61 protein-coding genes and 3 pseudogenes (1 of these 64 running past the window's edge) are annotated in these 54,633 nt (G+C 63.2%); 38 read left to right on the top strand and 26 right to left on the bottom strand.

Annotated elements, in window-relative coordinates; genetic code table 11:
- Positions 1-81: 81 nt before the first annotated feature.
- The 6 genes from K2O51_RS00525 (at position 82) to K2O51_RS00550 (ending at position 4,773) form a co-directional block, all read left to right on the top strand.
- Entirely contained in the window at positions 82-351 is a 270-nt protein-coding gene (locus K2O51_RS00525) for a CDP-diacylglycerol pyrophosphatase (RefSeq protein WP_224010235.1), read from the top strand.
- A 305-nt stretch (positions 352-656) separates the two neighbouring features.
- Positions 657-995, top strand: a complete 339-nt coding sequence (locus K2O51_RS00530; protein ID WP_049796488.1) for a type 2 periplasmic-binding domain-containing protein — start codon at positions 657-659, stop codon at positions 993-995.
- Positions 996-1,093: 98 nt separating this feature from the next.
- Complete coding sequence (locus K2O51_RS00535; protein ID WP_220630341.1) at positions 1,094-1,912, top strand: CDP-diacylglycerol diphosphatase; 819 nt, start codon at positions 1,094-1,096, stop codon at positions 1,910-1,912.
- A gap of 143 nt (positions 1,913-2,055) precedes the next feature.
- On the top strand, positions 2,056-2,367 hold the full coding sequence (locus K2O51_RS00540) for a hypothetical protein (RefSeq protein ID WP_220630342.1): 312 nt from the start codon (positions 2,056-2,058) through the stop codon (positions 2,365-2,367).
- 92 nt (positions 2,368-2,459) lie between these two features.
- Complete coding sequence (locus tag K2O51_RS00545; protein ID WP_140950720.1) at positions 2,460-3,137, top strand: alpha/beta hydrolase; 678 nt, start codon at positions 2,460-2,462, stop codon at positions 3,135-3,137.
- Positions 3,138-3,150: 13 nt separating this feature from the next.
- Positions 3,151-4,773, top strand: coding sequence for an ATP-binding protein (locus K2O51_RS00550; RefSeq protein WP_220630343.1), 1,623 nt, complete (start codon positions 3,151-3,153; stop codon positions 4,771-4,773).
- 62 nt (positions 4,774-4,835) lie between these two features.
- Here K2O51_RS00550 and K2O51_RS00555 read toward each other — a convergent pair.
- Both K2O51_RS00555 and msrA read right to left on the bottom strand, forming a co-directional pair.
- A pseudogene (locus K2O51_RS00555) lies at positions 4,836-6,230 on the bottom strand (c-type cytochrome); the annotation flags it as partial.
- Positions 6,231-6,421: 191 nt separating this feature from the next.
- Positions 6,422-6,928 (bottom strand): peptide-methionine (S)-S-oxide reductase MsrA, encoded by a 507-nt coding sequence (gene msrA / locus K2O51_RS00560; RefSeq protein ID WP_220630344.1) that lies wholly within the window; start codon positions 6,926-6,928, stop codon positions 6,422-6,424.
- Positions 6,929-7,395: 467 nt separating this feature from the next.
- Here msrA and K2O51_RS00565 point away from each other — a divergent pair, with 467 nt between their 5' ends.
- From K2O51_RS00565 to K2O51_RS00575, 3 genes are all read left to right on the top strand, one after another.
- Positions 7,396-8,457 (top strand): MaoC family dehydratase, encoded by a 1,062-nt coding sequence (locus tag K2O51_RS00565; RefSeq protein WP_041680177.1) that lies wholly within the window; start codon positions 7,396-7,398, stop codon positions 8,455-8,457.
- A gap of 51 nt (positions 8,458-8,508) precedes the next feature.
- The gene (locus K2O51_RS00570; RefSeq protein WP_140950712.1) at positions 8,509-9,504 is read left to right on the top strand and encodes an HpcH/HpaI aldolase/citrate lyase family protein; all 996 of its coding nucleotides are present in this window, start codon (positions 8,509-8,511) and stop codon (positions 9,502-9,504) included.
- A gap of 69 nt (positions 9,505-9,573) precedes the next feature.
- Positions 9,574-10,368 (top strand): GntR family transcriptional regulator, encoded by a 795-nt coding sequence (locus tag K2O51_RS00575; protein ID WP_220630345.1) that lies wholly within the window; start codon positions 9,574-9,576, stop codon positions 10,366-10,368.
- Positions 10,369-10,370: 2 nt separating this feature from the next.
- Here K2O51_RS00575 and K2O51_RS00580 read toward each other — a convergent pair whose 3' ends face one another.
- Positions 10,371-11,246 carry a LysR family transcriptional regulator gene (locus K2O51_RS00580; RefSeq protein ID WP_140950710.1) on the bottom strand — a complete coding sequence of 292 codons (876 nt, stop codon included), beginning with the start codon at positions 11,244-11,246 and terminating at the stop codon, positions 10,371-10,373.
- A 152-nt stretch (positions 11,247-11,398) separates the two neighbouring features.
- On the opposite strand from K2O51_RS00580, the gene K2O51_RS00585 reads away from it, so the two are divergent.
- Complete coding sequence (locus K2O51_RS00585) at positions 11,399-11,833, top strand: VOC family protein (protein ID WP_140950709.1); 435 nt, start codon at positions 11,399-11,401, stop codon at positions 11,831-11,833.
- Positions 11,834-11,854: 21 nt separating this feature from the next.
- Here the strand turns inward: K2O51_RS00585 and K2O51_RS00590 are convergent, their stop codons facing one another.
- Positions 11,855-12,778: a LysR family transcriptional regulator gene (locus K2O51_RS00590; RefSeq protein ID WP_011300264.1), complete on the bottom strand. Its 924-nt coding sequence runs from the start codon at positions 12,776-12,778 to the stop codon at positions 11,855-11,857.
- Positions 12,779-12,916: 138 nt separating this feature from the next.
- On the opposite strand from K2O51_RS00590, the gene K2O51_RS00595 reads away from it, so the two are divergent.
- The 4 genes from K2O51_RS00595 (at position 12,917) to K2O51_RS00610 (ending at position 18,351) form a co-directional block, all read left to right on the top strand.
- Positions 12,917-14,377, top strand: a complete 1,461-nt coding sequence (locus K2O51_RS00595) for an amidase (RefSeq protein ID WP_220630346.1) — start codon at positions 12,917-12,919, stop codon at positions 14,375-14,377.
- 107 nt (positions 14,378-14,484) lie between these two features.
- Positions 14,485-15,471, top strand: a complete 987-nt coding sequence (locus K2O51_RS00600) for a Bug family tripartite tricarboxylate transporter substrate binding protein (protein ID WP_140950707.1) — start codon at positions 14,485-14,487, stop codon at positions 15,469-15,471.
- 236 nt (positions 15,472-15,707) lie between these two features.
- Entirely contained in the window at positions 15,708-17,300 is a 1,593-nt protein-coding gene (locus K2O51_RS00605; RefSeq protein WP_011300261.1) for an aspartate:alanine exchanger family transporter, read from the top strand.
- A 58-nt stretch (positions 17,301-17,358) separates the two neighbouring features.
- Positions 17,359-18,351: a 2-hydroxyacid dehydrogenase gene (locus K2O51_RS00610; RefSeq protein ID WP_011300260.1), complete on the top strand. Its 993-nt coding sequence runs from the start codon at positions 17,359-17,361 to the stop codon at positions 18,349-18,351.
- 71 nt (positions 18,352-18,422) lie between these two features.
- Here the strand turns inward: K2O51_RS00610 and K2O51_RS00615 are convergent, their stop codons facing one another.
- Genes K2O51_RS00615 through K2O51_RS00650 form a run of 8 tightly spaced genes read right to left on the bottom strand, consistent with a single transcriptional unit; the run spans position 18,423 to position 25,866 of the window.
- Positions 18,423-18,746, bottom strand: coding sequence for a Dabb family protein (locus K2O51_RS00615; protein WP_011300259.1), 324 nt, complete (start codon positions 18,744-18,746; stop codon positions 18,423-18,425).
- 52 nt (positions 18,747-18,798) lie between these two features.
- On the bottom strand, positions 18,799-19,101 hold the full coding sequence (locus K2O51_RS00620) for a YciI family protein (protein ID WP_220630347.1): 303 nt from the start codon (positions 19,099-19,101) through the stop codon (positions 18,799-18,801).
- A 5-nt stretch (positions 19,102-19,106) separates the two neighbouring features.
- Positions 19,107-20,012: an intradiol ring-cleavage dioxygenase gene (locus K2O51_RS00625; protein ID WP_220630348.1), complete on the bottom strand. Its 906-nt coding sequence runs from the start codon at positions 20,010-20,012 to the stop codon at positions 19,107-19,109.
- 30 nt (positions 20,013-20,042) lie between these two features.
- Positions 20,043-21,011 (bottom strand): sugar ABC transporter substrate-binding protein, encoded by a 969-nt coding sequence (locus K2O51_RS00630; RefSeq protein ID WP_220630349.1) that lies wholly within the window; start codon positions 21,009-21,011, stop codon positions 20,043-20,045.
- Positions 21,012-21,063: 52 nt separating this feature from the next.
- On the bottom strand, positions 21,064-22,029 hold the full coding sequence (locus K2O51_RS00635) for an ABC transporter permease (protein ID WP_220630350.1): 966 nt from the start codon (positions 22,027-22,029) through the stop codon (positions 21,064-21,066).
- Complete coding sequence (locus K2O51_RS00640) at positions 22,026-23,000, bottom strand: ABC transporter permease (RefSeq protein ID WP_220630351.1); 975 nt, start codon at positions 22,998-23,000, stop codon at positions 22,026-22,028. Before K2O51_RS00640 ends, K2O51_RS00635 begins: the two co-directional genes overlap by 4 nt.
- The gene (locus K2O51_RS00645; protein ID WP_011300253.1) at positions 22,993-24,501 is read right to left on the bottom strand and encodes a sugar ABC transporter ATP-binding protein; all 1,509 of its coding nucleotides are present in this window, start codon (positions 24,499-24,501) and stop codon (positions 22,993-22,995) included. The genes K2O51_RS00640 and K2O51_RS00645 overlap by 8 nt, the downstream gene beginning before the upstream one ends.
- A gap of 9 nt (positions 24,502-24,510) precedes the next feature.
- On the bottom strand, positions 24,511-25,866 hold the full coding sequence (locus K2O51_RS00650) for an amidohydrolase family protein (RefSeq protein WP_220630352.1): 1,356 nt from the start codon (positions 25,864-25,866) through the stop codon (positions 24,511-24,513).
- Positions 25,867-26,095: 229 nt separating this feature from the next.
- Here K2O51_RS00650 and K2O51_RS00655 point away from each other — a divergent pair, with 229 nt between their 5' ends.
- Complete coding sequence (locus tag K2O51_RS00655; RefSeq protein WP_011300251.1) at positions 26,096-27,010, top strand: LysR family transcriptional regulator; 915 nt, start codon at positions 26,096-26,098, stop codon at positions 27,008-27,010.
- 39 nt (positions 27,011-27,049) lie between these two features.
- Here K2O51_RS00655 and K2O51_RS00660 read toward each other — a convergent pair whose 3' ends face one another.
- From K2O51_RS00660 to K2O51_RS00680, 5 genes are all read right to left on the bottom strand, one after another.
- A complete protein-coding gene (locus K2O51_RS00660) occupies positions 27,050-27,934 on the bottom strand; it encodes an NAD(P)-dependent oxidoreductase (protein WP_140950700.1) in 885 nt (294 codons plus the stop codon).
- Positions 27,935-27,972: 38 nt separating this feature from the next.
- Positions 27,973-29,046, bottom strand: coding sequence for a maleylacetate reductase (locus K2O51_RS00665; RefSeq protein WP_140950699.1), 1,074 nt, complete (start codon positions 29,044-29,046; stop codon positions 27,973-27,975).
- Between the two features lie 149 nt (positions 29,047-29,195).
- Positions 29,196-29,450 carry a hypothetical protein gene (locus K2O51_RS00670; RefSeq protein WP_235679791.1) on the bottom strand — a complete coding sequence of 85 codons (255 nt, stop codon included), beginning with the start codon at positions 29,448-29,450 and terminating at the stop codon, positions 29,196-29,198.
- A gap of 91 nt (positions 29,451-29,541) precedes the next feature.
- On the bottom strand, positions 29,542-30,285 hold the full coding sequence (phbB, locus tag K2O51_RS00675; protein WP_220630353.1) for an acetoacetyl-CoA reductase: 744 nt from the start codon (positions 30,283-30,285) through the stop codon (positions 29,542-29,544).
- A 144-nt stretch (positions 30,286-30,429) separates the two neighbouring features.
- Positions 30,430-30,714 carry a hypothetical protein gene (locus tag K2O51_RS00680; RefSeq protein WP_011300246.1) on the bottom strand — a complete coding sequence of 95 codons (285 nt, stop codon included), beginning with the start codon at positions 30,712-30,714 and terminating at the stop codon, positions 30,430-30,432.
- Positions 30,715-31,127: 413 nt separating this feature from the next.
- Between K2O51_RS00680 and K2O51_RS00685 the strand changes: the two genes are divergently transcribed.
- Positions 31,128-32,039, top strand: coding sequence for a LysR family transcriptional regulator (locus tag K2O51_RS00685; protein WP_011300245.1), 912 nt, complete (start codon positions 31,128-31,130; stop codon positions 32,037-32,039).
- Positions 32,040-32,070: 31 nt separating this feature from the next.
- Here the strand turns inward: K2O51_RS00685 and K2O51_RS00690 are convergent, their stop codons facing one another.
- Both K2O51_RS00690 and K2O51_RS00695 read right to left on the bottom strand, forming a co-directional pair.
- Positions 32,071-32,970: an N-acyl homoserine lactonase family protein gene (locus tag K2O51_RS00690; protein ID WP_140950826.1), complete on the bottom strand. Its 900-nt coding sequence runs from the start codon at positions 32,968-32,970 to the stop codon at positions 32,071-32,073.
- 126 nt (positions 32,971-33,096) lie between these two features.
- Positions 33,097-33,486, bottom strand: coding sequence for a cupin domain-containing protein (locus K2O51_RS00695; RefSeq protein ID WP_011300243.1), 390 nt, complete (start codon positions 33,484-33,486; stop codon positions 33,097-33,099).
- 457 nt (positions 33,487-33,943) lie between these two features.
- On the opposite strand from K2O51_RS00695, the gene K2O51_RS00700 reads away from it, so the two are divergent.
- From K2O51_RS00700 to K2O51_RS00720, 5 genes are all read left to right on the top strand, one after another.
- Positions 33,944-35,134 carry a mandelate racemase/muconate lactonizing enzyme family protein gene (locus K2O51_RS00700; protein ID WP_220630354.1) on the top strand — a complete coding sequence of 397 codons (1,191 nt, stop codon included), beginning with the start codon at positions 33,944-33,946 and terminating at the stop codon, positions 35,132-35,134.
- Between the two features lie 185 nt (positions 35,135-35,319).
- Positions 35,320-36,657 (top strand): MFS transporter, encoded by a 1,338-nt coding sequence (locus tag K2O51_RS00705; protein ID WP_011300241.1) that lies wholly within the window; start codon positions 35,320-35,322, stop codon positions 36,655-36,657.
- Between the two features lie 76 nt (positions 36,658-36,733).
- A complete protein-coding gene (locus tag K2O51_RS00710) occupies positions 36,734-36,901 on the top strand; it encodes a 2-dehydropantoate 2-reductase N-terminal domain-containing protein (protein WP_011300240.1) in 168 nt (55 codons plus the stop codon).
- A gap of 85 nt (positions 36,902-36,986) precedes the next feature.
- Positions 36,987-37,763: a GntR family transcriptional regulator gene (locus tag K2O51_RS00715; protein ID WP_220630355.1), complete on the top strand. Its 777-nt coding sequence runs from the start codon at positions 36,987-36,989 to the stop codon at positions 37,761-37,763.
- A gap of 385 nt (positions 37,764-38,148) precedes the next feature.
- Positions 38,149-39,399 (top strand): MFS transporter, encoded by a 1,251-nt coding sequence (locus tag K2O51_RS00720; protein ID WP_220630356.1) that lies wholly within the window; start codon positions 38,149-38,151, stop codon positions 39,397-39,399.
- Positions 39,400-39,458: 59 nt separating this feature from the next.
- Here K2O51_RS00720 and K2O51_RS00725 read toward each other — a convergent pair whose 3' ends face one another.
- Together K2O51_RS00725 and K2O51_RS00730 are read right to left on the bottom strand one after the other, a co-directional pair.
- On the bottom strand, positions 39,459-39,830 hold the full coding sequence (locus tag K2O51_RS00725) for a PAS domain-containing protein (RefSeq protein ID WP_245001817.1): 372 nt from the start codon (positions 39,828-39,830) through the stop codon (positions 39,459-39,461).
- A gap of 146 nt (positions 39,831-39,976) precedes the next feature.
- A complete protein-coding gene (locus K2O51_RS00730) occupies positions 39,977-40,159 on the bottom strand; it encodes a helix-turn-helix domain-containing protein (protein ID WP_011300236.1) in 183 nt (60 codons plus the stop codon).
- Positions 40,160-40,269: 110 nt separating this feature from the next.
- Between K2O51_RS00730 and K2O51_RS00735 the strand changes: the two are divergent.
- The 4 genes and pseudogenes from K2O51_RS00735 (at position 40,270) to K2O51_RS00745 (ending at position 43,385) form a co-directional block, all read left to right on the top strand.
- Positions 40,270-40,873: pseudogene (locus tag K2O51_RS00735) on the top strand (isocitrate/isopropylmalate family dehydrogenase).
- A gap of 91 nt (positions 40,874-40,964) precedes the next feature.
- Positions 40,965-41,075, top strand: a pseudogene (locus tag K2O51_RS35725) (porin); the annotation flags it as partial.
- Between the two features lie 35 nt (positions 41,076-41,110).
- A complete protein-coding gene (locus tag K2O51_RS00740) occupies positions 41,111-41,266 on the top strand; it encodes a hypothetical protein (RefSeq protein WP_166487073.1) in 156 nt (51 codons plus the stop codon).
- A 199-nt stretch (positions 41,267-41,465) separates the two neighbouring features.
- On the top strand, positions 41,466-43,385 hold the full coding sequence (locus K2O51_RS00745) for a PAS domain-containing hybrid sensor histidine kinase/response regulator (RefSeq protein WP_140950822.1): 1,920 nt from the start codon (positions 41,466-41,468) through the stop codon (positions 43,383-43,385).
- A gap of 27 nt (positions 43,386-43,412) precedes the next feature.
- Here the strand turns inward: K2O51_RS00745 and K2O51_RS00750 are convergent, their stop codons facing one another.
- Positions 43,413-43,811: a DUF1801 domain-containing protein gene (locus K2O51_RS00750; protein WP_011300233.1), complete on the bottom strand. Its 399-nt coding sequence runs from the start codon at positions 43,809-43,811 to the stop codon at positions 43,413-43,415.
- A 291-nt stretch (positions 43,812-44,102) separates the two neighbouring features.
- On the opposite strand from K2O51_RS00750, the gene K2O51_RS00755 reads away from it, so the two are divergent.
- Together K2O51_RS00755 and K2O51_RS00760 are read left to right on the top strand one after the other, a co-directional pair.
- Entirely contained in the window at positions 44,103-44,363 is a 261-nt protein-coding gene (locus K2O51_RS00755) for a hypothetical protein (RefSeq protein WP_220630357.1), read from the top strand.
- Positions 44,364-44,410: 47 nt separating this feature from the next.
- Positions 44,411-44,671 (top strand): hypothetical protein, encoded by a 261-nt coding sequence (locus K2O51_RS00760; RefSeq protein ID WP_220630358.1) that lies wholly within the window; start codon positions 44,411-44,413, stop codon positions 44,669-44,671.
- Between the two features lie 147 nt (positions 44,672-44,818).
- Here the strand turns inward: K2O51_RS00760 and K2O51_RS00765 are convergent, their stop codons facing one another.
- Positions 44,819-45,718: a GNAT family N-acetyltransferase gene (locus K2O51_RS00765; RefSeq protein WP_220630359.1), complete on the bottom strand. Its 900-nt coding sequence runs from the start codon at positions 45,716-45,718 to the stop codon at positions 44,819-44,821.
- On the opposite strand from K2O51_RS00765, the gene K2O51_RS00770 reads away from it, so the two are divergent.
- Positions 45,717-46,022 (top strand): hypothetical protein, encoded by a 306-nt coding sequence (locus tag K2O51_RS00770; RefSeq protein WP_220630360.1) that lies wholly within the window; start codon positions 45,717-45,719, stop codon positions 46,020-46,022. The genes K2O51_RS00765 and K2O51_RS00770 overlap by 2 nt on opposite strands.
- Before the next feature lie 44 nt (positions 46,023-46,066).
- Here the strand turns inward: K2O51_RS00770 and K2O51_RS00775 are convergent, their stop codons facing one another.
- On the bottom strand, positions 46,067-46,315 hold the full coding sequence (locus K2O51_RS00775; protein ID WP_011300230.1) for a type 2 periplasmic-binding domain-containing protein: 249 nt from the start codon (positions 46,313-46,315) through the stop codon (positions 46,067-46,069).
- Between the two features lie 323 nt (positions 46,316-46,638).
- Here K2O51_RS00775 and K2O51_RS00780 point away from each other — a divergent pair, with 323 nt between their 5' ends.
- The 4 genes from K2O51_RS00780 to K2O51_RS00795 all read left to right on the top strand — a co-directional run bounded on the left by K2O51_RS00780 (position 46,639) and on the right by K2O51_RS00795 (position 49,437).
- The gene (locus K2O51_RS00780) at positions 46,639-46,899 is read left to right on the top strand and encodes a hypothetical protein (protein WP_011300229.1); all 261 of its coding nucleotides are present in this window, start codon (positions 46,639-46,641) and stop codon (positions 46,897-46,899) included.
- A 48-nt stretch (positions 46,900-46,947) separates the two neighbouring features.
- A complete protein-coding gene (locus K2O51_RS00785) occupies positions 46,948-47,208 on the top strand; it encodes a hypothetical protein (RefSeq protein ID WP_011300228.1) in 261 nt (86 codons plus the stop codon).
- Positions 47,209-47,255: 47 nt separating this feature from the next.
- Entirely contained in the window at positions 47,256-47,516 is a 261-nt protein-coding gene (locus K2O51_RS00790) for a hypothetical protein (RefSeq protein ID WP_220630361.1), read from the top strand.
- 874 nt (positions 47,517-48,390) lie between these two features.
- On the top strand, positions 48,391-49,437 hold the full coding sequence (locus K2O51_RS00795; RefSeq protein WP_220630362.1) for a hypothetical protein: 1,047 nt from the start codon (positions 48,391-48,393) through the stop codon (positions 49,435-49,437).
- Here K2O51_RS00795 and K2O51_RS00800 read toward each other — a convergent pair whose 3' ends face one another.
- On the bottom strand, positions 49,438-49,896 hold the full coding sequence (locus tag K2O51_RS00800; RefSeq protein ID WP_140953538.1) for a hypothetical protein: 459 nt from the start codon (positions 49,894-49,896) through the stop codon (positions 49,438-49,440).
- A 12-nt stretch (positions 49,897-49,908) separates the two neighbouring features.
- A complete protein-coding gene (locus K2O51_RS00805; protein WP_211951933.1) occupies positions 49,909-50,250 on the bottom strand; it encodes a helix-turn-helix domain-containing protein in 342 nt (113 codons plus the stop codon).
- A 430-nt stretch (positions 50,251-50,680) separates the two neighbouring features.
- Between K2O51_RS00805 and K2O51_RS00810 the strand changes: the two genes are divergently transcribed.
- The 6 genes from K2O51_RS00810 to K2O51_RS00835 form a co-directional block, all read left to right on the top strand.
- Positions 50,681-50,941, top strand: coding sequence for a hypothetical protein (locus K2O51_RS00810; protein ID WP_011300225.1), 261 nt, complete (start codon positions 50,681-50,683; stop codon positions 50,939-50,941).
- Between the two features lie 50 nt (positions 50,942-50,991).
- Positions 50,992-51,252 (top strand): hypothetical protein, encoded by a 261-nt coding sequence (locus K2O51_RS00815; RefSeq protein ID WP_220630363.1) that lies wholly within the window; start codon positions 50,992-50,994, stop codon positions 51,250-51,252.
- A gap of 228 nt (positions 51,253-51,480) precedes the next feature.
- Positions 51,481-52,932, top strand: coding sequence for a cytochrome ubiquinol oxidase subunit I (locus K2O51_RS00820; protein WP_220630364.1), 1,452 nt, complete (start codon positions 51,481-51,483; stop codon positions 52,930-52,932).
- A 13-nt stretch (positions 52,933-52,945) separates the two neighbouring features.
- Positions 52,946-53,953: a cytochrome d ubiquinol oxidase subunit II gene (gene cydB / locus K2O51_RS00825; RefSeq protein WP_140950854.1), complete on the top strand. Its 1,008-nt coding sequence runs from the start codon at positions 52,946-52,948 to the stop codon at positions 53,951-53,953.
- Positions 53,953-54,090 carry a DUF2474 domain-containing protein gene (locus K2O51_RS00830; RefSeq protein WP_011300221.1) on the top strand — a complete coding sequence of 46 codons (138 nt, stop codon included), beginning with the start codon at positions 53,953-53,955 and terminating at the stop codon, positions 54,088-54,090. Before cydB ends, K2O51_RS00830 begins: the two co-directional genes overlap by 1 nt.
- A gap of 9 nt (positions 54,091-54,099) precedes the next feature.
- On the top strand, positions 54,100-54,633 hold the 5' portion of the coding sequence (locus tag K2O51_RS00835) for an FUSC family protein (protein ID WP_220630365.1). Its footprint extends 1,548 nt past the window's final position; 534 of the gene's 2,082 nt are visible here — the first part of the coding sequence; it begins with the start codon at positions 54,100-54,102; the stop codon falls past the right edge of the window.

Below are 54,633 nucleotides of genomic sequence, written 5' to 3' on the forward strand. Positions count from 1 at the left end.
AATGCTGCCGGTTTGCGGGCAAAACATAACGCAATTGCGGCATTGAATTTCGTCACACAACAGTCATAATGAGTTTCCAGAATGCATTTCAATCGGGCTTCTCTGCAATCGCTGATGCGCGTGACGATTCGTATGATCACCGTACCGGGGACTCCCGGACGGGCCGCCCTGCACAGGGCGGCGGTGTACCCCACGTCGGAAGACGACTCGGCTCCGCTGATGGTGAGCGACTGGAGCCAGCGTGAACCTGAAGTCTTCCTCGCTGCGCAAACGTGGGCGCGAAGCCGCGCATACATCATTTCCAATCCGCGCAGCGGGTCGTTTTATGGCGGCAAGTACGGTCGTTACTAGCTGACTGCCAGCCAACTGTCTCGACCGCAACCGTGGTTTTCGCACCCATGCGGTGCGTCCATCCAGTGAATGCTTGCCGGGATGGATGAAAAACGACTGACACGTCGTCTCGCTTTCGCATGCACTGCGTGCGAGATGCCCTTCCGTTGCCGCGCGCAACGCATACAATCTTTTTTGTCATAGAAACACTCCCTGCCTGCGTTGCGCCGGAACGCCCATTGTCCGGCCGCAAGCGGGGTGATGCGGTCTGTTTCTCCGCTGGCACCGGATGACCGCGGACACTCAAAGAAGCACTGCAGCGCAAGTTGTCGTACACCGCCATGCAGAACCAGGCGGGCACCTACGTGCAGCCGACTCGCGACAGCTTCAGCGCGGCGGTGGCATCGGCAAGCTGGGCGCCGCAGCGGGACTTCTACCAGGTCGTCACGAATGCGCCCGGTTCCAATGCGTGGCCGATCGCGGGCGAGGTGTTCGTGCTGATGCCGCTCGCCGGACTCGCCAACGGCAGCACCAAGGACGCGCTCGCGTTCTTCCGGTGGGCGCTGCGCGAAGGGCAGGCCGATGCCGCAGTCGAAAACTATGTGGCGCTCCCGCCCGCGCTGGTCGAGCAGGTCGAAGCCTACTGGGGCCAGTTCCTCAAGTAAGCGTGCCCGCATGGACCACGGCGGCGGCGCCGGTCACGTTGGCGTCATGGCATGGTGCTATTGAAGATGGTTGCTGATGCCATGCGATTATTGCCGCCATGCGTGCCATTCCCCCTGATTTGAACACTGACTCGCACCCGTGGCGGCGCCGCGGCATGGCCGCCGCGGCATTGGCTGTGCTGTCGACGCTCGCACTGACCGCGCAATGCCGCCAGGATGACTTGTGGTTCCCTGGCATTACGCGTGACAGCCTGTGGAAGAACGTGCAGGAGCGCTGCCTGACGAGCGACCAGCCGCGGCACGCCGATTGCGCCGTCGTCGACCGTGAACGCGGCCTCGTGTTGTATAAGGACGCCATCGGGTCGAGCCATTACCTCGTGATCCCCGACCATAAGGTTACGGGTGTCGACGATCCCGCGCTTTGGGAGGGCGGTCCTCACAACCAATGGGCGTTCGGCTGGGAAGTGCGCGACATCGTGGGCAAGTCGATCGGCAAGCGCGTGCCGGACAATCTCGTCGGCCTGGCGGTGAACTCGCGGGCATCGCGCAGCCAGGACCAGCTTCACATCCATCTCGACTGCATCAGCGAAGCCGCGCGCGCGTTCGTTGCGGACAACGCGGGCAAAGCAAGCGACGGCTGGACCGAACTCCGTTTCCAGGGCAAGCCGGTACGCGCCCTGCTGATTCCGTCACCGGATACCGCGCTTCGCTTCAATGCGTTTGACATCGTGCGCAAAGGGCTGCCGGAGCCGAGTCGGGTAGGGGACCGCGGCGTGTTCGTCACTTACGTGACGCGGCAGGACGTTGCGCCGGGCTTCCTGGTCGTCGACCAGCCTGTGGACAAGGCGGCCGGCACGACCGGCCATGCGAGCGATTTCCTCGACCGGTCCTGCAAGCTGGGGCGCACGGCGGAGTGAAGCAACAGGCCGGTGTCCACGTGCCATGTGACCCGTGGGCCCACATCAGGGTTGGTGCGATCAAAAAAAGCCGAGATAAAGCCGGCGTCGGTCACGCCTTTGTCCTACGCTGTTGGCATCCGACCCGAGAGCGCGGGGTGCCCATGGCGACTCCATCACAATTTATCCAGTGCTACGCCGGTGCGCCTGAGTCGGCCCCCGGTGCATGGGACTGGAATTGCCCGATCTGCGTCGCCCGGTTCTGCGCCGGCGCCAAACAGGCGGTGCGCCATGGCGTGAGCTTCGCGCTGTATTGCCATCACGATGAGCGGCTGTTGATCGCCTGGCCCATGCTCGGTGACCAGTTCGAGCTCAGCCTTGCGGGGCCGATGCCCGAAAGCGCGGCCATCAACGCAGTGGCCGCCGCGAATGCCGACGGTCAGCGCCTGCTTTACCAGCACGACATGAGGCACTGAAGGCTTTCCCGGCAACCCCGGCAGCGGTCGCCATGCGTGCAAGTTGGTGATATATTACATATCAACAAAGTGAACGTTGTACCATTTGCGCCATGTTCGATCCTTCGCTGCTGGGCCGGATGGCCTTCACCCATGCCGTGCCCTCAGCGGCGCCATTGCCACCGGGCCGCCACCGGCTTGGCATAGACGACGAACGCGACACGGTTCTTTTCGTGCCGGATGGGCTGGATGCCGGCGTTCCCGTGCCGCTGATGATCATGTTCCACGGGGCTGGCGGATTTCCCGGGAAGGTCCTGCCGTTCATCGAACCACGCGCGGCGCAGCATAAATTCCTGGTATTGGCACCGCATTCGATGTTTCCGACATGGGACATCGTGATCGGTGGCAACGGTCCCGACCTCCAGCGGTTGCACCAGGCGCTCGCCGCGGTCACGTCTCGCTACCACATCCGCCGCGATCAGCTGGCGTTCGCCGGCTTTTCGGACGGGGCGAGCTACGCGCTATCGATCGGCATCACCAACGGCGATATCGCCAGCCACGTGATCGCGTTTTCCGGCGGATTCATGTCGGTATTCATGCAGGAGGGTATGCCGAAGGTCTTTATCGCGCATGGGCTCGCCGATGAACAGCTCCCCGTTCAGACCAGTGGCCGCAACAACGCGATGCGTCTCCGTGCTGCCGGCTACGACGTCGAGTATGTCGAATTCGACGGCCCGCATGCGATACAGCCCGACATCGTCGACCTGGCCATCCGGTTCTTCCTGGCCTAATGGAGCGCCGTCCATGAATTTCGAAATCCCGCAGTCGCTGATCCATCCGCTGCTCGCGCTGATCCAAGCCGAATCGCCGCTGGCCCGGCAGCTCAGGGAACACGGTGTCTGCCACGGCAACATGGTGGTGTCGGCGCGCCTGTTCGACGCGCAATCGCTCAGTTCGCTCTATACGCTCAGCAAGGCACAGAACGAGCGCGAACTGCTGTTCCAGATGCTTGCGCTCGACAACATCTACAACGCGCCGCAAGCGCGCACGATTCCGGGCCTGGAGATGCTGGTGGCAGGGCTGATCGCCTACCTGTCGCGCGATGCCATCGATGGCTGGCTGTACCAGCGCAGCCGCGACGGCGTGCTGCTGCCGTGGCTGGTCCAGCGCATCCGCCATGTCGAGCCGGAGCAGGGCATGCCCTATGTGGCCATCGACATGCTCGCGAACACGATGCTGTCCGCCAACTCCGAGCAGACCGACCCCACGCGTCGCCGTTCAGGCATGACGACGTCGATCATCGTCACGCGCGACGAGATCGTCGACCGCACGATCCCCGAACTGCTTGCGGAATTCGGCTTCTTCAAGGAGTGTGCGGAGTTCCGGCGCGAATACGAGATCCATGCGCAGCGCTTCGTGCGCTACCAGCGCAGCTTTGGCGCGCAGTTCATCGCGACGCGCGCCGGCTTCACGGTCGAAGGCAAGAACACCGTCGCGCTGGCGCGCATGGCCGATGGCGTGACCGCACGCTGCATCAATGACGAAGAACGGCTCGAACGGCGCTTCGAGATGAACTGCGATGCGGAGTTCTGGCGCCGCGCCGGTGTCGTCAGCGGCTTCGAGAAGGTGCCGCTGCATGGCTACGTACACCTGTTCCACCTGGAGTGGCACCAGAACATCTGGGTACACGTGCAGCACCTGAGCGAGTACAAATACCGGCCCGAACTGCGGGACAAGCTGGTGCTGCCGGACCATCATCGCGATCTGATCGACATCCTGACGTCGCACATGGACGTGCTGGTGCAGGACTTCGTGCCCGGCAAGTCGGGCGGCACGACCATCCTCTGCCAAGGGGCCCCGGGACTCGGCAAGACGCTGACCGCGGAGATCTATGCCGAAGTCGTTGGCAAACCGCTCTACCGCGTGCATTCGGGGCAGCTCGGCACGACCGCCGCATCGGTCGGCGCCACGTTGATGGAAATCCTGCGTCGCGCCATGCGGTGGAACGCCGTCCTGCTGCTGGACGAAGCCGACGTCTACATTCGCCGCCGCGACAACGACCTCGAGCACAACGCCATCGTCGCCGAGTTCCTGCGCACGCTCGAATACTTCAGCGGATTGCTGTTCATGACGACCAACCGCACCGGCGACGTCGACGACGCCATCCTGTCGCGCTGCATTGCGACGATCCAGTATGAGACACCATGCAGGGAAGATGCCGCGCGCCTGTGGCGGCTGCAGGCCGATCAGTGCGGCGTGTCGCTGCAGGACGAACTTGTCGATGCGCTGACAGCCGCCTACCCGAAAGCGAGCGGCCGCGACATCAAGGAGCTGATGAAGCTTGCCACGCGGTACAGCAAGGCAAAGCAGATCGCGCTGTCCGAAGACGTGTTCCGGCTGTGCGCGCAGTTTCGGGCGATCGAGTAAGCGTCCTTGCTTCAAATCAGCCGCCACCCCGTCATGGCTTGACGGAGCAGGCGGCTTTTCCATTACTGGCCGGTGCCGGCAACTGCCTTGGGCCGGATCGCATCAGCCGTGCCTTGAATGAAGGCCTTGAGTTTCTCGACATCGTCAGCGCTCAGCTTGCCGCTGAAGTCCGGCATGCCGCGCACCATGGCGGGCCCCTTGAAGATGAACTTGTCCAGGTTCTGGATGTAGGTGGCGTGCATATAGCCCAGGTTGGGAATATTGCCGCCGCGATCCACGCCCGGCACGCCATGGCAGGCCACGCAGTTGCTGACGTAGAGGCCGGCACCGGCCTTCACGTTGGCCGGATCGTAGCTGACCCCGGACAGCAGTTCCCCCACGCGAGCCTTGACGAATTCCGGCATGGCCGCCTTGCCCCCGAGCGCGAACGTGTAGACCGTGCCGGGACCTTCGCGGTCCGCGACGCGGCGGTACGCGCCGTACGCACCGCCCCAGCCCACGGCGATCGACACGTACTGCTTGCCATCGACCATGTAGGTCGTCGGGGCAGCGATGACGCCGGTGCCCGTCGGCGTTTCCCACAGCTTGTCGCCGTTGCGCGCGTCATAGGCGATCAACCGGCCGTCCGACGTGCCCTGGAACACCAGGTTGCCGGCCGTGGTCAGCGTGCCGCCATTCCACGGCGCGACGTATTCCTGCGTCCATGCCGCTTTGTGCTGCACCGGATCCCACGCAATCAGGCGCCCGAACGGCTTGTTGGCCGGGCTCGCGGCGCCGAGGATCTTGCCGGTATTCCAGCCGGTGTTGCTCTGCAGCGCACCGGGCGCAGCGGCATTGAAGCGCCAGCGCTTGTCGTCCATGAGATTCGCCGGCACGTTCTGTGCCGGCACGTAGACCAGCCCGGTCTGCGGATTGAACGACATCGACTGCCAGTTGTGGCCGCCGTAGGGGCCCGGGATCGCGTCGTAGGGCTTGTCGGTCGCGCGTGCTTCGGGAACTTCGGCGGGGCGGCCGTTGGCGTCATAGCCCGTGGTCCAGTTCACGTCGACATAGTTCTTCGCGGAAATAAACCGCCCATCGGTCCGGTCGATCACGAAGAAGAAGAAGCCATCCTTCGGCGCGTGCAGGATCACCTTGCGCGGCTGGCCGTCGATCTTCAGGTCTGCCAGGATCATCGGCGATGTGGACGTGTAGTCCCAGTTGTCGCCCGGCGTTTCCTGGTAGTGCCACACGTACTTGCCCGTGTCCGGATCGAGCGCGACGATCGATGCAAGGTACAGGTTGTCGCCGCCGGCCGGGCTGCGCGCGCGGTGCGCCCACGGCGAGCCGTTGCCGGTCCCCACGTACATCAGGTTGAGTTCGGGATCGAAGGTGAGGCTGTCCCACGCCGTGCCGCCACCACCGGCCTCCCACCATTTGCCTGCTGGGTCCCAAGTCTGCGCGGCGCGCGCCATCGATGCAGCCATGGCGGCCAGCGGAAAAGTGGCACGGCGGCTTGAATTGCCCGAAGGGTTCCCGCTGCTGAAGCATCCGCAGCACGCCCTTCCATATCGAGGGGCCGCCCTTGCGCTGGGCCGAACTCTATTTCCGGGCGACCGGTTCAGCTACAAGCGGACACTGTCGCGCTAGCGACAGCGCCGTACCCGCATCATCCGCGCTGCGGCAGCTTCCAGCCCGGCCGGATGAAGTGGCACGTGTAGCCGTTCGGATAGCGTTCCAGATAGTCCTGGTGCTCGGGCTCTGCCTCCCAGAACGGGCCTGCAGGCGCAACTTCCGTCACAGCCTTGCCAGGCCACAGGCCTGACGCATTGACGTCGGCGATCGTGTCTTCCGCTACCTGCTTCTGCGCATCGTCCCGATAGAAGATCGCCGAGCGGTAGCTTGTGCCGACATCGTTTCCCTGACGGTTCTTGGTGGTCGGGTCGTGGATCTGGAAGAAGAACTCCAGGATCTGGCGATAGCTGATCTGCTGCGGATTGAACACGACTTCGATTGCTTCTGCGTGGGTGCCATGGTTGCGGTAGGTGGCATTCGGCACATCGCCGCCGCTGTAGCCCACGCGCGTTGCCAATACGCCCGGGTACCGTCGCAGCAGGTCCTGCATGCCCCAGAAGCAGCCGCCTGCCAGGATAGCGATTTCGCTTTGCGTCGTCATGGTTCTCCCTCTCTGTTCGGTTGCTGCCGCACCGCGTATGACTCGCCGCGCCGGCACATTCGCGCATTGTGCACGATAGCCCGCCGCGGCGTGCAGCCAGGAACTGAGCTGCAACCGCTGCGCCGCTTTCAGGGTCTGCAACAGCTGGCTCCGCTTTCCTGTTCCTGCAGTTCCCACGCGTTCTTTCCCGTTGCCGAGTCGCGGCACGCGTTCGAGCTCAGCTCCTGCACCTTGCACTCCTGGCGGCGTTCTGGGATTCCGTCATTATCAATGCATTTATGTACGTACATAATAACGCGGATACCCACCCGAATTTGGTGGGCATTATTCGCCTTATGCAAACGCATTCCATAGCCATGACGCACCGAAATCCAGTTGACATTGTCCGTTTCGCCAATCACTATGTACGTACATATAGCAAGGCAGCAGAACACGCAGCCAGGGCCATGAGGGACAAGGAAACGCATATGAAGAAGGACCGCAGCGGCAACTATTTCGAGGACTTCCGCGTCGGCATGAAGATCAGCCATGCCACGCCGCGCACGCTGACCGAAGGTGACCGCAGCCTGTATATCGGGCTGACCGGCAGCCGCACGGCGTTGTGCACCGCAGAGACCAATGCCCGGCACCTGGGCTTCGAGCATCGACCGCTGGAAGACATGCTGGTGTTCAACACGGCGTTCGGCAAGACGGTGCCCGATATCTCTCTCAATGCCGTGGCGAACCTCGGCTATGCGGAAGTGCGTTTTGTCTCGCACGTCTATCCGGGCGACACGCTGGCCGTGCAAACCGAAGTGATCGGTCTCAAGGAGAACTCCAACCGCAAGAGCGGCGTGGTCTACGTGCGCTCGACCGCGCGCAACCAGCATGGCCGCGAAGTGCTGAGCTGGGTGCGCTGGGTGATGGTGCACAAGCGCGACCACGGCGCCGTGTGTGGCGAAGCAGTGGTGCCGTCCACCCAGGCCGTGGTACCAGCCGAGCGCCTGCGCCGTAGCGACTACACGGCGCGCGTGCGCGAGATCACGGGCATGACGGGCTTCGATGACCTGTGGGAGGACTACGCGATAGGCGAGCGCATCGACCACCCGGGCGCGATGACGATCAACGACAGCGACCACAGCCTCGCTACGCGCCTGTACCAGAACACGGCCCGGGCTCACTTCGACGGGCACGCCATGGCCGCAAACGGCGGGCAACGCCTGGTCTACGGCGGGCACATCATCTCGGTATGCCGCGCGCTGGCCTATGACGGGCTGGAGAACGGCCTGTCAATCATTGCGATCAACGGGGGCAGCCACGTGAACCCGACCTATGCGGGCGACACCATCGCGTGCGCGACGCAGGTGCTGGAGAAAGTCGACCTCGGCCAGGAGCACGTCGGTGCGCTGCGCCTGCGCATGATCGGCGTAAAGAACGCCAGCGGCACCTCAATCGCCTTTCCGGAGCCGGGCCAGGGCAGGGCGGCGCACCCGTCCAATGTCGTGCTGGACCTCGACTACACCATCGCCATCCCGAAACGCCAGCGGTAAGCCCCACGCGCGGCCTGCCTCAATGCACATCACTTATCAGCGAGACAAGACATGACCACCGCAACGCATCCGAACGACGCCCTGTTTGCCGGCGAAAAATCCTTTCCGGTGCTGGCCGCCTGCGAGCACTTCGCCGGCAGCGAAAAGCTGATCGGCAAGGCCATGGACCTGCAAGTCGAGTACGGCCCGGTCTTCGACGTGACCTGCGACTGCGAAGACGGCGCCGCCGCCGGCCAGGAACGCGAGCACGCCGAGATGGTTGCGCGCATGATCGCCTCGGACCGCAACGTCCACGGCCGTGCCGGTGCCCGTATCCATGACCCGTCGCATCCGGCCTGGCGCCAGGATGTGGACATCATCGTGAACGGCGCTGGCGGCCGGCTCGCCTATATCACGGTGCCCAAGGCAACCAACAGCGGGCAGGTCGCGGAAGTCATCCGCTATATCGGCGACGTCGCCAAGCGCGCCGGCCTGGACAAGCCCGTGCCGGTGCACGTGCTGATCGAAACCCACGGCGCGTTGCGCGACGTGTTCCAGATCGCGGAACTGCCCAACATCGAAGTGCTCGACTTCGGCCTGATGGACTTCGTCAGCGGCCACCACGGCGCGATTCCGGCCGCCGCCATGCGCAGCCCGGGCCAGTTCGAGCACGCGCTGCTCGCGCGCGCGAAGGCCGACATGGTTGCGGCGGCACTGGCCAACGGCATCGTGCCGGCGCACAACGTGTGCCTGAACCTGAAGGACGCCGAGGTCATCGCCAGCGACGCGCGCCGCGCGCGCAATGAGTTCGGCTTCCTGCGCATGTGGAGCATCTATCCGGCGCAGATCCAGCCGATCGTCAACGCCATGCGCCCGGACTTCACCGAAGTGGAAGATGCCGCCGGCATCCTGGTGGCCGCGCAGGACGCCGACTGGGGCCCGATCCAGTACAAGGGCGAACTGCACGACCGCGCCACCTACCGCTACTTCTGGGAAGTGCTGCAGAAGGCGAAGGTGACCGGCATGGCGGTGCCGGCCGAAGCGGACCACCGCTTCTTCGCGAACTGAAGGCGCAGGAGGGGAACCGCACCGGCATCGTAAAATGTGCGCACCCTCCGATTTTTCCGCCCCGCCGCCATGACCGCCGCGACACTGAAGGACAGCAAGCCCAAACCCGATCTGCCGGGTGCCCCGACCCGATACGCCGAACTCGCCAGCATGCTGGTGAAGGACATCGTGGAAGGGCGCCGCGTGGTGGGGAGCCTGCTGCCGACGGAACATGAACTGGCCGAACAGCACGGCGTGAGCCGCCACACGGTGCGCGCCTCGCTGCGCATGCTGCAGGACCTCGGCTATATCTCGCGGAAGAAGGCGGTGGGCACCATCGTCGAGAACGCCAACCCGAATGCGGCCTATACGCAATCGTTCGGCACGGCGGAAGACCTGGTGCGCGTGGCCGCGACCGAAGTGCGGGCGATCGACGACGTGCGCGATGTCACGCTGGACCGCGCGCTGGCACGCCGGCTCGAAGCGCCGGTGGGCAGCGCGTGGGTGTTGCTCAGCGGCACGCGTGTGGACGCGCGCAAGGGCAGCACGCCGGTGGCGCGCGCCGACATCTATATCGACGCTTCGCTGGCGGGACTCGTCGATACCATCCGCAATCATCCGCAAACGCTGGTCAGCGCGCTGATCGAGCGCGAGCGCGCGACTGCCATTGCGGAGATCCGGCAGGTGGTCACGGCAACGCTGATCGACGAGCCGCTGGCCACGCAGCTTGGCGTGCCGGCGGGGTCGGCGGGGCTGCGGCTGATCCGCCATTACAAGGAAAGCTCGGGCAAGATCCTTGAGATCACGGACACCGTCTATCCGGCCGACCGCGTGTCGGTGGCATTCCAGCTCAAGCGCAGCCGCGGGCCCGCCATTGGCCTGTAGCGCTATCCCGCCAGCGCTTTGGCAGCTTCCCCGATGCGCTCCGCGAGCCGGCTTGCCACGGGCTGGCGGCTATGCGGCGCACGTTCGACCAGCCCGACTTCGCGATAGAACGTATCGTCACCCAACGACAGCGCGGTGACGCCGGCGGGCCGTTGGCCCCCAGCCAGCGTACGCGGCGACAGCCCGACACCGAGCCCGCGTGCGACGAGTTGCGCGATGCCTTCCAGTTCATCGAGTTCGATTGCTTCCTGCACGACCACGCGCTGCTGGCGCAGGAACTGGTCGACCAGCCGGCCGCCAAACGAACCCCGGTCATACCGGATGAACGGCGCCGATTCGATCGCTTCACGCCAGTGGAGGCCGGCCATGGCAGCCGGCACCAGCAATTCGAACGGCTCGCGCAGCAGCGGGCGCCAGTCCAATTCGGCAGGCAGCGCATAGGGCGGCCGGATGAGCACGGCGATATCGATATCGCCGGCATCGACCTGCCCGAGCAGGCTCAGCGACACCCCCGGCACCATGCGCACGCGGCAGGCCGGCAATTCGGCGCGGAAACTTGCAATGGCATCCGGCAGGAACGTCACCTGCGCGGAAGCAATGGCGCCGATACGCACCATGCCGCCTTGCGCGTCCGGCCCCTGGTGGCCGATACGCTCATACAGGGCAACGAGTTCCTCGGCCAGCGCCAGCGTGTCGCGGCCGGCGGCATTGAGCCGTGCCGAGCGCCCGGTGCGATCGAACAGCGGGAAACCGACTTCTTCCTCCAGCCGCTGGATTTGCGCGCTGACGGCCGACTGGGTCAGGCCGATCCGCGCGCCGGCGCCGGCAAAGGTGCCGTGTCGGGCCACGGCGATGAAGGTGCGCAGTTCACGCAGCATGATGGCGAATGATCGAAATTTGTGTTGCTCAGAGCGAAAATATATCGCTTTTCATCATCATTCGTCATGCTTAGACTTTGGCTCCAGGGTTCGGCGGATGATTTGGCCGGCCCGCCCCGCAAAACCGTCATCCATTGAGAGCCTCCCATACCATGAGCGCAGCTGCTGCCGTCGTGCCTCCGTTTCACCTGGCCTTTCCCGTCCACAGCCTTGCCAGCGCGCGGGAGTTCTACGGCGAACTGCTCGGCTGCCCGGAAGGCCGCAGTTCCGATGCGTGGATCGACTTCAACTTCTATGGCCACCAGATCGTCGCGCACCTGTCGCCCGACGAATGCGGCCACCGCGGCACCAGCGCGGTGGACGGCGACAACGTGCCGGTGCGCCACTTCGGCGTGGTGCTGTCGATGGAAGCCTGGCAGGCCGCGGCGGACAAGCTGAGCGCGGCCGGCGTGGAGTTCGTCATCGAACCGCATGTCCGCTTCAAGGGCCAGGTCGGCGAACAGGCCACCATGTTCTTCCTGGACCCGTCGGGCAATGCGCTCGAATTCAAGGCGTTTGCGGATATGTCGTCGCTGTTCGCGAAGTAGGCGTCTCTGGCCGGACGCCTTTCAGGATCCGATTCCGGCCTCCTCCACCAGACGGTCCCGCACGAAGCCCAAAAACGTACGCACGCCCTCGGGCAGCGTGCGGCCGGCCAGCGTCTGCAGTTCGATGGCGCGGCTTTTCATGCCGCGCTCGCGGATCGTCGCGGCATGGAGTTCGCCACGGCGCAGGCGGTCGCCGACCGTGACCCCGCCTGAAATCGACAGCCCGCCACCGTGCAGCACAAAGCTGGTCAGCGTCTCGAACTGGTTGCTGACCAGCACCGGTTCGAACGCAACGCCACGCTCACCGCAGGCAATGTCAAACAGCTGGCGCACCGTGTTGTCGCCCTCGGGCAGCGCAAGCGGATACGGCAGCATCTGCGACAGCGTGATGCTGCGGAACCGCGCGAGCGCGTGATCGGGCCGCATGATCGCAATCACGGGCGCCGCCTGCCTATGCTCGACCCGGATGCCTTGTTCGGCGGCACGGCTGTACGTGATGCCGATATCGGCGTCGCCGTGCAGCACAATGCCGGTTACCTCGGCCGGCGGTGCCACGCGCACATGGAAATGCAGCCCCGGATAGCGTTCGCGGAAATCGGCAATGGCGCGTGGCAGGAATTCGATCGCAAACCCGGCCGAACTCGCCACCCGCACGCGCCCGCGCCGCAGACCTTGCAGCGCATCGATTTCCGTCACGACACGATCAGCCTCCAGCGCATTGCGCAGCGCATAGGCGGCCAGCAACTCGCCCGCCGCGCTGGCCACCATGCCGCGCGGCCGGCGGTCGAACAGCGGCACCCCCAGCCATGACTCGAGCGCCGCAACCTGCCGGCTGACCGCGGACACCGTGACGTTTAGCCGCTGCGCCGCCTCGGTCAGCGAGCCGGTGCGAACGACTTCCAGGAAATAGCGCAGCGAGGTGTCCTGCAGACGGTGCGACAGCATCGATCGTGGCTTTGGGATTGGCTTCCGGGTTTGTACCACGTTTGCGTTTTACGCAAGGGTATTTGAAAAATTCCTCGATTGTAGGAAAACCACGCCGCCCCTATGCTCTTTCCTGACCAGACAGGAGACAGGCTTCCCATGAGCGCGATTCCCAGCATTCCGACCGATTCCATCATTGATCTCGACGCCGTTGCCCTGTCCCGGGCCATCCATGCGCGCGAGGTGTCGTGCGTGGAGGTGCTTGATGCCTACCTGAGCCAGATCGACCGCCACAACCCGCGCGTCAATGCCATTGTGGCGCCGATGGACCGGGATCCATTGCGAAAGCAGGCGGCGGGCCTCGATGACGAACTCGCCCGGGGGGCCAGCCGCGGTCCGTTGCACGGTTTTCCGCAGGCGCCCAAAGACATCATGCCGGCCGCCGGCATGGTCACCACCAAGGGCTCGCCGATCTTCGCCGGACAAGTCAGCCAGACCGACGCAGTGGTCTTCGAACGCATGCGCGCCGGCGGCGCGCTGTTCGTCGGCCGCACCAATTCACCCGAGTTCGGCCTGGGCGGCCACACGTACAACCCGATCTACGGCACCACGCGCAATGCCTGGGATCCGGCACGCTCGGCCGGCGGCAGCAGCGGCGGGGCGGCCGTAGCGGTGGCGCTGCGCATGCTTCCGGTGGCCGATGGCTCGGACATGATGGGATCGCTGCGGACGCCGGCCGCGTTCAACCATGTCTATGGGCTGCGCACCTCGTTCGGCTGCGTGCCGCATGGCCCGTCCGAGGAAGTGTTCTTCCAGCAGTTCAGCGTAGCCGGCCCGATGGCGCGCAATGTGCCGGACCTGGCGTTGCTGCTGTCGGTTCAGGCGGGCTTCGACGCGCGCTTGCCGCTGACGCGCCGCACCGAAGCGCCCGGCAGCTTTGCGCTGCCGCCCGAGCGCGACTGGGCTGGCGTGCGCATTGGCTGGCTCGGCGACCTCGGCGGCCACCTGCCGACCGAACCCGGCCTGCTTGATACATGCGTCATGGCGCTCAGCCATCTACGGGCGATCGGCTGCACAGTCGATGCCGCACTGCCGGATTTCAACCTCGAACGCCTGTGGCACGCATGGATCGACCTGCGCAGCTTTGCTGTGGCCGGCGCCAACGGCGCGCTGTACCGCGATCCCGCGAAGCGCGCGTTGCTCAAGCCGGAAGCCGTCTGGGAAATCGAGCGCGGGCTGGCGCTGTCAGGCTCCCGCGTGTACGAGGCCATGGCGATACGTAGCACGTGGTACCAGGCACTGCGCACACTGTTCGAGCGCTTCGACTACCTCGTCATGCCGGCCGCGCAGGTGTTCCCGTTCGACGCCGATATGGACTGGCCCCATGCGATCGACGGGCGCGACATGGACACGTATCACCGCTGGATGCAGGCCGTGGTGCCCGCGACCATGGCCGGCCTGCCCGCGCTGGCCGCGCCCGCGGGATTTGGCCGCGGCGGGCTGCCGGCCGGCATCCAGATCATCGGCCCGGCGCAGGCGGACGCGGAGGTGCTGCAGCTTGGTCACGCCTATGACCAGGCAGGCGGCTTCTCGCGCGTGCGCAGCCCCTGGCTGGCGTAGGTGCCCGACCCGACCGACACATCGAGTTTGTCCACGGGCAGCAAGCTGCTGGCCGTGTTGACCGCATGGCTTCGTCTTCCCCCAAACAGCAGGCAGGAGTTGAACCGATGACCGTAACCCCCACCAAGCTTTTCTTTGCATGCACCGGCCTGGCCGCCATGCTGGCCACGGCGCCTGCCGCCGCGCAGGGTCCGTCGTATCCGGACCGGCCGATCCGGCTCGTGGTGCCCTTTGCCGCTGGCGGGGCCACTGATCTGCTGGGCCGCTTGCTGGCGGTTGGCCTTGGCGAGAAGCTAGGCCAGACGGTGGTGGTGGAGAACAAACCCGGCGCGAGCACGGTAGTCGGCGCCGCACAGGTCGCCAAGGCCCCGCCCGATGGCTACACGCTGCTGCTGGCCGCAAGTACCACACTCACGCTGAACCCTGCGATCCGCCAGAACATCGCGTACGACCCGGTCAAGAGCTTCACGCCACTGGGGCTCGTTGCCGACATGAGCCTCGTACTGGTTGCCAACCCCGAGGTTCCGGTGAACTCGCTCAAGGACCTGGTGGCACAGGCAAAGGCGAACCCCGACAAGTTTTCCTACGGCTCGTTCGGTGCGGGATCGTCGGTCCATTTCGGCGGCGAGATGCTGAAATCCGCCACCGGTATTCGCATGGTTCACGTGCCGTTCAATGGCAGCGCCCCGAGCCTGACCGCGCTGGCCGGCGGGCAGGTCCAGGTCGCCGTCGATACCGTGGTCGCCAGCCTGCCGCTGATCAAGGGCGGCAAGATCAAGCCAATCGCGGTGCTTTCGGCGCAACGGCTACCGGCGCTGCCACAGGTGCCTACAGTGGCCGAAAGTGGCTATCCGGGCTTCCAGATGGGGACCTGGTTCGCACTGATGGCGCCGGCAGGGCTGCCGTCGCCGGTCGCCCAGAAGCTGGAAAAGGCGCTCGCGGAAGTCGCCAACGCGCCGTCAACCAAAGCGCGGATGGTCGAGCTGGCGCTGACGCCAGCTTATGGCAATGGCGCCGCCGTCAAGGCGCGCGTCGAAAAGGAGCTGCCGGAAATGCGCGCGGTGGCGGCAAGGGCCGATATTCGGGCGGAGTAGGGCGCGGAGGACCGACGGCCGGGCAGCATGCACCGCATGCCCGGAGAGTACCCGTCCCCGCGCTAACCGGTCCGGCACTCCGATGCGCGCAACAGTGGAATCTTTGACGTCAGCCACAATTGACCTACTCTGCATATTCGGGCTCAGAGGGGGAAGGGCATGCGCTCGCCTGCTTGTCCCTTTCCGCTGGCAATACCGGCCCGTCCTGCTGATCTTCCAGCCAGAAGGAGATGGCGATGGATGCAGTCCGGGTATTGTTCGAAACCCAGCCCTTGTTCACGTTGCTCCTTACGATTGCACTGGGCTACGTTGTCGGCGAAATCAATATCAAAGGCGTCGCGCTGGGATCCGGAGCCGTCCTGTTTGTCGGATTGGCGATCGGGGGCTTCGCGCCCAAAGCGGCACCGCCTGCGCTGGTCGGGACCCTGGGCCTGCTGCTGTTCCTCTATGGCATTGGCATCCAGTACGGCGCCCAATTCTTCGAGGGGCTGACCAGCGTCCGCGGTCTGAAGGCCAATGCCGCCGCGGCTGTGGGTGTTATCGGTGCCGGCATGGCGTCGCTGGCGCTGGTACCGCTGTTCGGCCTGCGGCTCGATGAGTCGCTGGGTATCTTTGCGGGTACCGGGACCAGCACCGCGACATTGCAGGCCGTCATTGCGGCCATGAAGGGCGATGGCGCGGCGGTTGGCTACAGCGTGGCATACCCGTTCGGGGTCGCGGGCCCGATCCTGTTGCTCTATGCCCTCAGCGTATTGCTGAAAGCGAAAATCGAGGCGCCAGCGGCCAAGATCCTCGAGACGGGCGAGATTTCCCTGCGCAACCCCGAGATCGTCGGCCTCACGCTTGCCCAGCTGAAGGCGCGCCTGCCAGTTGGACTCGCCATTGCCGCGGTGCGTCGCGAGCACCATAACCAGCTGCCGACCGAAGACCTTGTCCTGCGCCAGGACGACGTTCTGCTCGCGACATCCACGGAGCCGGCCTTGCTTCGGGAAGCTGCTGGCCTGCTGGGGGAACTGCAGCCCGGCCGGATTAGCAGTCACCGCGAGGACCTGGACTATGTCCGCTTGTTTGCCTCAAGCCGCGCCGTGGTCGGGCTTGCGCTACGCGATATCCGCTTTCCCGATGGCATTACAGGTTCGATCGTCCAGGTACGAAGGGGCGACGCCGACATGCTGCCAACCCCCGAACTCATCCTCGAAGTGGGCGACCGGGTAGGAGTGCTGGTCAATCGCGCTCATACCAAGGCCATGCGCAAGCTTTTCGGCGACTCCATCAAGGGGACCGCCGAACTGAGCTTTATTTCCATCGGCATCGGCGCGGCGCTCGGCCTGTTGGCGGGCATGATCCCGTTGCCGATCCCCGGCGCCGGCAAGCTGACCCTCGGCTTGGCGGCTCTGCTGCTGGTTGCGCTGTATCTGGGCAAGATCCGCCGGTCCGGCCCGCTGGTCTGGACCATGCCGCTTTCCGCCAATCTGGTGTTGCGCAATCTCGGGCTCACTATCTTCCTGGCACAGGTTGGCATATCGTCAGGACCGAAATTCTTCTCGACCATTGCCATCACCGGCGCTTCACTGCTCCTTTACAGCGTGCTGATTGTGCTGGTGCTCGTGCTGGTCACGGCACTGGCTTGCCTGTGGATCTTCAGGATGCCCTTCGATGTCACCGCCGGCGTCATCTGCGGCGCGACCGGTAATCCGGCAATCCTGGCGTTCGCCAACCGCGTAGCGCCCACGGAGCAGCCCGATATCGGCTACGCCATGATCTTTCCTTCGATGACGGTCACAAAAATCCTGTTTGTGGAGATTGTCATGGTCCTGGCTGGCGGGTAGGGCAATCTGGCATGCCTGCCCGAAGCCGGGGGACCTCGTTCCGATCCGGAGAGAAGCGATGAAAGCTGCCGTATTCAGCGCCAAGCCTTACGACCGAGAGTATCTTGACGCCGCCAATGTTGCCGAAGGCCATCAACTCGACTTCTTCGACGTCCCGCTCGACATCAACACGGCCGGCCTGGCCGCCGGCCATGGCGCGGTCTGTATCTTCGTCAACGATGTGGCGGATGCCGCCGTGCTCGATGCGCTCAGGCGTGGCGGCACGTCGCTGATCGCGCTGCGCTGCACCGGATTCAACAATGTCGATCTCGGCGCCGCTGCAAGTCTCGGCATGAAGGTGGTACGCGTCGTCACGTACTCCCCCAATTCGGTGGCTGAGCATGCCGTAGCCTTGCTGCTGGCCATCAACCGGAAGATCCACCGCGCCTACAACCGTACGCGAGACTTCAATTTCTCGCTTGATGGCCTGATGGGGTTCGACTTCTGCGGCAAGACCGTGGCCGTGGTCGGCACAGGCAAGATCGGGCGGGTATTTGCCCGGATCATGCTCGGGTTTGGCTGCGAAGTGATCGGCTATGATGCATATCCCTCACCGGAATTCGAGGCCTTGGGCGGCCGCTACGCCCAGCCTGGCGAAATCGGCGCCAGTGCCGACATCATTTCCCTGCATTGCCCGCTGACACCGCAGACGCACCACATCATCAATGCCGACGCTCTGGCGCGCGCGAAGCCGGGGGCACTGCTTGTCAACACCAGCCGCGGCGGCCTGCTGGATACCGCGGCCGCCATCGATGCACTGCAGAGCCGCCAGCTGGGTGGGCTGGCGCTGGATGTGTACGAGCAGGAAGCGGATCTTTTCTTCCGTGATCTCTCCAGCACCATCATTGCCGACGACGTGATGCAGCGGCTGGTCTCGTTTCCCAACGTCATCGTGACCGGTCACCAGGCCTTTCTCACGCGGGAAGCCGTGTCCACGATCTGCCAGACGACTCTGCGCAGCATGACGGAATTCGAGTCCGGGCTGGCGCTGACGAATGAGATCAAGGCCTGAGGGGTTCGAATCGCTCGATGTTGCCGTTCATGGGCGTAGCGGCGAACAGCCGGATATTGTCGACCAGTTCCTTACTCACTTTGCAGCGCCTCGCCGTGGTAGTCGACCTGGTGCCGCGCAATGCGCAGGTCGCCAAGCTCGCGCTTGACGCGCAGGTGCTCAGGGTGGTCCGTATAGGCCTGGAGCGCGTGATGCGAGTCGAACTCCGTGTACAACACCACATCGCAGGCATAGTCGACCCGGCTCGAGTCCACGCCGACTTCCAGATGGCGCATGCCCGGAATCCGGCCGCGCAGGCTTTCAAAGGCCGCCTTGAGCTGAGCGATCGCATCGCGCTTTTCATGCTCGGTCTGCCCGCGCAGGTTCCACATCACGATATGTTTGACGACTTCCAAGATCGGCTCCCGGGCTGATGTAAGGGCTGATGTAAGGGTCCGGCGCCGCGGCTCAGGCGGCGGGAAAGCCGGTCTTCTGCGGCCACATATTGTTGAAGGCCAGTACGCTGCTGGTGGCATAGATGCCGGCACGCGTGAAGGGCTCGCGGGACAGCCACTCGCGTGCGGCGGCCAGTGACGGGAAATCGATCACCAGCAGGCTGCCGACCATGGTCTCGCCGTCTTCGGCAAGCAGCGGACCGGCAAACGCGATCTGATCCTTGACGGCGCCCAGGTAGATCTTGTGATCCGGGCGGACCTTCAGACGCAACTCGCCAACACCGGGTTTGTCGATCAGGTGGAATGCGTAAAGCATGGCGCTTACCTCGTTGTTTGTTGGGGGCTTTCGGGTACCGGGGCGGCCGGGGCGGCCGGATTGAGCACGAAGTCGTAGTCGAGCGTATAGAAGGGCACGGCACTTTCTCCGCCGTCCGGGGTGCTGCCCGGCTTATGCCGGACCCAGTCCGCCACCAGTGACGAACGCACGCCGAAGACGGCGTCCGAGTCGAGGTAGTCGCTGTCGTTGCGGAATACGTGCGTGACCAGCGTCTCGTAGCCGGGCGCGGAGATCATGAAATGGAGGTGAGCCGGCCGCCACGGGTGCCGGCCCATGGCGTCAAGCATGCGGCCGACCGGGCCGTCATGCGGGATCGGGTAGCACTCGGCGACGATAGACCGGAAGCGGAAGTGACCGGTGTCATCGGCCGTCAGCGTGCCGCGGCCCTGTGCATGGCTCCGGTCAGGATTCTGCACATCGTAGAAGCCATCGGCATCCGCCTGCCAGACCTCGATCTTCGCGCCGGGCACGGCCTCGCCGATGATGCTGCGCACCTGTCCGCTGACATAGCAGGGCTCGCCGGCCATGCCATTGCCAACGTCGTCGCCGAGTTCATAGTCAGGCGCGTCGTCCACATAGAACGGCCCGAACACGGTCGCCTCGGTGCAGCCACGCGGCTTGCGGTGGTTCTGCGCAGTCACGAGCGTCGACAGGCCCAGCGTGTCGGACAGCAGGATGAACTCCTGCCGGCTCGGGCTGCAGGTATGGCCCACTTCGGTCAGGAACTGGATGCCCGCCGCCCATTCCTCCTCGGTCAGCTTGATCTCGCGCGCGAACGCGTGCAGGTGCTGGATCAGGCTGGTCATGACCTCCTTGAGGCGGCGGTCCTTCATATCGACATTGCGGGCCAGCACTGCCTGGGTGATGGTTTCTTCGTCGAGATTGCGCATGGTTGTAGCTCCTGGAAAAACCCGCGCGCGTCAGGCCTTGGTCGCGTCTTCCCAGCGGGGGCAGGCGCGTTTGTCGGCGGGCACGTCGAGCGGCTGGTAGTTGGTCTTGTCAATTACGGTAGCAGGCAGCACGATGTCCTGCCTGACCGGCTGTCCGCGCAGCTTGCGGATGGCGGCCATGGTGCCCAGGCATCCCTGTACGAAGCCGTTGTAGTCGCCGGTGGCGAGCAGCGTGCCCGCCTTGATGGCGTCGATCGCTTCCTTGGTGCCGTTGATGCCGGTGACGAGCGCCTTGCGGTTGGCGCCCTCCAGCGCTTCGATCGCGCCGATGGCCATGGCGTCGTTGGCGGCGAAGACGGCGTCGATCTTCGGGAACGACTGCATCAGGTTCTCCATCACCTGCAGGGCTTGCAGGCGCTGGTAGTTAGCCGGCTGTGACGCCACCACCTTGATGCCGGGGAAGGCCTTGAGCGCATCCTGCACGCCGCGGATGCGGTCGACATTGGTCAGCGAACCCTTGATGCCTTCGAGCACCACCACATTGCCCTTGCCGCCCATGGTCTTGAACAGGTAGGTGGCGGTTTTCAGGCCAAGGTCATAGTCGCTGGCACCGACAAACGAGACGAAGTTGCCCACGTCGCTGCGGTCGGTCACGTTGACCACCGGGATATTGGCCGCATTGATCTTCTTCACGCCGGGGCCCATTGCCTTGTAGTCGACCGGCACGAACACCACGGCGTCGGCCTTCTTGACGATCACGTCCTCGATCTGGCTCATCTGCTCGGGGATGCTGTCCGGTTTGGTCGGGATGTAGTGGGTAATGCGCGCGTTCATGCTCTTGGCCGCCGAATCCGCGCCCTGACGCAGGACCTGGAAATACGGGTTGGTCTGTTTCTTGGTGAAGACGGCAATGCGCTCGCCGTCCGCATGCGCGGCGGGCATGGCCAGCAGGCCGAACGCGAGCAGGGCGGCGAGTGATTTCAGGTTGCGTGCTTGCATGTCTTCTCTCCTGGGATCGTTGGAATGTTTTCCGTACGTGTGGGAACTTGCTTCATGACTTGCCGAGACGGCGACGGGACAGCGTGTCTAGGAACACCGCCAGCACCACGATGACCCCGGTCACCAGCGGCTGCCAGTTGGCGCTGACCGTGAGCAGGTTCATGCCGTTGAGCACCAGCGTCAGCAGGATGGCGCCGACGAGCGTGCCGGATACCCGCCCTACGCCGCCGAACAGCGATGTGCCCCCGATCAGCACCGCCGCGATGGCCGGCAGCGTGAGCGTTTCGCCGATATCGCCTTCGGCGGAGTTCAGGCGCGCCAGGAACACCAGGCTCGCCAGCCCGGCCATGGCGCCGCTGACCACGTAGACCAGCAGCAGGCGACGGGTTACCGGCACGCCAGAGAGCCGCGCCGCGACCGGGTTGGCGCCGATCGCATAGATCTCCTGGCCGTAGGTGGTCTTCTGGGAGATCACCGTGCCGGCTGTCAGGAAGGCGAGCATCAGGAACACGGGCACTGGCACGCCCCACAGGTAGCCGCTGCCGATGGCGCGGAATTCCGGCGCGAATCCGTGGATGGTTTCACCCGCCATGAACCAGTACGTCAGGCCATGCAGCACCCACAACATGCCGTACGTGGCAATGAACGGCGGGATACGCAGCGCAGCCACCAGCAGGCCGTTCGCCAGGCCGATCAGCACGCCGCAACCGAGACCGGCACCTACGCCGAGCATGGTCGATCCCGTCGCCTTCATGACGCTTGCCGCCAGACACGCGGACATCGCCACGTTGGCCCCGACGGAAAGGTCGAGGCCGCCCGTCAGGATCACAAGCGTCAGCCCAGAAGCGAGCAGGAACAGCAGGCTCGCCTGCCGCAGCACATTGAGCAGGTTGCCCAGCGTCAGGAACGCGTCCGACGATACCGACAGCAGCGCGCACAGCACGGCCAGCGCCAGCAGGCGGCCGACAAACGCGCGGGAGTCCGCGGACAGCGGCATGTTCAGGATGGCGGAGCTCATGCGTTCCCCTTGAAGGATTCGATCAACAGGACCACCAGCACCAGCAGGCCGATGGCCGCCACCTGCACCGAAGACTGCACGCCGATCAGGTTCAGGCCGTTGCGCAGCACGCCGACGGCGAGCACGCCAAGCACCGTGCCCGGCAGCCAGCCGTTGCCGCGGTCGAACGTGGTGCCGCCGACGGCTACCGCGGCAATCGCCTCGAACTCCAGTCCGATGGAGGCGGTCGGGTGTCCGGCATTCATGCGTGCGGTCAGCAGCAGCGCCGCTACGCCCGCCATGGCGCCGCCGAGCATGTAGACCGCGATCAGCCAGCGATTGACGGAGACGCCTGCGAACTTCAGCGCCTCACGGTTGCCGCCGAGCGCGAACACATAGGCGCCGAATCGTGTGCGATACAAGAGCCAGTGGAAGAGGGCGTAGGTGGCAACGGCCAGCCACAGCGGCACAGGAATGCGGAGCAGTTCGCCGGAATAGAGCAGGGGGATCGTGTCGCCGACGCCGACCACGCTTTGCCCGTCGGTCAATACGAGCGCCACACCTTGGGCAACACCCAGCGTGCCCAGCGTCGACACGAACGGCGGAATGCCCAGCCGTGCCACCAGCAGGCCATTGAGCAGGCCGAACGCGAGCCCCACACCGATGGCAGCGGCCAGGGCCAGCAGCAGCGAGCCGGTGGCCACGATCACCATGGCAAGCACTACGCCGCACAGCGCGAGCACGGCACCCATGGAGAGATCCAGCCCCTCGGTCATGATGATCAGCGTCATCGGCAGCGCGATCAGCAGCAGGATCGTGGATTGCGTGCCGACATTGAGCAGGTTGGCTGTCGACAGAAAGCCCTGGCCCATTGCCGCGAAGGCAACGGTAAGCAGAAGCAGCACCCAGGCCGCGCCGGGCAGCTTGCCGAGTATTGGCACGAAAGCCAGGGGCAGGGCACGGGAGGCGGTGGCGGCAGTCGTATCAGGCATCGTTCATCCCCAGTTGCAGAATGCTTTCCTCGGTCATGGCGTCATGCGCAAGCTCGCCGGCGACGCGGCCGCCGCGCATGACATAGGTGCGGTCGCATACGTTGATGATCTCTGGCAGCTCGGAACTGATCAGCAGCACGGCGGCGCCTTGCTTCACCAGCCCGTCGATCAGCGCGAAGATTTCGGCCTTGGCGCCAACGTCGATGCCGCGCGTAGGCTCGTCGAAAATGAACAGGCGCGATTCGGCGACCAGCCACTTGCCGATCACGATCTTCTGCTGGTTACCGCCCGACAGGAACTGCGCGAGCTGGTCGCCGCTCGGCGTGGCAATGCGCAGCCGTCCAATCTCGCGCGTGGACAGCTGCGCCGCCTTGCCGCTGCGATACCAGTGTGCGGGAAAGGCGCGGCGCAGGCCGGCCAGGAGCAGGTTGTCGCGCACCGAGCGGATCAGCGCGAGCCCTTCGGTCTTGCGACTTTCGGGGATCAGCGCCGCGCCGAGCGCGCGTGCCTTGTCGGGACCGCCGCGCATGGACTTGCCGAAAATGCGGATTTCGCCCGCGCGCACCGGGTCCGCGCCAAACACAGCCCGCGCGACCTCGCTGCGCCCTGAGCCGACGAGCCCGGCCAGCCCGACGATCTCACCGGCACGCACCTGCAGCGTGATGTCGTCAATGCCGTTGTCAGCGCTGACGCCTTGCATGTCGAGCGCCACCTCGCCGACCGGGCCGCCGCGTGTGCGGGTGTAGCCCATGTCCACCTTGCGGCCGACCATGCGCGCCACCAGTTCATCAGGCGTGGCATCGCCGGGCATGTAGCTGCCGACCTTGCGGCCGTCTCGCATGACGGTGATGCGGTCACCGAGCGCGAAGACTTCCGCCATGCGGTGCGAGATATAGATCATCGACACGCCGTCGGCCTTGAGGCGTGCGATGACGCCGAACAGCTTTTCGGTCTCGCGCTCGGAGAGAGCGGCCGTGGGCTCATCCAGCACGAGGATGCGTGCGTTCTGCGACAGCGCCTTGGCAATCTCGATCATCTGCTGCTGCGCCACGCCCAGGCGATGCACGGGCGTATGCGTGCTGATGTCCATGCCGAGCGTGTCCAGCAGGCGCCGCGCTTCGGCATGCATCTTTGCATGGTCCACCGAGCCCGGCACCCGTCCGCGCGGCTCACGGCCAAGAAAAATGTTCTGCGCGATGTCGAGGTAGGGCACCAGCGAGAATTCCTGGAAGATCACGGCGATGCCGAGCCGCATCGTGTCCGCCGGCCCCGATACCTCGACGCGCTGGCCCTGATGGTGGAACTCGCCGGCATCGGCCACATAAACGCCGCACAGCACCTTCATCAGCGACGACTTGCCTGCGCCGTTCTCGCCAAGGAGCATGTGCACCTCGCCGGGATAGATGTCGAAGGAGACGTCGTCCAGCGCCTTGACGCCTGGAAAAGTTTTGCAGATGCCACGCATCTCGAGCAGTGGGCTGACCTGGGTCATCGCGTTCATGGGGGTTTCCTATGCAAGGGCGTGGGCCTGTGCGCCAAGCAGCCGTTCGCCGGATGCGCGCAGCGCGTCGAGCGTGCGCGGCACGCCATCGGCCAACAGCCGGCCGCGCCGCTTGCGCGCGACGCCAGCCACGAAGACGCTGTCGATATTGGCCAGGCTGGCCTGCATGACGACAGCGTTGATGGGGTCGTGCACGGGCATCATGTTGAGCCGCTGCGCGTCGATCAGGACGAGGTCGGCCTGCTTGCCGACCGCCAGCGAGCCAATGCGGTCCGCCATGCCGAGCATCCGTGCGCCGGCCAGCGTGATCCACTCCAGCGCCTCGCGACAGGTCACCTCGTGGCGCGGCGCGATGACTCCGTGCTCCGCGCGGTATTCCGCGTGATCCAGCGCGCGCTGCACGCCGAGCGCAACGCGCGCCGCCGTGAACATCTCACCGGACAAGCCGGACTCGAGATCGATGCCCAGCGACGGCGCCACGCCGAGCTTGCGCAGGCGCCCGGTAATCGGAAAGCCGTGGCCCTGCGTCAGCTCGTTTTCCGGCGTCAGCGAAAAACTTACCCCGGCATCGACGAAGCGCGCGAGTTGGGCATCGCTAAGGTCATTGCCGTGGACAATGTTGATGTGCGGGCCCAGCAGACCGGCCGCTTCCAGCCGAGCCCAGCCGTCGGGCGTGCGTGCCGCGCCGCCGCCCTGGTGCATGCTGGCTATCAAGCCGAACTCGCGGGCCAGCGCGAAATCGTGCAGCGCGACTTCCATGGTGGAGTAGTGTGGGCCAAGGATGGCCAGGCCCAGGCTGACCAGTTCCGAGCCCTGCAAGCGCTGCGCCAAACGTTCGATCTCATGGCGCGGGTGCGGCGTCTCCCAGAACGGCGCCATGCCGGGCTTGGGATCAGGCTTCGGCGATCCGTGCAGGAACGCAGCGCGGATGCCTGAGCGCTCCAGCGCATCGATGGCCGCGTCGCTATGTGCCGGAGTAGGGTTGTTGTGGCACCAGTCGACCAGCGTCGTCGTGCCGCAGTCGAGCTGGTTCCATGCACCGGCCAGCGTGGCCACGTGGATGTCTTCCGGCGTAAAGCGCGTTGCCAGCCCTGCATGCATCTGGCGGAAATATTCCGTGAGCGTCCAGCCGCCGGCGACGCCGCACAGGGCGGTTTGCCAGGTGTGCATATGGGCGTTGACGAAGCCCGGCGCCACGATGAAGCCGCGTGCGTCGATCTGCTCGGTTCCGGCGGCATCCGCCACATCGAGATGCGGCGCAAGCGCGGCTATCCGGTCATCCTCGATCAGCAAGTCGCCAATGAACTCCCCATGGGCGGCTTCCATCGTGACGAGCGTAGCCCCGCGAATCAGGGTGCGCGTCATAAAACCTGTCTCCTTGGCGACGCGGCAACGCGGCAACGCCACTTTCGCCTTGTGCTCGTAATCGTTCTGGTCTTCTTTTGTTTTGCGGTCTGGCGGCAATAACAAACGTTTGCAGCCGTGACGCAGATGAGTCTATACTCCCTCCGAACGAGAAAAAACGCGGCCCGAGGAAATGTTTCTTCCACCTGGAGAAAAACTCGGCCGGCGTAGCAGGCGGTGGAGACAACGCATGGATCGCTGGACCGAAATCGAGTTGTTCGTACAGACCGCGGAGTTCGGCAGCATCTCGCGCGCCGCCGAAAGCCTCGAGATGTCCAATGCCGCGGCCAGCCGCTACCTGAGTTCGCTGGAACGGCGGCTGTCGGCGCGCCTGATCGAGCGCAACACGCGCCGCCTGTACCTAACCCAGGTCGGCGAGCAGTACTTCCGGCGTTGCAAGGAATTGCTGGCGGAGATGAAGGAGGCGGAAGCCGACGTCAGCGCCGCCGTGCTGGAACCAAGCGGGACACTGACGATCACTGCGTCGCTGTCGTTCGCCATGAAGCATCTGGCACCGTTGGTGCCGGAGTTCACGACGCGCTATCCGAAGGTGAATGTCAATGTGCTGGCGGCCAATCGCTACTACGACATCATGGACAGCGGCACGGACCTGGCCATCCGCACGCGCGAGTTCGAGCCGGACTCTAACCTGACGGTGCGCCGCCTTGCGCAGACGCGCCGGGTGCTGGCCGCCACGCCGCGCTACCTGGACACGCACGGTATTCCACGCAGCGTCGAAGCGCTGGCGGATCATTCCATGCTGATCTATTCGTACGCCAATCGCCCCAATGAACTCTCGTTCACACGCGGCGACGAAAAGCAGGTCGTCACGGTGCGCAGCAAGATGGAATCCAACGACGGCCAGGTACTACGCGCCGCGGCGCTGGAGGGCATGGGCATCCTCGTCCAGCCCAAGTACATCCTTTATGACGATATCGTCGCCGGGCGGCTGATCCCGGTGCTCGATGACTGGGACTTGCCCAGGCTCACGATCAATATCGCGTTCCAGAACCGGACGCACCTTCCGGCGCGGACACGCCTGTTTATCGAGCTACTGGTGTCGCACTTCGAGCGTATGGACTACGAACGCAAGTGGACGTCGTGACGCGCCCGCTCTGCAAATGCGTGGCGAGCGGGCCGGAGGCTATGGTTGACGTTGACCCGGCTGCATGCCCGCCGCCAGCGCAGCGGATTTGATGATGGCGGCGTAGTCATCGCCGGCCATGCCTTGCGCAGCGGCGCCATGCAGCATCTGGCCGAGCAGGGCGGTGAGCCCCATCGGCACGTGCAGCTGTGCGCCGGCATCCAGGATCAGCCCAACGTCCTTGAGCATCTGCTCGACCGTGAAGGTCGGCGTGTAGTCATGCACGGCAAGCTGTGCGGCCTTGGCCTTGACGATCGGTGAGGCGACCGCACTGGCCGTGATCACATCCCACATCGCCTGCCACTCTAGTCCGCCCTTGCTGCCCAGCGTTAGGGCCTCGGCCAGCATGCCACCAGTCAGCGCGATCAGCAGGTTGACGACGAGCTTCATCAGCCGGGCCTGTTCGGCATCGCCCAGATAGAACTGGGCCGGACCCAATGCGGCTAGCAGCGGCTTGATGCGCTCGTACGCGTCTGCGGGTCCGGATACCAATGCAGTGAGCTTCGCGGCCTCGGCCATGTGGTTGTTGCCGGACACCGTGACGCGCAGATAAGCGATATCACGCGCCGCGAGCAACGGCGCTACTGCCGCCGACGCCGCGGGAGAGACCGTGCTGGTGTCGATATAGAGCGCGCCGGGCCGGGCCGCTTTGGCAATCTGGCCCGCCACCGCACTGAACGCGCCGTCATTCGGCATCGAACTGAAAATGACCTCGGCTGCGCTGACAGCGTCCGCAAGGGACGGGGCCACCGCCAGGCCGGCGTGTCGCGCCGCCGATGCCTGTTCCGGCGCGATGTCATAGGCGACGACGTCATGGCCCGCAGCGGCGATGTGGCGCGCCATCGGCAGGCCCATCTTGCCGGTGCCAATGAATCCGATCCTCATATCTTCTCCTGTCTGGAAATTCTGCGTGCCACGCAGCGTCAGTCCGGCCGCACGCCTTCGTAGGCAGCCTGGAGCAGGGCACGGATCGGCTCGCGCTCGATCGGGCGCGGGTTCCAGTAGGGGCTGGCGAGCGCGATATCCGCCGCGCGGTCGAGATCCTCTTCGCGCATGCCGATGTCCCGCAGGGCGACAGGGGCGCCATGGCGCTGGGCCAGGTCGAACAGCGTCGCTGCAGCGGATTGCTCGCCGGCGCCGGTCGCCCTGCGGATGCGGGCCATCGCCTCTGGCACGGCGGCGGCGTTATAGGCCAGCGCATGCGGCAACACGATGGTGTGCGTTTCGGCGTGAGGCAGGTTGAAGCTGCCACCCAGCGTATGGCACAGCTTGTGATGAAGCGCCATGCCGACGCCGCCAAGCACGGTGCCACACAGCCACGCTCCGTACAGGCACTGGGAACGCGCGTCGAGGTCGCCCGGATCGTTGAATACCGCTGGAATGCCCGCGGCGAGCGCGCGAATACCTTCCTCGGCCATTAGCGACATCACCGGGTTGGCGTCACGCGCGTACAGGCCCTCGGCGGCATGGGCAATCGCATTCAACGCGCTCGTGACGGACAGGCCGCGCGGCAAGCCGACGGTCAGTGCGGGATCGTAGATCACCGTGCGCGGCAGCACGCGCGGATCGCGGCCGGTGCGCTTCGTGCCGGCTTCGGTGAGACCATAGACCGGCGTCACTTCGGAGCCCGCGTAGGTGGTTGGGATCGCCACGATCGGCATCCCCGTTTCCAGGGCGATGGCCTTGCCAAGTCCCGTGGTCGATCCACCGCCGACTGCCACGGCGCAATCCGCTCCGGCCTCGCGCGCCCGCGCTGTTGCGTCGCGCGCACTCTCGATCGGCACGTGCATGACGGCGCCCGCATACACGCCTGCGGACAAGGGGCCAAGCAAGTCGGCAATGCGCTCGGCCTCCGCCTGCTGGTTCGGCGTGCAGAGCACCAGGGCCCGCTTGGCGCCGAGCCTTTCGACTTCGGCGGCAACCTGGCTTGAAGACCCCGCGCCAAACACGACGCGCGCCGCGTGGGCCTCATAGATGAATGGCTGTGACGATTTCATGGTTTTGCTGACAAGCGCGGTCATTCGGACCGGATAGACAGAACGCTATATTTCCGGGAGCAGAAAGGAAATAGGGCCCGAGGAAAACAGTCTTCAGGCAGGCGGAAGAATCGGAGTGGGGCGCGTGAGCACCAAAGGCAGGCCGAGCGTCAGGCGTCCGTCGTCGTGCGCGTGGTGCTCAGGAGGGGGACAAAGTCGAAATGGGCGGCAGCGTACAGGGCATTGCACGACCAGACCTCTTCGTCGTCCCTGTAGAAACTGACCCACCTGCCGTCGCTGATGCAATGGGCACCAGGAAACACCTCTTCATGTCCGTCGGGTCCGTCCAGCAGGACAGGGGCATGAGGCACGGCCCAATAGTGGCCGCTCGGCAGGGCTGAAATCGATTTACGCGACATATCCATGCGGTCCTGCCATTTCCTCAAGCAGCAGCCGGGCGCGTTCGCGCCCGCGAGTACGCTGCCCGGCTATTGTCCTACCACTCATTATGCGCGTTCATTGCATGTGCTGTCCGCCATTGATGGCGATATTGGCGCCGGTGACGAAACCCGCCTCGGCGGAACACAGGTATTGGACCAGCGCGGCAATTTCGTCTGGCTGGCCCAGTCGCCCCACGGGAATCTGCGGAAGCACCTTGGTATCCAGAATCTCCTGCGGCACGGCCATGACCATCTTGGTGGCGACATAGCCCGGCGACACCGTATTGACCGTGACGCCTCGCTTGGCAACCTCCAGTGCAAGTGCCTTGGTGAACCCATGCACGCCCGCCTTGGCCGCCGCGTAATTGGTCTGGCCGAATCCACCTTTGGACCCGATGACGGACGACACATTGACAATGCGGCCCCAACCTCGCTCGACCATGCCATCGCAGACCTGCTTGGTCATATTGAACAGGGAATCGAGATTGGTGCGAACCACCGCATCCCAGTTGACCTTATCAAGCTTCTTGAAGCTGCTGTCGCGCGTGATGCCGGCATTATTGATCAGGATATCGACCGGCCCGATTTCCTCCTGGATTCGCGCCACGCACGCCTGGCACGACGCGTAGTCCGACACGTCAACACTGTAGGCGGCAAAACAGCGCCCGGTTTCCGCCATGCGGGCCAGCCAGTCCGCCACGCCTTCATTGCCTGGCGAATGAGTGACCACCACCGTATAGCCTGCGTCGTACAGCCTGGTGCTGATCGCTTCGCCGATGCCGCCCATGCCACCGGTTACCAGCGCAATTCGCTTTGTCATGATCGAAAGTCTCCTGTCCTGTCTTTGTCTGCCAGGGCTGATTTGCCCAATTGACCGGCCTGGCGCCTATGGCCAATCGACCATCGGCGCCAGGCGGTGTACCGTTTCCGTACCCTGGACGGGCCAGGTTCCGGAACATAGTGCTTATCGGTGGGCGATCACGTGCGAGTGGGTGCGCGGAGGTTGCTCAACTGTCGTCGTCAACAGCCACGGGGATTGGCTGAGCCTTGTGGCGATGTCCTGCAACTGTGAGTCGTCAATATCGGCGATGTCAATCGTCAGGCTTTCACCACCACGGCCCGCATCACCGACGCGGACAGCAACGCGACAAACTTGTTCTGTGTATTGCGTCAGCGCCTGCCAGATCGGGACGATATGAAGCGCGCCGTTTCGGGAGCGCACTGTGAGCCGACGCGTCTTGTTCCTCAATCGTGCTCTCGGACTTGATGGCTTGACGAGAAAACCGCACCCATACGTTGGAGCCGTCAGCCTAATGAAGTCCTATGACAATCGGAACCGGGAAGACATGTACGTAATATTCAGATTTCGGACGGGGCCAACGGAAAGGTGGGCAATCGCGGGGAACAGCGGAGTTGTTGGACTCAAGGACGGAGACGTGCTTTATTTAACATAAGATAGATTATGCGGAAAATGGTTGTAGCAGCAAAGCGGTAATGTCCGGTTTTGGCCCAAATGTCCGCCTAAAGCCTCACTGCCCAATATTAAACTGCTGTTGCACTCCTCTCGCTTGCGGTGGCACGACAACATCCAGTCGAGCATTACGGATGTCGCTACAGCCACCGGCCCGCCATTACCAAGATGCCTCCGACAGAAACCAGAACATGAAACGGCAATTCGATGACCTCCAACTAGGCAGCATCGAGCTGTTCTGCCTTGCCGCCGAACTCGGAAGCTTCACCGCCGCCGCGGTGGCCGCGAGCGTGACGCCAGCAGCGGTCAGCCGCACCGTGCAAAGGCTGGAAGAACGCCTCGGCGCGCGCCTCTTCGTGCGAACCACACGTCAGATTCGCCTGACCGATGAAGGACGGGTCTATTTCGAACAGAGCCGTGCCGCATTGGCGCAGTTGGTTGACGCGGAACGGCAGATCAGCGGCCAGCAAGCCGCGCCGGCAGGACGGCTTCGTATCAGCCTGCCAACGCCTTATGCACACTATCGCGTGCTGCCTGTATTGCCTGAATTTCGGTCGCTGTACCCTGAAGTCGAAATCGACGTGCACATCAGCAACCGCAACGTGGACTTTGCCGATGACACCTACGACCTCTCCGTGCGCGGGCGCGCACCGGACGATTCGAATCTGATCGCACGCAAACTGGAAGATGCGGAGCTGGTTGTCGTGGCGACGCCCGAATATCTGCGGCGCGCCGGCAAGCCAGAGTCGCCGGACGACCTGCCCAGGCATGAGTGCATTCAGTTCGAACGCCCCAGCAGCGGCCGCAGGATCCCATGGACGTTCCAGGTCAACGACGAGGACACGGATATCATGACGGCCGGCTCTTACGCAGCCTCCGAAGATATTCTCGGTGGCGCGACATTGGTGCGTGCCGGCGCAGGCCTGTTCCAGACTTACCGTTTTGTCGTGGAACAGGATTTGCGGGACGGCACGCTCGTGGAAGTGCTGCAAGAATTTGGCGGCAGTACCCGGCCTTTCGTGCTGCTCTACCCTTCCGCACGCTACGTCACACGCCGGGTCCGCGCATTCGTCGATTTCCTGGTCGATAAATTCTCAGCATAACGGCATGCCCTCACGACCGGTCGCCGAAACCTCAATTGTAGAATGCAGGAATCAGCTTAAGCTGATCGGATTGTTTCTTGTCATGATTGATGAAGAGCTTCGCCTTGTAGGTTTCGATGAGTTTCCTGATTTTATTCATCGATGCGATAGATTCTTGATTGTCGGTATTCAGGGATGGAACTATGCTCCTCTCGAAATTCCCTTCCAGGTGAACAACGTCGCCAGACAGGATGACAAAGCCGGAATTTTTGAGATGCACCAGCAGGGCCTGGCTGCCAGGAGTATGACCGGGCGTTGAAATGAGAACGACGCTGCCATCGCCATACACATCGGTATCGCCATCTACAAGCTGCAAGTTCTTCGGCGTACCCAGCAGCTTGCGCGCCAGTGCCATCAACTGATTTACGTTCTCGTTCGATCCGTTGGGGGAATGTATCCAGCTATACTCAGCCCGTTGCATCAGAACTGCGGCGTTAGGAAACAGGTTCACATTGCCGATGTGATCGCCGTGCGTATGCGAAACGGCAACCCGACCTATATCACCCGGCTTCAGCCCGATTTCGGCAAGTTGATCCGTCAGTGTCTTGTCTAGGTGATAGACGATCAATTTCGGTAAGGTGGACCAACCTTTGGGATCGTTGAACGCCGATTCAGGAACACCCGTATCCCAAAGCAACCAGTCACTGCCGTGCCTTATCAGCCAGCAAGTTGATGAGAATTCAATACTGCGGCCGGCATTCTCGCCGGGCGTCCATACCGATTCATCGTTCGCAAGCGAGCGGCCGCAATCCAGTCGAAAGAGCTGTTCGGCGACACCGGCCTTCACTGGGTCCGGGAGCTTAGTTCCTGCGTGCGCACTGGACGCACCTTCCATCATTAGCAAGAAGGCAATCAAAACCGATGACGCCACTGCTTTTGTTTGTCTCAGCATGACTATTAATCCTCTGGGAAAATTCGCGGATTATCGCCGCACCGGGCTCTGCACCGCGCCAAAACATGACAACGAAAGCTGCCAAGGCAAATCAATTGCAATGCTGTTGAAGTGATTCAATCAATATCAGTGATCATGCAACACCAATGGCTTGCCTTTTTCTACGATATAGTGAGCAAGCGCCTTGAATTTCCCGCTCCCAGTATTGCACACGGTGTGCATCTCCCGGGGTCCGAATTGCAACGGCCGCCCTGCTTTCAAGATCAGGTCCGGCTTATTATCGAACTTTGCGACGGCCTCTCCTTCCAGCACATAGGCGCTTTCGATCCCCGGATGAGCGTGCCGGCTCGTGCAGGCGCCCGGCTCGAGTTCAGCAATAACGGCCATGGTCTCGTAACCCTGCGGGAAGTCAATCGTCTGTAGTGTCGTTCGCGCCTGAGCAAACACGTTGGTTCCGCCTGCGGCAAGCGTAAAAATGGCCGTGGAAAATACCAATGACCGTTTCGTGGATAACATTTGTCTTCTCCTTGATTGAATCGTTGTTATGCGGTTGTTGTCCGCGGCCAGACTTTAGGCTGAGCTTTTTTTTCGATGAAGCTCCCGCGGGGAACAAGAATTGATACATCGAGGAATAACTCACCGGCTGCTCATCGATTACAACGAAACAGCAGCAATCCAAGTGACGCCGGCGGTCAGCCATACAGCCTTCAGACTGGAGGTGCGCAGGCGTGTTCGGGCGCCTGGCGCGATTACGAGGCGCCAATTTCCCCTACTGAGATTGCCGCGTGGCTGTTTCCGCTGCGCTTTCGCGCTTCGCGCAGGGAAGTGATGGCCGTAACGACTCTGTCGCCACCCAAGCGAAATCACGTGGCGACCTCGGGTTTACCTTAGTTGCCTCCCGGCATTGCTCCATCTAGGCTTCGTGTTAATTGTTAACAATTATTTGTTGTTTGTTGTCACGGACGAAAGAACCATGCGTATTGAGCACTTTGAGACCATTTCCTGCGATGCAGGGTGGCGAAACTACTACTTCCTGAAAGTGGTGACATCGGACGGAATCGTCGGCTGGAGCGAATATGACGAATCGTTCGGGCCGCCGGGTCTGACCGCTGTCATCGAGCAACTAGGGGCGCGGTTGGTCGGGAAATCGGTGTATGACCACGAAGAGGCATATGGCCGGCTTGCGGCATCCCTGCGCCCCGCTCCCTACGGGCTCAGCGCCGAGGCCATTGGGGCAATCGAGAATGCGCTGCTCGACGCGAAAGCCAAATCGCTGGGGTTACCGGTCTATCAATTGCTGGGTGGCAAGCACCGGGGCAGCATCCCCATCTATTGGTCTCACTGCGCAACCTGGCGAATCAGCCACCCAAACCTCTACCCACCGGCGATCGTCGATCTGGACGGCGTCAAGAAGGCTGGCGAGGACGCACGCAAATCCGGGATTTCCACTCTCAAGACCAATCTCTTTATCAATGAAAACGGCAAGCCGCGACAGTGGATGGCCGGCTTCGGCTCGCCCTACGCGCCGTCGCTCAATGTGGACAAGGCATTGCTGCGCAATCTGCGTGCGCACCTCGAAGCGCTGCGCGATGGTGCGGGTCCGGACGTCGACATCCTGGTGGACCTGAATTTCAACGCGCGTACAGAGGGCTACCTCTCGCTCATCAACGCCATCAAGGACTTCGACCTCTTCTGGGTAGAACTCGATATCTACAATCCGGACGCCATGGCGTACATCCGCCAACGGAGCCACGCACCGATTGCAGCGTGCGAAACGCTCTTTGGCATCCGCCAGTTCCTGCCCTACTTCCAGGCGCAGTCAATGGATGTGGCCATCGTCGACGCAGTCTGGAATGGTGTGTGGCAAGCCATGAAGATCGCCAGCGTGGCAGACGCCTTTGACGTCAACATCGCCCCGCACAACTTCTATAGCCACCTGTCGACCATGATGAACGTCCATTTCGCGGCGGCGGTTCCAAACCTGCGCGTGATGGAAGTTGACGTCGATCGTCTGGCCTGGGACGACCAGTTGTTCACCCGTACGCCTGAGATCGTGAATGGTGCCATTCAAGTTCCGGACGCGCCGGGATGGGGCTGCGACCCCATCGAAGAGGCCCTGCGCGCCCATCCGCCGCAGGTTCGTCGCAGCCATCTTGGTCTGTGAGCCCAACCGTTGGCGCACGGGGAATCGATGCCAAGGGCGGGAATGCTTTTCCCCGTCGCGCCTGATTGCCACCTACTACTTCCAGTCAGCTTTCGAGGCGGGGTGGAGACCTGTCGTGGATGCTCGCGACCAGACTCCCCTCGGAAGCCACCAACCTCACAACAATCTGAACGGATGACAGGATCATGACAACAATCTCCACCTCCGCGGCGCGTCAGCGCACTGCGGACATACACTCGAGCGACGAAGTCCGAAGTGTCTACGCCAAGGTCACGCGGCGCATAATTCCGTTCCTTTTCATCTGCTATGTGTTTGCCTATCTGGACCGCGTAAACATTGGCTTTGCCGCGCTCCAGATGAAGCATGACCTCGGCTTCTCAGATGCTGTCTACGGCCTTGGCGCCGGCATCTTCTTCATTGGCTATTTCCTGTTCGAGGTGCCCAGCAACCTGCTGCTCGAGAAAATTGGTGCACGCAAGACCATGATGCGCATCATGGTCGTATGGGGCGTCATTTCGGCAAGTTTTGCCTTTATCACGAGCCCGACGCAGTTCTATGTGGCTCGCTTCTTCCTTGGCGCTTTCGAGGCCGGGTTCTTTCCCGGCATCGTGCTCTACCTGACATACTGGTTTCCGCCCGCGATGCGGGGCAAGATCATTACGCTCTTCATGTCGGCGATCGCGGTATCCGGCATCATCGGCGGCCCCTTGTCCGGCTGGATCATGACCAACCTCAGCGACACCTCCGGACTGCATGGCTGGCAATGGCTATTCATCATCGAGGCGGTCCCGTCCGTCATCCTCGGCGTGCTCGTCCTCTTTGTGCTCGCCGACAAGCCCGCCGATGCCAGTTGGTTGTCCGCCAGGGAACAAGAGGTTGTGGCACGCGAAGTGGGCGCCACGGACCCACATGGCCATGACCACTCCTTCCTGAAGACGCTGCGCGATCCGCGGCTGTATGCGTTGTCAGTGGTTTATTTCACGATTGCTGCGGGCCTTTACATCATCAGCTTCTGGCTTCCCGAAATGGTTCGCAGCTATCACGTGACCAACCCCTTGCACATCGGCATCCTGACGATGATTCCCTATCTGATCACCACCGTCGGCATGGTGGTGGTCGGCAAGCATTCGGACAAGACGCGTGAACGCCGCTGGCACGTCGCGCTCGGCATGATCGTTGCCGCCATGGGCCTGGTGGCCGTGACGTTCGTGCATAGCAGCCTGCCCGTCGCGTTGGCTGTGCTTTCGATCACTACGCTGGGCGTTCTGACCGCGATGCCCCTGTTCTGGACGATCCCGACCTCCTATCTTTCCAGCTCAGGTGCTGCGGGTGGTATCGCAATAATCAACAGTATCGGACTGATCGGAGGGTTCGCCAGCCCATCCATGCTCGGCCTGGTGAAGACCACGACGGGGTCGCTGGATTACGGCCTGTACACCTTCGCGGCAGCGCTGGTACTCGGGGCAGTTCTCCTGCTTGCTGCCATGCCGCAGCATTTGCTGCGAGAGGAAATCGGCGGTTGAACTGCCGACTGACGTTTCAGGGCACGAGCAGCCGCCGTGTCCTGACCCTGTACAACCCTCTGCTGATGGGGCCCGTATGCGAATTCTTGTTTTGGGTGCTGGTGCAATTGGAGGCTACTACGGTGGCCAGCTGGTGCAACACGGTGCTGACGTTACCTTCCTGGTGCGCCCCGCGCGGCGTGCGACGATGTCCGGCGCGAGGCAGGCAGGCTCGGAGCGACTTGGGAAGCGCCTGCCCAAGTGACGGCAACACGGCTTGCGGCTGCGGCTTCGGGGTTGCCCCTCTTCAATTGGCAACAATTAACAATCATGACTCAGGTGGCGGTATCATGGCAGCGATCCTTTCCATCGGCGGGCGGACGGGGAAGCGCCATTTCCTGGGGCGATACGAGGGGCGACCGACTCACCTGCCAAGTCAAGCACCTATGAATACTCGCATTGAAATCGACAAGCGCAGCCTGGATCGACAGGCAGCCGACTGGATCCGGGACGCCATCTTTTCCGGGGATCTGGCACCGGGCTCACGACTCACGGAGATCTCGCTTGCGACCCAGATCGGCCTTTCCCGCTCCACGGTTCGTGCTGGCATGCAGCGATTGGCCAGTGAGGGTCTTCTGATCCAGCACGCCTATACCGGATGGGAAGTGGTATCGCTCTCGGCAGAAGACGCCTGGGAGCTATATACGTTGCGCAGCAACCTGGAAGGGATGGCCGCCAGCCTCGCAGCCGCAAATATCGACGATGCTGGCCGCACGCAGCTGCGCAAGGCTTTGGCGGAATTGAAATCCGCTATCGCAAACAAGGACCGCAGGGGCATAGCCGAAGCCGACCTGGCTTTTCACAAGACCGTCGTCGCGCTATCGCGCCATCGTCGCCTCATCGCCCAGTACGGACAAATCAGCGACCCGGTCATGCTCTACATCCTCATGACCACGAAACTAATGGAATATTCCGATGCCATCTATGCCGAGCACGAGCATATGGCCACTGCAATTCTCGAGGGCAATGTTACGGAAGCCGAGAAACTTGCCCATGACTACGCGCGCATGCATGGCGAACACCTGGTGAAGGTTCTGCGAACGCAAAGCGAATTCCAGGACGCCTGAGTGGGCGCGTTTGCAGACGGCCCTAGCTACGTTCCCACGCCGAAACAAAGAACAATGAACTGACGCTGGAGGCAGCGTCCGAATGACGCGGAATCGATGATGCACGGGAGCCGGGTCCTACCGCATCGTGCATTGATCCGCGCCGCACGGACCCACTGTCAATGCAGCGGAACAACTGATTTGCCGCCGACCCCGATGATCTCTCGCAACGGGTAGACCACAATGGCAAGCACCGATCGATTACTTCGTCACGCGTTCTAGCGACTCACTCAGGCCCCGAGCAAAGTCCGCCTTGCTCTGGCGGCAATCGGAGGATGGCGCGCTGATCTTGTGGCATGTCCGACCAGGACGTGATCTCGGTCCACCGATCGCGAGATTTCTTGCCATGCCGAATCCCATCATCACCATCTCCTCCCGTGAAAGCCACTCGGGGGCCAACTACGCGGACCGCAACGCCTCGTACTGGAAGCGCAACCTGGCCGTGGCGACTTTCGGGTCATTTACCACGCTGGTCAGTCTCAGCATGCTGTTGCCGTTCCTGCCACTCTATGTGGAGCAGCTTGGCATCACGGCGCAGAACGAGATCGTCCAATGGTCCGGCGTCGCCTTTGGCGTGACCTTTCTGGCAACGGCCGTGACCGCGCCGCTATGGGGGCGACTGGCCGATCGCTTTGGGCGCAAGCCCATGCTGGTTCGCGCGGCGGTGGGCATGGCCATCGTCATGTCGATGATCGGCCTGGCGCATAACATCTACGAACTCGTCGCCCTGCGTTTTGCGGCAGGCCTCATCGGCGGCTATGCTTCGGCGGCCACCGTCATGATTGGCACGCAGGCGCCGGCCGAACGCGCGGGATGGGCGCTAGGCGTGCTATCCAGTGGCGCACTGGTGGGCAATCTGGTTGGTCCGCTTGTCGGCGGCCTGCTGCCGAACCTGATCGGCATCCGCGGCACCTTTTTCGCGGGCGGCGCAATGATCTCGGTGGCCGCGCTCATGACCATATTTCTGGTACGTGAGGACTTCAGGCCGCCGGCGAAGAGGCCAGCGTCCCATCAGGCCATGGCGGATAGGCATGAGCGCAGTTCGCGCGTTCCGCTGGTCGCGTTGCTCGTTACAGCGACCATGGTGCTGTTTTCCAACATGTCGATCGAGCCAATTATCACCGTCTACATCGGTCAACTCGGCGTACCCCGTGCGCAACTATCGACCATTGCCGGCATCGTCATGGCGAGCTCGGCGCTCGGCAGCGTCTTGACGGCGTCCCGCCTCGGCGCGCTGGCTGACCGCCTCGGGGCCTGGCGCGTGATCATCGGCTGCCTGGTCGCCACCGCTGTCGTCATGATTCCGCAGGCGTTCGTAACAAACTGGTGGACCCTCGCGATTTTGCGTGGCCTCATGGGGATGACGATAGCTGGATTGCTGCCAGCGATCGGCAAGCTTGTGCGGCAGGCAACAAAGGAACACCAGTCAGGCAAGATGCTCGGATACCTGCAGTCGGCACAGTTTGCCGGCCAGGTGACCGGTCCGCTGATCGGTGGCCAGATCGGCGTGCATGTCGGCATGCGCGCGGTGTTCTTCGTCACCAGTGCGGTGCTGCTGGGCTGCGCCGCTTTCGACCGCTGGGCGAAAACGCGGTGACTGGGCCCAGGTGGCGTTGTGCAATCCGAACGCGGGCGCTTCAACTTCGCCGGCCGTGATCAGCCAGCGCGCATCGCCAGCGCGTAGTACGACGCGCCGTCCTCGCTGCGCTCCAGCGTCGCGCGGACCGTTACCGCCAAGCCGCTTCCGTCCGCCCGCGGCAGTTCCGCATCAAACCTGGCTCGCGGACGGGCGCGCGTCATCTTGCGCAGGCGCGCGCCGATATCGGCAAAGCGTTCCGCGAATCCGCTGCCGAGCAGCGCATCGGCAGCACAGCCGATCAGCGCCGCCAGCGCCGCATTGACCGACTCGCAGCGCAGATCACCGTCCAGCAATGCCATGCCTTCCGACGTCAGCTCGAAGACCGCGCGGAACCGCGCCTGCTGGTCGCGCAGCGACTGCTCGGCAAGCTTGCGCGCGGTGTTGTCCATGCTGATGCCGACGATCTTGACGATGCGCCCGTCCAGTTCGCGTACCGGCGTGGCGCGCGATGAGATCCAGCGGATGCTGCCGTCGGGCTGATACAGGCGGAAATCGAACTCGTGCGCCTAGCGGCACACGCGGTCGCCGCTTTCGGTCAGCGACACCTGGCGCGTGCTCCGGTGCAGCAGTTGCGGGCCTTCGCCTGCTCCAGCGCCTTGACGCGCTTGCTGACATAGGCCGGCGAATTGCCCAGCTCTTCCGCAGCAGCCACGAAGCTGGCGCGCTGCGCGACCAGGCAGAACACCCGCAGGTCTTCCAGTGGGGGCAGATTATTCACGATTCGTGTTTCCTGTATCCACGCTTGCGCGGATGATCCGCGCGCGGTTTACCGGCATCCTCGATCGCGTCCAGACCACCAGACACACCAGACCCGAGCGAGACACCGCCATGACCAAACCATCTCCAGCTTCGTTCCGGATTGCCGCCATTGCCGGCGACGGCATCGGCAACGAAGTCCTCCCCGAAGGGCTGCGCGTCGTCGAAGCCGCCGCGCGCAAGTTCAACCTGCCCATTGAAGTGCGCCACTTCGAATGGGCCAACTGCGACTATTACCTGCGCCACGGCAAGATGATGCCGGACGACTGGAAGCAGCAGCTCGACGCCTTCGACGCCATCTACTTCGGCGCCGTCGGCTGGCCCGACAAGGTACCCGACCACATCTCGCTGTGGGGCTCTCTGCTCAAGTTCCGCCGCGAATTCGACCAGTACGTTAACCGCGAACCTGAACCCGGAACGCAAGTTCCCGTCGCTGTTCGAACCAGTGCACGGCTCGGCGCCGGACATCTTCGGCAAGCAGATCGCCAACCCCATCGGCATGATCTGGTCGGGCGCGATGATGCTGGACTTCCTGGGCGGTGAAGCCGGACGCCAGGCACATGACGCGATCCTCGCCGCGATCGAGACCGTGTTGCGCGAAGGTCCGCTGACGCCGGATGCCGGCGGCAAGGCCGGCACGAGCGACGTGGGCAAGGCCATCGCCGAAGCGGTCTGAGGCCGCTCGCGCCGCGGCGTGACGCACGATTCGCCTCGCGAGTCGTTTCCCGTGGCGCACGACCATCCCTTCGTCACATAAGTAATTTTTTTCCGCGAGGATCGGCGGCAGCCGCTGGGGCCTGAAAGGCAACGAGGATCTCGGCGGCGGCAACAAGGCCATGTTCCTGCTGGAAAACGGCTTTGGCACCGACGACGGCAAGGCACGCTGCACAATTACTCGGTCGGCGCGTCGTACGTGATTGGCAACGCCACGGGCTACGTTGGCTACATGGGCCGGCGCGAGACCACGCGGGACGCGCGCTTCGGCATCGCCTTCGTCGGGCTGGGCTACCAAATCACGTCCGCGCTGCACCTGTCGGGCGCCTTTTGGGGGGCAGTTCAGGACTCGTGAACCAATATTGATAAGCGCACGCTGTCCGGTGCCCCGCATAAGGCCTGCACGGTACCGCCTTACCTGCTTCTCCCGCTGCAACCCCAGCCGCCTAGCGTCATCTCGCCCGCATAAGCCTTGTAATTTGTAGGATTCTGTCCGACAGTAACCGAGGCCGCTTTGGGCGACTATTACGGCAGCCCCTGCCCCCTCCCTGTTCATGTCTGACTCCGGACGCCCTTCCAGCCCCCGCCCCGCGACCGAGCGGCACGATATCTTTCGCACGCTCGTCGAAACAATTTCGGACTACGCGATCTTCCTGCTCGATACCGACGGCACGATCACGAGCTGGAACCGCGGCGCGCAGCGGATCAAGGGTTACGAAGCGTCAGAGATCATTGGCTCACATTTCTCGCGCTTTTACCCCGAGGATTCGATCGCACGCGGCTGGCCCCAGAAGGAGCTGGAGCTGGCCAGGCGCCACGGCCGCGTCGAAGACAAAGGCTGGCGCGTGCGCAAGGACGGGACGCGATTCTGGGCCAATGTCGTGATCACCGCACTGCACAATGAAGCGGGTGAAATCATAGGTTTTGCCAAGATCACGCGGGACATGACGGACCAGATGCAGGATGCGGCCAAGCTAATGGAGAGCGAAGAGACTTTCCGGCTGCTGGTCCTGAACGTCAAGGACTACGCGATATTCATGCTCGATCCGCACGGCAACGTCGTGAGCTGGAACGCGGGTGCTGCGCAGATCAAGGGCTATCGAAGCAGCGAAATCGTCGGCCGGCATTTCTCCACGTTCTATCTGCCCGAGGATGTCGCAGCGGGCAAGCCAGAGCGGCTGATCCAGCGGGCCCGCGAGCATGGCAGCGTGCAAGACGAGGGCTGGCGGATGCGCAAGGACGGCTCGCTGTTCTGGGCCAGTGTCACGCTTACCGCGATCTATGACGAACATCGCCAGTTGCGCGGCTTCGCCAAGGTGACGCGGGACATGAGCGAACGCAAGCGGCTTGAGGAAGTCGAGGCTTCGGCGCGCCGGATGAAGGAGTTCCTGGCGATGCTGGCCCACGAACTGAGAAACCCGCTCGCACCGATGTACAGCGCCACGTCGATCATGGAGCGCGCGCCGGACGATTTGTCGCTGGTCAAAGCGAATCTGGGCATCGTCGGCCGTCAGTTGCGGCATCTGACCCGGCTGGTCGACGACTTGCTCGATGTCGGCCGCATTGCCGCGGGCAAGCTCGAACTGCGCCGCTCGGTCATCCCGATCCGCGAGGTGATCGCGGCGGCCATCGAAGGGAGCATGCCCGCGATCGAGGCCAGGTCACAACGCATCGAAGCGCAACTCGACGATGCGGATTTCCAGGTCTTCGGCGATCTCACGCGCCTGGCGCAGGTGCTGCAGAACCTGTTGATCAACGCGTCCAAGTTCTCGCCCGAAAGCACGACGATCACCTTGCGCTGCGGCCTGAACGGCCGCATCGGGCAACTGACGATTACCGACCAGGGCTGCGGCATCGCCCCGGAAAACCTGTCCGAGGTATTCAACCTCTTCGTGCAAGGCGGACCACCGGGCCAGACCAGTTCCAACGGGCTAGGCATCGGGCTGTCGCTGTGCCGGTCGATCATTGAACTGCATGAGGGATCGATCAGCGCCGCCAGCCAGGGGCTTGGCTTGGGCTGCACATTCTCGATCCGGCTTCCGATCATTACCGAACCGCGCACGTCGATGGCTCCCTTGCTGCGCCGTCCGCAGGAAGGCCTCAACATCTTGCTGGTCGATGACAACCGCGATGCCGCCGACAGCATGGGCCTGCTGCTGCAGATGACCGGCCACTCGGTCAAAGTTGCCTACGACGGCGTGACGGCACTGCGCAGCGTCGAGGATTTCACGCCCGACGTCGCGCTCATCGACCTGGCCATGCCGGATATGGACGGCTTCGAGCTGGTGCGCGAACTGCGCGACTACGCCCACCTGCATCACACCCGCTATTTCGCGCTCACCGGCTTTGGCGATCCCGGCATCAAGGAAGATACGGCTCGCGCTGGTTTTGACGGGCATCTGGTCAAGCCAGTGGATATTGACGCCATGACTGAAATCCTTCAGCAGACCCAGCACCGGCCCGCCGCCAGGTAGCAGTGGGTCGGGTCACGGCGAATCCTCTCAGCGCTTCTTCTTTGATTGGTTGAGCGCCACGGCCGCCTGGATGAGGGCCTTCAGCGCCGTCTCGTCGAACGCTTCGCCCTCGTGGATATCGATGGCGCGACGTGTATTCCCTTCCAGGCTCGAATTGAAGAGCTTCGAGGGATCTGGCAGTGACGCACCTTTGGCAAAGGTCATCTTCACTACGTTCTTGTACGTCTCGCCGGTGCAGAGAATGCCATCGTGCGACCACACCGGCACCCCGCGCCACTTCCACTCCTCGACCACTTCCGGATCGGCCTTCCGGATCAGCTCGCGGATACGGCTCAGCATTTCGCCGCGCCAGTCGCCAAGTTCGCGGATCCTCTCGTCGATCAGTTCGGTCGGCGACTTGCCATCCTGCAACCCGGTGTTCTTCATGCCCGTTCTCCTAGGAAGAGGGACATTCTAGCGCTGCCTGCCCGGCCGCGTTTGTCTGGTCAGCACAGACACGTCTATCGAAATCTGTCTGATGGCGACCAACATAGAGCAGCATGGTATCGCCCAGCCTCACGGCAAAGGCAGGCCTATTTTCCCTTTGTTTTCAAAGATTTGATGACGCCATGACGCGTCGGTCGCCGCCCTGGCACACCCCATGCATATATGACTGCGAGCGCAACACCCGATGCCCTCTAAACCCAAGCCAGACCAGCACCCTCAAGGAGTTTCATCATGTCCCTCACCATCCAGAACCTGCCCGTCGAACAAGACCTCGACCACGCCAAGATGAGCGCCGTGCGCGGCGGCAGCCTGTTCCTGAACAACGGCATCAACGCGATCATGGGCGGCGCCGGCGTGTCCTTCGCCAGCCCCAACATCATCGTCGCCCCGGTCACCCAGGTCGATGCCTCGACCCGCACCAACGTCAACCTCACGAGCATCAGCAACCTGCTCAACAACGTCGGCGGCATCGTGCAGGCCGCGCAGCACTAATTCCCCAGCCAGTCCATCTCTTCATCCAGCCTACCCAGGAGACCATCATGTCCTTGACCATCCAGAACCTCCCGCTCGAACAAGACCTCGACCACGCCAAGATGGGCGCCGTACGCGGCGGCAGCATCTTCGTGAACTCCGGCACCAACGCCATCGTCGGCGGCAGCGGCGTGTCGTTCTTCAGCCCGAACACCATCGTGGCTCCGGTCACGCAAGTGGATGCCTCGAGCCGCACCAGCGTCGACCTGAAGACCATGGCGAACACCATCAACAACGTCGGCGGCATCGTTCAGGCGCTCCAGCACTAAGTCCATCGTGGCGGTGGGACCCTTCGCGGTTCCGCCCTCCTTCCCACGAGCCGGCGTCCGGCGCCCGGCTCATTTCAAGACCGCCTCGTGCGGTCTTTTTTCTGTTCCGCATTGATGGCCGGCACAAGATGGCGCGTTAAATCGCACTCACATGAAGCCCGGGTTTCGCGGGAAATACCGCCTCCAGTCGCCGAAATCGCCCGTCGACATCAGCACCATCGGAAGCGTGAATCGCATGCCCTGGCTGGCTGCGATTGCCAGCGCGTCGCTCGTCCCGGGAACGAACACGGATACCTGCCTCGCATCCCCCGCGACGGCCAAAGCCAGTGCCGCACGGAATGCACCGGGCATCGCGTATGTATCCATGACCGCCAGCGGACCTACATGGCCCGACGCGGCCACGTACGCGTAGCCGACGCGCTGGCCTTCGTCTTCGAGAAAGACGCCCCTCATCCTCGGATCGGCCAGCAGATACCTGTGATGCTTCTCTCGCGAAACCCCCAAGGTGGCAACGTCGAGCCGTTGCAGCATGTCGAGATCGGCCGCATCCGTGCCGATCGGCGTCGCGCGAAGCCCGGGACCATTTGCGAGCCCCGCCAGTGACGCACGCTCTGCAGTGCACAAATGGATGGGTACGCGCGGCAGCATGCCGTGCCGCACATACAGCCCTTGCGACACGACGTTGAAGGCAAAGGTAATCAGGCTCTTCTCGCTCGCCCCGGCCTGGTTCGCATGCTCCAGGGTACGGGCGAGCAATTCGTTGCCGATCCCCTGTCCCTGCCGGCCCGGTGCCACGAACAATTCCGCCAGAAACCAGAGCCGCCCGCTCACCCAACTCTGCGCAAAGCCGGCAATCTCGCCATCGTCCTCCGCCAGCCACGTGCCGCGGGGATCGTCCCGAAGGCAGAACGACTGGAAATCCGGAGACCGCGACGCGGCAATCGCCCCGAACCCGTGGCGGACGGTCAGGTCGTTGATGCTGCGGGTCACCAGCTCTTCGGCACGGGGCAGTTCATCAACGCGTGCAGGTCGGAAAAGAAGCGGCATGGACTCCTCCGGCATGGCATGGCATGGCGTGGCAACGTCTGGTGGTATAGCAGAAGGCCCGGCAAGGGCCAAGCTGGCACGCTGGCCTCAGTACGATCCCCATGGCACGGCTTGTGTCTTCCGCGCAGAATCCGGACTCATAACACCGAGACAGACCGTACTGGCTCAGCCCGAGACGAAGCGCGCCGAGACTGTTGGCATCAAAGCGCGCTACATGGATCCACCGGCACTGGCCGCGCTGGTCAAGAAAGATGCCGAGTACTGGGGCAAGATCATCAAGGCGAAGAACATCACGGCCGACTGATCAATTGATCGCTGCCGGGAGCGCCGCCAGCTACAGGCGGCGTTTCAGCGCCGCCAGAGGCCTTCGCGAATCAACGCGTCAGCAATGCGGGGGATCATCTGCGCGACCCGGCGAGCCGACTCCATAAACGGGCGCTGGCTGCTCGTGGCCAGCACCACGGTCTGGCGCAAGGCGCGGTCCGCCAGCGGCACGGCTTCGAACGCGCCGCTTTCCAGTTCGGCGCTGATCGCGTGGTAAGGCAGCAGGCCTCGGTCACAACACGCCTTGGTTGCGCAGCGCTGCTTCCATGTCACGCGGAGTCAGTCCGACGGCGGCGTAGATTGGGCCGGTCCTCGGCGGCGCCGGTGTGTGGCCGGAGAAACGCGTGTTCCCCCACATGTCCGCGGGGATCCAACAGATGGCTGCGGACGTGTACGTCCGCACCCGACATGCGCGGACATGGACTGCATCCAAAAATAAGCGCCAAGAGAAAAATTTCTGCTTACCTTTCAATGACTTGATGATTCCCTGAGCGACTGGCACCTGGGCTGGCACACCCCATGCGTATATGACTGCGAGCGCAACACACGATGCCCTCTAAACCAAAGTCAGCCCAGCACCCTCAAGGAGTTTCATCATGTCCCTCACCATCCAGAACCTGCCCGTCGAACAAGACCTCGATCACGCCAAGATGAGCGCCGTGCGCGGCGGCAGCCTGTTCCTGAACAGCGGCATCAACGCGATCATGGGCGGCTCCGGCGTGTCCTTCGCCAGCCCCAACATCATCGTCGCCCCGGTTACCCAGGTCGATGCCTCGACCCGCACCAACGTCGACCTCACGAGCATCAACAACCTGCTCAATAACGTCGGCGGCATCGTGCAGGCCGTGCAGCACTAATCCCCCATCCACTCCATCTCGTTCATCCAGCCTACCCAGGAGACCATCATGTCCTTGACCATCCAGAACCTCCCGCTCGAACAAGACCTCGACAGCGCCAAGATGGGCGCCGTGCGCGGCGGCAGCATCTTCGTGAACTCCGGCACCAACGCCATCGTGGGCGGCAGCGGCGTGTCCTTCGCCAGCCCCAACACGATCTTCGCTCCGGTTACGCAGGTCGATGCTTCGACGCGCACCAACGTCGACATCAAGTCCGTGCAGAACACGATCAACAACTTGGGCGGCATGGTTGCAGCCCTGCAGCACTAATCCAGCCCCTAGCCCTTCAGCTCACTCAGCCTACCCAGGAGATCATCATGTCCCTCACCATCCAGAACCTCGCCCTCGAACAAGACCTCGACCATGCCAAGATGGGCGCCGTGCGCGGCGGCAGCGTCTTCGTGAATTCCGGCACCAACGCTATCGTGGGCGGCAGCGGCGTGTCGTTCGCGAGCCCCAACACCATCTTCGCTCCGGTTACGCAAGCCGATGCGTCGACCCGCACCAACGTCGACTTGAAGACCATGACGAACACCATCAACAACGTCGGTGGCATTGTTCAGGCGCTGCAGCACTAAGTCCTTCCGAGGCGGCGGAACCCGTCGCGGTTCCGCCTTGCCGCAAAACATCACGGCAATTGGCGACGTGTCTCGGCGCTACTGATGTCTTCCAAGTGCCGGAATGCCGGCGCGATCTTCTTGCAGTCCAGTGCACAGACGCCGCACTGCTCGAAGAACACCCTCCACTCCCGGACGACAGTCCAAATGCACGCGATCAGCTCTGCTGCGCGTGCCGCGCTGATCGAGAACCGCAGGCAGCCGGCCAGTGCGAATCCCAGGCGATTGGCAGCACCGCTCCGCTGGCGGATCAGCGAAAAATCGCGCGATAACCTACGGCACGCGTCTGTCGCCACGACCTCGACCTACTTGTAGACCGATGAAGTCAAACGGGCACGGCAGATAAGCGAAGCCCTCGTAGTGCGGTAGCAAGAAGCCTTGAAATGCAAATCTTTGTGAAGATTCGCGATTTTAGGAGTCGTCCGATAGAAATCGGCAGATCGCCGGGGTAGCCTGCAATGCTACCCCGCGTCTGTCGTTGGTTGGAGCGCTGCGCGCGGCCGCAAGACTATCGCTGGAGCGCCGCCTAGGGGCGGCCGACTGCCGTTGCAGGCCTGCTCGAAGACACCCGCGCGCAGTTGGAAACAATATTCGATGTCAGATGCAAAGCTTGCCTTCTGGGGTCATTACGGCGTGGCGGCGATCGTTCTGGGCCTGATTGCCGTTTCGCTGCTGGGCAGATTGCGCGGAAAGCACAGCTAACGTGCCAGGGTAGGCTACCGTGACCATTCCGATAAAGGCCTTGTTATCCGTGAATTTACGATTCCTTACGCTCCTCCTCTCAGTCCACTTAGTCCCCGCTGCCATTGCCGCGGCCCCATCAGGACCGATCGTAGTGAAAGCGATCACGTACAAAGGCTCGCTGCCCTACGCCGAATCCGGTGATGCCAGGCGTGACGCCCGCATCAACAATCGCATCTTCCTCGACATGGTCGAGCAGCCGGCCCCCGCCAGGTATTCCGACAGAATCAAGGAGTCGAAGGAACAGGACGGACTTCAAGGCAGCTCAGACTTCAGCTTCTCGGTGTTGCGCAACGATGATCGAGTGCTGGCACTCGAAGTCGACGCCGAGGGCTGTGGTGCCTATTGCGAGAATTACTCGAGGCAGTACAACTTCGACGCGACCACCGGGCGATCGATTGCCGCTTCGGACATATTCACGCCGGCGGGCGGCGCAGCGCTCCTGAAGCGCAACCTCACGAAACGCATGGTCGAGTACAGAAGAGCCATCGCCGGCTTGAACAAGGACGCCACTGCTTATCGCAAGAAGCACCGCATCACGACACCTTGGCCGCAGCCTCGGCCCGATACCAAGCAGGACGAGGAAGAACTGCGCATCGCGTCGACCATCGCCATGTACGAAGACTGCCTGGAATCGATGCCCGATTCTGGCAAGTACTACAGACTGACGGAAATCCCTCTGAGAATTGACGGTGAGTCCATCACCTTTCTATATGGGCGCTGCAGCAACCACGCTATGCGCGCGCTGGACGACGTGGGCGACCAGAAGGTTGCCTACAAGAACGCTGACCTCGCGCCGTATTTCACTGCTTACGGCAAGTACTTGATGATGAACGGCCCACAGGCTGCGCCGCGTGTCGATCCGTATCGACAGATTCTGAAAGGCCGCGTGGGGCAAGCGGCAATCACGCTGCACTTGTCCGAGCGCTACAGCGACGACTCACTGTCCGGTATCTACTTTTACGACAAGTACCGCAAGCCTATCGCGCTGAGCGGCAGGGTGACTGGCGACGTCATCGAACTCACCGAATCCGAAAGCAGCGATACGCTCAAACCGCTCATTCGGGCCACGATCCAGGGCGACAAGCTTGAAGGTCTATGGATCGGCGACAAGACTCTCAACTTCCGGGCTGCGCCTTGATCAACACGACTGTATGGCCCTGAGACCTCCGGGGCGACGCCCTAGATTGGTCACCATTCCGATAAGAGTACGTATCTCTATCTGGTCATCGATATGGCGGGCTCGTGTCCACCGCCCGCCAGCTAACCGTGCAATATTTTCCGAGCTCTCAAGGGACGCCACCCTGAGCTTGGCCTCCACCGCCCGGCGCCCCCACGAATCGGGCGCCGCATCGCGTATGCCACCGAAGCCCGTCAGCGCGTTCACAGGCAGCAACCGGCGGCCCTTCACCGGCTCGCCGTGGATGCCGAGACTCACGGGATCCACTTCGATCGCATCCGGGCGATCCAGATATCGAAGCCCATAGGCAAAGCTGGAAGCCAGCAGTGCAGATCCCTCCTCCGTCATGGTCAGCTGGCCACACGGTGCCCAGGCCTCCCCAAAGTGGGCAAAGGTCATTAGTTGCTGGTCTTTTGCCATCAGCGTAAGTCGTCAGAAATCGAGGCTCTGAAGCTCCGAGGCGGACAAATCCCGGACGCGTCTGGTGGCTTCGCGCGACTGCAGCGCCTTCAGCGCCGGATCGGTCTCCGCCAGAAGGCTCGCGAAGGTTGCGCCTGGAGAGATCGCGTCGAGGTAGCGAAGCAGCTGGCCGAAGGCGAGGCCGGGATCTCCCTTCTCGATCCGATAGGCCGTGTTGCGAGAAAGTCCCGCGCGTACAGCCGCGTCGGCTTGCTTGATGTGACGAGCCTGACGTAGCCGAGCCAGCAACCGTCCGACGTGGACCGCTTGCTGAGCCAGCTCTGGGGTGAGGACGGAGGACTGGGAGACTTTCATGTGTGAGAAATCACTCGCAATGCTGTTATTACTCGATTTAACGAACAATACCCGGCAATGTACACCACATCCAGCAAACTTCCAATGATCTTAAAATAGTGCATACATGCGTTAATGCTCGATTTTAAATCCCTTAACGAGCATTGGACGCACGTAGTCGGGTTGCGTGAGCCTCACAAGCTCGGCGGTTCGTGCATGTCTGCCGAGCGCCAACCATTTCCTCGGGATTGTGTCTGCCGCCATCCAACATGCCCTAGCTCGGATATGTCGACGGGCGGCGGCATACATCGAATTTCTTCTTTATTTTCAAATATTTGATGCAACTTCCGCTCTCCGACACAAGGACTGGCACACCTCATGCATATATACCTGCAAGCGCAACACCCGACGCCTGAACCAAAGCCAGACCAGCACACCCAAGGAGTCCATCATGTCCCTGACTATCCAGAACCTGCCCGTCGAACAAGATCTCGATCACGCCAGGATGGGCGCCGTCCGTGGTGGCAGCCTGTTCATGAACAACGCGATCAACGCGATCCTGGGTGGTGCCGGCGTGTCCTTTGCCAGCCCCAACATCATCGTGGCCCCGGTCACTCAGGTCGACGCCTCGAGCCGCGTGAACATCGACCTCTCGAGCATCAGCAACCTGCTCAACAACGTCGGCGGCATCGTGCGCGGCTTGCAGCACTGATTTCCCGCCAAGCCCATATCTCGTTCATCCAGCCTACCCAGGAGACCATCATGTCCTTGACCATTCAGAACCTCCTGCTCGAACAGGACCTCGACAGCGCTAAGATGGGCGACGTGCGCGGTGGCAGCATCTTCGTGAACTCCGGCACCAACGCCATCGTGGGCGGCGCCGGCGTGTCGTTCTTCAGCCCGAACACCATCGTGGCTCCGGTCACGCAAGTGGATGCTTCGACCCGCACCGACGTCGACATCAAGACCGTGAGCAATATGCTGAACAACGTCGGCGGCATCGTTCAGGCGCTGCAGCACTGAGTCGTGAGGGGGGGGGCCGGCGATCACTTCGTTGACGCTCCCGCCCTCACCCCCAGCCCCTCTCCCGCCACGGGAGAGGGGAGCAAACCGCGCGAACTCCATCACAACTGAGCTTGCGCACATCCTCAACAACTGTACCCCTCCCCCACAAGCTGTATTCCCTACCCTTCTCCGTAATGTCGCGCGCCCCGCCATCACACCGGCGGCAACCCCACGGAGAGCACATCGATGCATGGACTTACAGCGCTGGAACTCGCCCGGATCCAGTTCGGATTCACGGTTTCATTTCACATCCTATTTCCCGCGATCACCATTGGCCTGGCTTGTTTCCTCGGTTTCCTGGAAGCGCGCTGGCTGCTGACCAAAGACACGGTCTACCGCACGCTGTACCAGTTCTGGGTCAAGATCTTCGCCCTGAATTTCGGCATGGGCGTGGTGTCCGGGCTGGTCATGGCCTATGAGTTCGGCACCAACTGGTCGTTCTTCTCGCAATTCGCTGGCGGCATTACCGGCCCGCTGCTGACCTACGAAGTGCTGACCGCCTTCTTCCTCGAAGCCGGCTTTCTTGGCGTGATGCTGTTCGGCTGGAACCGCGTCGGCCCGGGGCTGCACTTCTTCTCGACGGTGATGGTCGCGCTCGGCACCATGATCTCGTCGACATGGATCCTGGCGTCCAACAGCTGGATGCACACGCCCGCGGGCTACGCCATCGTGGCTGGCAAGGTCGTGCCGACCGACTGGCTCGCCGTGATCTTCAACCCGTCGTTCCCGTACCGCCTTGCGCATATGGTGATTGCCGCGTTGCTGTCCACGGCATTGTTCGTGGCGGCAGCGTCAGCGTGGCAACTGCTGCACGGTCGCGCGGTGCCCGCCGCGAAGAAGATGCTGTCGCTTGCGCTGTGGATGGTGCTTGTCACCGCGCCGTTGCAGGCCGTGGTCGGCGATGCGCACGGTCTCAATACGCTCGAATACCAGCCCGCCAAGATCGCCGCGCTGGAAGGCCACTGGAACACCGCCGCGAAGGACGACAAGAATGGCTTCCCGTTGATCGTCTTCGGCATTCCCGACATGGAACGTGAGGAAACGCGCTACGCGATCGAGATTCCGCGCCTGGGCAGCGTGATCCTCACGCACACGCTGGATGGGCAGATCCGCGGCCTGAAGGACTTTCCCAAGGCCGACCGACCCAATGCGACCGTGTTGTTCTTCACCTTCCGCACCATGGTCGGCCTGGGCGTGCTGATGATCCTGTACGGCCTGCTCGGCTGGCTACTGCGCCGCAACGGCGCCGTGTACCGGTCCCGCGCGTTCCTGCGCTTTGCCGTGGTCATGGGTCCTGCAGGACTGATCGCCCTGCTCGCAGGCTGGATGACCACCGAGATCGGGCGCCAGCCGTGGGTGGTCTACGGCCTGATGCGCACCCACGACGCGGTGTCCGCGCACGCCGCAGGCCCGGTTGCACTGTCGCTAGCGCTGTTCGTCATCGTCTATTTCATCGTCTTCGGCGTGGGCATCCGCTACATGCTCAGGCTGGCGAGCGCCGGCCCCGTTGCCGACAACCACGTGCACGCCCACCCGCAACCCTATGGCCCCGGCACTGTCGGCGCCATTCCGGCCGCCGTCAGCGCAGCGGCTTCCGCTCGCACCGCCATGGCTCCCCACGGCCACCGCAATTCCTGAACAGGTGAAAAACATGGGTATCGACCTCCCCGCCATCTGGGCCTGCCTGATCTTCTTCGGCGTGATGATGTACGTCATCATGGATGGATTCGACCTGGGCATCGGCATCCTCTTCTCCTTTGTCGGCGACCGCCATGACCGCGACGTGATGATGAACACCGTCGCCCCGGTCTGGGACGGCAACGAGACCTGGCTCGTGCTTGGCGGCGCGGCGCTGCTCGGCGCTTTCCCGCTCGCCTATTCGGTGCTGCTCAGCGCGTTCTACCTGCCGCTCATGCTGATGTTGCTGGGGCTGATCTTCCGCGGCGTGGCATTCGAATTCCGCTTCAAGGCCAGCAATCGCAGCCGCCCGTACTGGGACGCCGCCTTCACGTGGGGCTCGGTCGTCGCTGCATTCTTCCAGGGTGTGACGCTGGGCGCCTATATTGATGGCATTGCCATGCAGGGCACGACCTACACCGGCGGCGCGCTCGACTGGCTGGCACCGTTCCCGCTCTTCACCGGCGTGGGCGTGGTCATCACCTACGCATTCCTCGGTGTTACGTGGCTCATCATGAAGACGGAGGGCCGGCTGCAATGGACCATGCTGCGCGTGACAAACGTGCTGACCGGCGTGATGGTGGCGATGATCGCCGCGGTCAGCATCTGGACGCCGCTCACGCACCCTGCCATCGCCGGGCGCTGGTTCGCGCTGCCCAACCTGTTCTTCTTCCTGCCGGTGCCGCTGCTGGTGATCGGTGCGGCCATGGGCATCCAGCGTTCGCTGCACAGGCACCCGAATGCCGCGCCGTTCCTGTACGCGCTGCTGATGGTGTTCATGGGCTATACGGGGCTGGCGATCAGCGTCTGGCCAAACATCATCCCGCCGTCGATCTCGATCTGGGCCGCGTCGTCGCCGCCGCAGAGCCAGGGCTTTGCGCTGGTTGGCACGCTGTTCATCGTGCCGATCATCCTGGCGTACACGTCGTGGTCCTACTACGTGTTCCGTGGCAAGGTCCGCCGCGGCGAGGGGTACCACTGATGGCAACGATCTCGAAGCCGACGCTGGCAAGCCGTCTCGGCTGGCTGCTGGCGCTGTGGGCGGCAAGTGTCGGCACGTTGTTCGCCTTTGCCTGCCTGATGCGGCTGCTGATGCGCGCGGCCGGCCTTTCGACCTGAGAGGCAGGCATGGCATCCATCGGCACCTCCTCCGGCGACAGGCGGCCTGCCAGCCGCGCCGCCGGCGCGCTGGCCTCGGCCTGGGCCGCGCGGCCGGATCTTGCGCCGTGGGTCCATTCGCTCAAGGTGTTCGGCGCGGCCATGCTCGCGTTGTACGCGGCATTGGCGCTGAGCCTGCCGCGCCCCTACTGGGCGTTCGCTACGGTGTACCTGGTTTCCAGCCCGCTGGCCGGTGCCACCTACGCGAAGGGCACCTACCGCGTCGCCGGCACCTTGCTCGGCGCGCTGTGCGCCGTGGCACTGGTGCCGCTGCTGATCGGCGAGCCCGTGCTGCTCATGGCCGCGATCGCATGCTGGACCGGCACCCTGCTCTACCTGTCCCTGCTGGAGCCGGCACCGCGCAACTACATCTGCCTGCTGGCCGCCTATACGCTGCCGATCGTGGCACTGCCGACGGTGACCGCTCCGGGCAGCGTGTTTGCCGTGGCGCTGACCCGCATCGAGGAAATCGTGATCGGCATCGTCTGCGCCAGCGTGGTCAGT

The organism is Cupriavidus pinatubonensis (assembly GCF_019602855.1).
GTDB classification, from domain to species: domain Bacteria; phylum Pseudomonadota; class Gammaproteobacteria; order Burkholderiales; family Burkholderiaceae; genus Cupriavidus; species Cupriavidus pinatubonensis.

Coding starts and splice junctions, on each gene's coding strand:
- K2O51_RS00525 (WP_224010235.1), top strand. CDS start 82: ATGCATTTCAATCGGGCTTCTCTGCAATCGCTGATGCGCGTGACGATT.
- K2O51_RS00535 (WP_220630341.1), top strand. CDS start 1,094: ATGCGTGCCATTCCCCCTGATTTGAACACTGACTCGCACCCGTGGCGG.
- K2O51_RS00540 (WP_220630342.1), top strand. CDS start 2,056: ATGGCGACTCCATCACAATTTATCCAGTGCTACGCCGGTGCGCCTGAG.
- K2O51_RS00545 (WP_140950720.1), top strand. CDS start 2,460: ATGTTCGATCCTTCGCTGCTGGGCCGGATGGCCTTCACCCATGCCGTG.
- K2O51_RS00550 (WP_220630343.1), top strand. CDS start 3,151: ATGAATTTCGAAATCCCGCAGTCGCTGATCCATCCGCTGCTCGCGCTG.
- msrA (WP_220630344.1), bottom strand. CDS start 6,928: ATGACGACGCAAAGCGAAATCGCTATCCTGGCAGGCGGCTGCTTCTGG.
- K2O51_RS00565 (WP_041680177.1), top strand. CDS start 7,396: ATGAAGAAGGACCGCAGCGGCAACTATTTCGAGGACTTCCGCGTCGGC.
- K2O51_RS00570 (WP_140950712.1), top strand. CDS start 8,509: ATGACCACCGCAACGCATCCGAACGACGCCCTGTTTGCCGGCGAAAAA.
- K2O51_RS00575 (WP_220630345.1), top strand. CDS start 9,574: ATGACCGCCGCGACACTGAAGGACAGCAAGCCCAAACCCGATCTGCCG.
- K2O51_RS00580 (WP_140950710.1), bottom strand. CDS start 11,246: ATGCTGCGTGAACTGCGCACCTTCATCGCCGTGGCCCGACACGGCACC.
- K2O51_RS00585 (WP_140950709.1), top strand. CDS start 11,399: ATGAGCGCAGCTGCTGCCGTCGTGCCTCCGTTTCACCTGGCCTTTCCC.
- K2O51_RS00590 (WP_011300264.1), bottom strand. CDS start 12,778: ATGCTGTCGCACCGTCTGCAGGACACCTCGCTGCGCTATTTCCTGGAA.
- K2O51_RS00595 (WP_220630346.1), top strand. CDS start 12,917: ATGAGCGCGATTCCCAGCATTCCGACCGATTCCATCATTGATCTCGAC.
- K2O51_RS00600 (WP_140950707.1), top strand. CDS start 14,485: ATGACCGTAACCCCCACCAAGCTTTTCTTTGCATGCACCGGCCTGGCC.
- K2O51_RS00605 (WP_011300261.1), top strand. CDS start 15,708: ATGGATGCAGTCCGGGTATTGTTCGAAACCCAGCCCTTGTTCACGTTG.
- K2O51_RS00610 (WP_011300260.1), top strand. CDS start 17,359: ATGAAAGCTGCCGTATTCAGCGCCAAGCCTTACGACCGAGAGTATCTT.
- K2O51_RS00620 (WP_220630347.1), bottom strand. CDS start 19,101: ATGCTTTACGCATTCCACCTGATCGACAAACCCGGTGTTGGCGAGTTG.
- K2O51_RS00625 (WP_220630348.1), bottom strand. CDS start 20,012: ATGCGCAATCTCGACGAAGAAACCATCACCCAGGCAGTGCTGGCCCGC.
- K2O51_RS00630 (WP_220630349.1), bottom strand. CDS start 21,011: ATGCAAGCACGCAACCTGAAATCACTCGCCGCCCTGCTCGCGTTCGGC.
- K2O51_RS00635 (WP_220630350.1), bottom strand. CDS start 22,029: ATGAGCTCCGCCATCCTGAACATGCCGCTGTCCGCGGACTCCCGCGCG.
- K2O51_RS00640 (WP_220630351.1), bottom strand. CDS start 23,000: ATGCCTGATACGACTGCCGCCACCGCCTCCCGTGCCCTGCCCCTGGCT.
- K2O51_RS00645 (WP_011300253.1), bottom strand. CDS start 24,501: ATGAACGCGATGACCCAGGTCAGCCCACTGCTCGAGATGCGTGGCATC.
- K2O51_RS00650 (WP_220630352.1), bottom strand. CDS start 25,866: ATGACGCGCACCCTGATTCGCGGGGCTACGCTCGTCACGATGGAAGCC.
- K2O51_RS00655 (WP_011300251.1), top strand. CDS start 26,096: ATGGATCGCTGGACCGAAATCGAGTTGTTCGTACAGACCGCGGAGTTC.
- K2O51_RS00660 (WP_140950700.1), bottom strand. CDS start 27,934: ATGAGGATCGGATTCATTGGCACCGGCAAGATGGGCCTGCCGATGGCG.
- K2O51_RS00665 (WP_140950699.1), bottom strand. CDS start 29,046: ATGAAATCGTCACAGCCATTCATCTATGAGGCCCACGCGGCGCGCGTC.
- K2O51_RS00670 (WP_235679791.1), bottom strand. CDS start 29,450: ATGGATATGTCGCGTAAATCGATTTCAGCCCTGCCGAGCGGCCACTAT.
- phbB (WP_220630353.1), bottom strand. CDS start 30,285: ATGACAAAGCGAATTGCGCTGGTAACCGGTGGCATGGGCGGCATCGGC.
- K2O51_RS00685 (WP_011300245.1), top strand. CDS start 31,128: ATGAAACGGCAATTCGATGACCTCCAACTAGGCAGCATCGAGCTGTTC.
- K2O51_RS00690 (WP_140950826.1), bottom strand. CDS start 32,970: ATGCTGAGACAAACAAAAGCAGTGGCGTCATCGGTTTTGATTGCCTTC.
- K2O51_RS00695 (WP_011300243.1), bottom strand. CDS start 33,486: ATGTTATCCACGAAACGGTCATTGGTATTTTCCACGGCCATTTTTACG.
- K2O51_RS00700 (WP_220630354.1), top strand. CDS start 33,944: ATGCGTATTGAGCACTTTGAGACCATTTCCTGCGATGCAGGGTGGCGA.
- K2O51_RS00705 (WP_011300241.1), top strand. CDS start 35,320: ATGACAACAATCTCCACCTCCGCGGCGCGTCAGCGCACTGCGGACATA.
- K2O51_RS00710 (WP_011300240.1), top strand. CDS start 36,734: ATGCGAATTCTTGTTTTGGGTGCTGGTGCAATTGGAGGCTACTACGGT.
- K2O51_RS00715 (WP_220630355.1), top strand. CDS start 36,987: ATGGCAGCGATCCTTTCCATCGGCGGGCGGACGGGGAAGCGCCATTTC.
- K2O51_RS00720 (WP_220630356.1), top strand. CDS start 38,149: ATGCCGAATCCCATCATCACCATCTCCTCCCGTGAAAGCCACTCGGGG.
- K2O51_RS00725 (WP_245001817.1), bottom strand. CDS start 39,830: ATGGACAACACCGCGCGCAAGCTTGCCGAGCAGTCGCTGCGCGACCAG.
- K2O51_RS00745 (WP_140950822.1), top strand. CDS start 41,466: ATGTCTGACTCCGGACGCCCTTCCAGCCCCCGCCCCGCGACCGAGCGG.
- K2O51_RS00750 (WP_011300233.1), bottom strand. CDS start 43,811: ATGAAGAACACCGGGTTGCAGGATGGCAAGTCGCCGACCGAACTGATC.
- K2O51_RS00755 (WP_220630357.1), top strand. CDS start 44,103: ATGTCCCTCACCATCCAGAACCTGCCCGTCGAACAAGACCTCGACCAC.
- K2O51_RS00760 (WP_220630358.1), top strand. CDS start 44,411: ATGTCCTTGACCATCCAGAACCTCCCGCTCGAACAAGACCTCGACCAC.
- K2O51_RS00770 (WP_220630360.1), top strand. CDS start 45,717: ATGGACTCCTCCGGCATGGCATGGCATGGCGTGGCAACGTCTGGTGGT.
- K2O51_RS00765 (WP_220630359.1), bottom strand. CDS start 45,718: ATGCCGCTTCTTTTCCGACCTGCACGCGTTGATGAACTGCCCCGTGCC.
- K2O51_RS00780 (WP_011300229.1), top strand. CDS start 46,639: ATGTCCCTCACCATCCAGAACCTGCCCGTCGAACAAGACCTCGATCAC.
- K2O51_RS00785 (WP_011300228.1), top strand. CDS start 46,948: ATGTCCTTGACCATCCAGAACCTCCCGCTCGAACAAGACCTCGACAGC.
- K2O51_RS00790 (WP_220630361.1), top strand. CDS start 47,256: ATGTCCCTCACCATCCAGAACCTCGCCCTCGAACAAGACCTCGACCAT.
- K2O51_RS00800 (WP_140953538.1), bottom strand. CDS start 49,896: ATGGCAAAAGACCAGCAACTAATGACCTTTGCCCACTTTGGGGAGGCC.
- K2O51_RS00805 (WP_211951933.1), bottom strand. CDS start 50,250: ATGAAAGTCTCCCAGTCCTCCGTCCTCACCCCAGAGCTGGCTCAGCAA.
- K2O51_RS00810 (WP_011300225.1), top strand. CDS start 50,681: ATGTCCCTGACTATCCAGAACCTGCCCGTCGAACAAGATCTCGATCAC.
- K2O51_RS00815 (WP_220630363.1), top strand. CDS start 50,992: ATGTCCTTGACCATTCAGAACCTCCTGCTCGAACAGGACCTCGACAGC.
- K2O51_RS00820 (WP_220630364.1), top strand. CDS start 51,481: ATGCATGGACTTACAGCGCTGGAACTCGCCCGGATCCAGTTCGGATTC.
- cydB (WP_140950854.1), top strand. CDS start 52,946: ATGGGTATCGACCTCCCCGCCATCTGGGCCTGCCTGATCTTCTTCGGC.
- K2O51_RS00830 (WP_011300221.1), top strand. CDS start 53,953: ATGGCAACGATCTCGAAGCCGACGCTGGCAAGCCGTCTCGGCTGGCTG.